This window comes from Pseudomonas sp. B23(2017) (assembly GCF_002113725.1).
GTDB lineage: Bacteria > Pseudomonadota > Gammaproteobacteria > Pseudomonadales > Pseudomonadaceae > Aquipseudomonas > Aquipseudomonas putida_Z.
On record NZ_NEJM01000001.1, the window covers coordinates 512,094 to 569,468 of the forward strand.

A 57,375-nucleotide genomic window follows, 5' to 3' on the forward strand; every position below is an offset into this window, starting at 1 on the left:
TGGACCTGGTCAGCCGCGAAGAATTCGACAGCCAGATGGTCGTCCTGGCGCGCACCCGCGCACGCCTCGAAGCCCTGGAAAAACAGGTAGCCGAACTGGAAGCACGGCTGAATCCAGCCCCGCAGGATGAATGAATGCGCAAGGGCATGAAAATACAGGGTAACGCCCTAGCCTGAAAAACCACGACGCACACTTGTAGCTCCGGCCCGGGCCGCGCTGGCTATGCTTGCAAAGCCGCAGGAAGCGGCCCTTTTCAGCGACAACGGAGCGTCCATGTCCCTAGCCCTCGTCCACAGCCGCGCCCAGGTGGGCGTGCAGGCACCGGCGGTCAGCGTCGAAACCCACCTGGCCAACGGCTTGCCCCATCTCACGCTGGTCGGTCTGCCGGAAACCACGGTCAAAGAGAGCAAGGACCGGGTACGCAGCGCCATCGTCAACTCCGGTTTGAACTACCCGCAGCGGCGCATCACCCAGAACCTCGCCCCCGCCGACCTACCCAAGGATGGCGGGCGCTATGACCTGGCCATTGCCCTGGGTATCCTCGCCGCCGATGGCCAGGTACCAACGGCCACCCTTGCCGAGGTCGAATGCCTGGGCGAACTGGCGCTATCTGGCAAATTGCGCCCGGTGCAGGGCGTGCTGCCCGCGGCACTGGCGGCACGCGAAGCAGGCCGGGCGCTGGTGGTGCCACGGGAAAACGCCGAGGAAGCCAGCCTGGCAGGCGGGCTGGTGGTGTATGCGGTGGGGCACCTGCTGGAGCTGGTCGCCCACCTGAACGGCCAGGTGCCGTTGCCGCCGTATGCGGCCAACGGCCTGATCCTGCAGCAACGCCCGTACCCGGACCTGAGCGAGGTGCAGGGCCAACTGGCTGCCAAGCGTGCACTGCTGCTAGCGGCGGCCGGGGCACATAACCTGCTGTTCACCGGGCCTCCCGGTACCGGCAAGACCTTGCTCGCCAGCCGCCTGCCAGGGCTGCTGCCACCGCTGGACGAGCACGAGGCACTGGAAGTGGCGGCGATCCAGTCAGTCAGCGGCCATGCGCCTCTGAGCAGCTGGCCGCAGCGGCCTTTTCGCCATCCACACCACTCCGCCTCCGGCCCGGCGCTGGTCGGCGGCAGCAGCCGGCCGCAACCGGGCGAAATCACCCTGGCCCACCATGGCGTGCTGTTTCTGGATGAATTGCCGGAATTCGAGCGGCGCGTGCTGGAGGTGTTGCGCGAGCCGCTGGAGTCGGGCGAGATCGTGATTGCCCGGGCCCGCGACAAGGTGCGCTTCCCGGCACGTTTCCAACTGGTGGCGGCAATGAACCCCTGCCCTTGCGGCTACCTGGGCGACCCCACTGGCCGCTGCCGCTGCAGTACCGAGCAGATCGCGCGGTATCGCAACAAGCTGTCCGGGCCGTTGCTGGACCGTATCGACCTGCACCTGACCGTGGCCCGGGAGAGCACCACGCTGAACAACCAGCCCTGCGGCGAGACCAGTGCCGATGTGGCGGCCAAGGTAGCCGAGGCACGTGAACTGCAACAGCGGCGGCAAGGGTGTGCGAATGCGTTTCTCGACCTTGAGGGGTTGCGCCGCCATTGTGGCTTGGCAGCGGCGGACCAGGCCTGGCTGGAGGGGGCCTGTGAACGGCTGACCCTGTCGTTGCGCGCGGCACACCGGTTGTTGAAGGTGGCGCGAACGCTGGCGGATCTGGAAGGTAGCCAGGCAATTGGCCGGGCGCATCTGGCCGAGGCCCTGCAGTACCGGCCGGGGAGCAGTTAGATTGCCGGGGCTGCCTTGCAGCCCATCGCGACACAAGGCCGCTCCCACAAGAGACACCACAGTTTCAAGGGTTGTGGAGATCCCTGTGGGAGCGGGCAAGCCCGCGAAGGGCCGACACAGGCATCACTGGCTGCCCAGCAAAGCATCTTCAACCACCTTCAGCAGCACCTCTTCAGAAAATGGCTTGCCCAGGCAGACCAGCGCCCCAAGCGCCATCGCCGCCCGCACCGCCCCTTCATCCCAATGCGCCGACATGCAGATCACCGGCAAACGCCACTCCAGCCGGGCCAGTTCGCGCTGCACCGCCAGCCCGCTCATTCCAGGCATCCTCAGGTCGAGCAGCACACACCCCGCTTGCCGCGCCAGTGCCGAGGCCAGGAACAGGTCCCCTGCAGCAAAAGACAAGGTCTCGAAACCTGCCGAACGCAGCAGGTTTGCCAGGCTTTTGCGCACCGACGCATCGTCGTCGACGATGCACACCGCTCTGCTCATGCGCCGCCCAGGCCCTCAGGCTGCGCCCCGATGACGTTGTGCATGGCCACCAGCTCCAGCAGCGAGCGGGACTGCATCTTGTTCATGATGTTCTTCTTGTGCACCTTGGTCGTCACCTCGCTGGTGCCGATCTGCTTGGCGATCTGCTTGTGCGACAGGCCGCCGACCACCAGCGAGAACACCTGGCGCTCGCGCTGGGTCAGGCGCTGGTACTTTTCCTCGACCTGCCGCGCATGGTGCCACCTGCGCCCTTCGGCCACGGCACGCGTGCGCACCGCCTGCAGCAGTGTCAGCAGCTGGTCTTCGTCGAACGGTTTGGTCAGGAACTCCACGGCCCCGGCACGCATGGCCTGGACGGTCATCGGGATGGTGCCGAAACCGGTCATGAACACGATCGGCCAGGGCAGCGCCAGCCGGCGTAGCGCGTCTTGTACCTCCAGGCCGCTGGTATCGGGCAGGTGCATGTCCAGCAACAGGCAGGCATAGGGGGTTTCCAGGCGGGCCTCGAACAACGCCTCGGCACTGGCGAACAAATGATGCGGAATGTCCTGCGAGCGCAGCAGGCGACCTAACGCCGTACGCACCGACGGGTCGTCATCCACCACCAGCACCGGCACGTTCAAGTGCTCATCGAACAACTCGACAGTGTCGGCCACGGCGCACAGCGGCGATTTGCCCAACGCCTCGCCAGGCACCTCGAGACTGATCTCGGCGGCCAGGCGATAGCCCCGGCGCGGCACGGTCTGGATCAGGCCACGGTCGCCAAAGGCCTTGCGCAGCAAGGACACCTGCACCTGCAGGTTGTTGTCCTCGACCACCGTGCCAGCCCACACCTGGCTGAACAGCTCGTCCTTGCCGACCACCCGGCCCTTGGCCTTGATCAGCGTCGCCAGCACCTCGAAGGCACGCCCGCCCAACAGGATCGGCTTGCCATCAACAAAGGCTTCGCGCCGCTCCAGCGACACCTGGGCATTACCTATTCGGATCATGGCTTCCTCGCGCGGGCATGGGCGTTTCCCAGCCCCGGGCAGCCTAGGCCAGCGTACGCCTTCAGACAATTATCCCGAGGGATAGGTTGGCCTGGGGACTATACAAAAGCCCGCCAGCCCCCAGGGGACGATAACGGACAACAGCGTGCCCGTTCCTGCCAAGCAGGCTGCAGGCCGCATCCGTGTTGGGCTCGCTGCGTATACTCGCGCGTCAGGATGTCGCTAGCAGGGGTGCCTTATGCTCGATGAACGCCTTGCCCACAGGCCCATCGATTACGACCAGACCGTCGACGAGGGCTGGCTGAACCGGTGCGACATCAGCGCGCTGGGCCAGGAAGGTGAGCTCAGCTACTTCCGCCTGCGCGACCCTGCCACCCACCAGGCCTGGATCGCCGTGCGCGCCCCGCGCGAGGCCCCCGCCGCCTGCCAGCGCCTGGAACGTGACTACCGCCTGCAACTCGACCCGCAGTGGGCGGTGATCCCCTCGGCGTTCGTGCGTTCGGCCGAAGGCCCGCTACTGGTGTACCCGGCCGGCCGCTCCATCGCCGACCTTATCGCAGAAGGCCCAGCAGCCCTGACGCCGTTTCTCGAGATTGCGGTAAACGCGGCCACTGCCTTGGCCCAGGCCCACGAACACAATGTGCTGCACGGCGCGCTGCAGCCCGAACATGTGTGCCTGCACACCAACCAGCGAGTGCGGCTGGGCTGCTTTCGCGCCGACCCGGCGGAGCTGATCAGCGAACAGGGCACTGCGCTCGGCAACTGGGCGTACCTGGCGCCGGAACAGGTCTGCCCGCACGGCAGCAGCAGCGACCGACGCACCGACATCTATGCCCTGGGTGCGATCCTCTACCAGCTACTGCTGGGCGAATTGCCGCTGGCCGGACGCGACACCCAGCACTGGCGCCAGCTGCATGCCGGCGTGCAGCCACGAGCGGCCTGCGAAGTGGACGGCAATGTGCCGCAACCTCTCAGCCGGATCCTGGCCAAGGCTTTGGCCAAAGAGCCGGACGCCCGCTACCAGAGTGCCCGCGCCCTGGCGGTGGACCTGGCCCATTGCCAGCGGCAGTGGGCCGCCAGCAAGTCCATGGAGGCCTTCGAACCAGGCTGTGCCGACCCGGTCACGCCCGACCGCGCACGCCTGTATGGCCGCTGCGCCGAGCAGAAGGCCATCGCCCTGCTGCTCAAGGCCCTGCGCCGTGACAGCAAGCCACAGGCCCTGTTCATCAATGGGGCTACCGGCATGGGCAAGTCGAGCCTGGTCGAGGCAGCACTCAAGGCCAACGCCCAGGGTTACTGGGCCACCGGCAAGTGCAGCGGCGTTGCCCAGGCCGTGCCCTACGCGCCCTGGGTCGAAATTCTCGGCGCGCTGACCACCCAGTTGCTGGCCCAGAACAGCCAGGACCTCGACACTCTGCGCCGCGAGATCCTGCGCCGCATCAAGGGCCACGGCCGGCTGCTCGGCAAGCTGGCGCCAGACCTGCAACTGGTCCTCGGCTCCCTGCCCGAATTGCCGGCCAAGCCCACGCGCCTGGCGCTGCAGAAGGAGCTGCGGGCGATCGTCGAATTCCTGCAGGTGCTCAGCCGCCCCGGCCAGCCGCTGGTGCTGTTCTTCGATGACCTGCAGTGGGTCGACGACGCCAGCCAGCAACTGCTGGCGCAACTGTTGGCTCACGCGCCCGGCAACCTGCTGCTGATCTTCGCCCGGCGCAATGATGCGCCAGCCAGCAGTACACCCCTTGCCCTGCCCGCAGCGGTGCGCAGCACCACGCTGAACCTGCGGCCCCTGGCGATGGGCGCGGTGACCGAGCTGATCGGCGAGCGCTACCATGTCGGCCCCGAGGATGCATTGCAGGTGGCCGAGCTGGTGCACGACAAGACGGCGGGCAACCCGTTCTTCATCAATCAGATTCTCCGGGCCCTGGTCGAGGACCAGCTGTTCACCTTCGACACCCAGGCCATGCGCTGGTCATGGTGCCTGAAGGCCGTGGCCCGCCACCGCTATTCCGACAATGTCGCCGACCTGATGATCCACCGCCTGGCGCGCCTGCCAGAGCCGCAGCGCGACCTGCTGCGGGTGGCCAGCGCAGCGGGCAGCCGCTGCGATGAACGCCTGCTTCAGCAGGTGCTGTCTCAAGTGCCCGGCGAACCGTTGAAAGCCTTGATTGGCGCGGGTTTCCTGCAATCGGGCCAGAACGGCCTGGGCTTCGCCCATGAGCGGGTGATGGAAGCCGCGTACGCTCTCACGCCCGCGCGCGAGCGCGCCCAGCTGCATGCAAATATCGCCCTGGCCATGCGCCAGGCCTGGCCGGGGCGCCTGCACGAGGCACTGTTCGAGCTTGCCAACCAGCTGCAACGCGCCAGCCCATGCGGGTTTGCAGCAGATGACTGCGAAGCGTTCCTGCAGCTTTTACGCGAAGCCGCAGCACGAGCACGCGACGGCGGCGCTTTCGAACAGACAGCTGGCTACCTGCACACGGCCGAGCAGTTGCTGCACCACGGCGCAACGCTGGAAAGCCGCGCCACGCATGGCTTTGCCATCGCCTGCATGGCGACCGAGTGCGACATGCAACTGTCGCGAATGATCGCGGCCGAGGCCCGCATCACTGAATGCCGCCAGCGCGCTCGCTCGGCGTTGGACCAGGCGCGGGTGTGTCGCCTGCAGGCGCTGCTGTACACCTTGCGCGGCGACTATCAGGCGGCCATCGACAGCGCCATATCCGGCCTGGACTTGCTAGGTATAAGCCCGGTGCGGGGTGTCGACTGGCAACAGGTCGAGGCCAGTCATGCCCATGTACAGGCCTTGGTCGAACAGAAAGGCCGCCACTGCCTGGAGTCGCTGCAGCGCACCGATTCGGAGGAAGTGACGGTTGCCATCAGCCTGCTGGCCACCCTGTCGTCATCGTTTTTTGTAAAGGACGACATCTGCTTCCTGCACCTGGCCAAGCTCATGGAGCTGTCGCTGCTGCACGGCGTCGCCCCGGGCAGCACCTACGGCATGGCCTGGTACGGGGTGATGATTGCCGAGCGCTTCGGCGCCTACCATGATGGCCATGCTTGCTGCCTGGCTGCGCTCAAGCTGATAGAACGACACGGTTTCGACGCTGACTTGACCAGCGCGCTGCTGGCCCTGGACCAGGTCAGCGCCTGGACCTCGCCCATGGAGTTCGCCCGCCGTACCGCGCTGGATGCGGTCGACTCAGGGCGCGTGAGCGGTGACCTGGCGATGAGCTGCTATGCCTGCAACCACCTGGTTTCCGATTCGCTGTTCATGGGCCGCTACCTGCCGGACGTGGTGGAGGAACTGGCCCAAGGCTTGGCCACCGTGCGTCGCTACGGTTACCGCGACATCGAGCAGATCCTGCAGGCCCAGCAAGCGTTCGTCGCCAAATTGAGCGGCACGCCCTGCCCGGCCTCGGCCACAGCCTCGAAATCGCCTACCACGCGGTTCTTCCAGTACCTCATGGCCGGCATGTGCGATTTCTACCTGGGCAACATCCCGCAGGCCATGCGCAACCTGGCACTGGCCGGCGACAACACCTGGGCGGTACCGGCGCACATCAACCTGGCCGACTATCACCTGTTCCGCGGCCTGGCCCTGGGCAGCCCCGAGGCCATTGGCAGCCTTGCCGACAAGCTGCGCGAGCTGCAGGCCCTGCGGGAGCGCTTCGGCCGCTGGGCCGGCTTCAACCCGGCCACCTTCCGCAACAAGCTGTTGCTGATCGAAGGCGTGATCGCCAAGCTCGAAGGCGACGGCCTGGCCGCCATCCGCTGCTTCGACCAGGCACAGATCGCCGCCACCGCCGCCGGTTTCATCCACGAGCAGGCGCTGGCCCACGAACAGCTGGCCGAGGTATGCATCCCCAGCGGCCTGATCTCCGGCGCCAACCTGCACCTGCGCATCGCCCGCGACTGTTTCCATATCTGGGGCGCGACCGGCAAGGTGCACCAGCTGGAGGCTTTGCACCCGTTCCTGCGCACCCAGCCGATCCAGGAAAGCCACCGCGCCACCCACCAGGCCAAGCTCGACCTGGAAGCCGGCATCGAGGCAGCACGGGCGCTGTCCGAGGAAGTGCTGCTCGAGGGCCTGATCGAAACCCTGATGGGCCAGCTGACCCAGCACTCCGGCGCCGACCACGGTGCGCTGCTGATCGTCAGCGGTGCCGAATTCCAGATGGCGGCCCTCGCCTACATCGACGACGCCGGGCTGCACGTGAGCATGGACGACTGCCAGAAGTTCATGACCCAGGCGCCGCTGTCGATCATCAACGCCACCATGCGCACCAAGAAGCCCCTGGTGCTCAACGATGCCCAGAGCGATTGCCCCGAGGCCTTCCGCCAGCAGTTGCAGGCGCGCAAGGCCCGTTCGGTGCTGTGCCTGCCGCTGGTGATCCAGGGTGTGCTTATCGGCCTGGTGTACCTGGAAAACCGCCTGGTACCGAACCTGTTCGGCAGCCAGCGCCTGGCCATGCTGGAAATACTCGCCTCGCAGGCGGCGGTGTCGCTGCAAACCGCCAAGTTCTACACACGCCTGGCCGAAGACAACCAGACCCGCGCCCAGATGGAGGCTGAGCTGCGCCGCTCCCGCGCGGAGTTGGCGCGCACGGCGCACCTGCAGGTGATGAACGAGCTGTCCGCGTCCATCGCCCACGAGATCAGCCAGCCGCTGCTGGGCATCGCCTCCAACGCCGCTGCCAGCCTGCGCTGGCTGAAACGCGCCAAGCCCGACCTGGAAGAGGCGATTGCCGGCCTGGAAGACATCCGCAACGACAGCGAACGGGCCGCCAACATCGTGCGTGCGCTGCGCTCGCTGGCCAAGCAGTCGCCGATGCAGCTCAAGGCGGTGAAGCTGGACGAACTGATCCGCGAAGTGGTGCGCCTGACCTCGGCCGATGCCGCCAAGGGCACGGTGGACGTGCAGATGCGCTTGCAGGCGGGGGTGAGCGTGATGGCCGACCCGGTGCAGTTGCAGCAGTTGGTGTTCAACCTGATTACCAATGGCCTCGAGGCGCTGGCGGGGTATCGCAGCGATGGGGTGCTGCGGATTGCGTCGGCGGTGGTCGGGGATGGGGTGGAGATCTGCGTGGACGACAACGGGCCGGGGATTGCAGCGGATGAGCGCGAGCGAGTGTTCGATGCGTTTCATACCACCAAGATCGGCGGCATGGGGATGGGCTTGGCGATCTGCAACTCGGTGGTGCAGGCCCATGGTGGGCAGTTGCAGGCGCTGGTGTCAGAGCTGGGGGGGTGTCGGATTCGCCTCACTCTGCCTGTGAATCATTCTTAGCCTGTACCGGCCTCTTCGCGGGCACGCCCGCTCCCACAGGAACCGTGCAGCTCTCAAGCTGTGCGCTATCCCTGTGGGAGCGGGCGTGCCCGCGAAGGGGCCGGTACAGGTTTACATCAACGGGCGCTCAGGGCCGCATAGCTGTTCATCAGGTTGCGGTAGTTGGGAATGCGCTGCGACAGCAGGTTACCCAACCCTTCGATGTCATTGCGCCAGTCGCGGTGCAGCTCACAGGCCACCGAGAACCAGTTCATCATCTGTGCACCCGCCTGGGTCATGCGCACCCAGGCCGCCTGCTGCACGGTTTCGTTGAAGGTGCCCGAAGCATCGGTCACCACGAACACTTCAAAACCTTCCGCCAGCGCCGACAGGGTCGGGAACGCCACGCACACATCGGTCACCACGCCAGCGATGATCAGCTGCTTGCGGCCAGTGGCCTTGATCGCCTTGACGAAGTCTTCGTTGTCCCAGGCGTTGATCTGGCCAGGGCGGGCAATGTACGGCGCATCCGGGAACATCTCTTTCAGCTCGGGCACCAGCGGGCCGTTCGGGCCTTGCTCGAAGCTGGTGGTGAGGATGGTCGGCAGGCCGAAGAACTTGGCCAGGTCGCCCAGGGCCAGCACGTTGTTCTTGAACTCGTTGGGCGAGAAGTCCTGCACCAGCGAAATCAGGCCGGTCTGGTGGTCGACCAGCAGCACCACGGCGTCGTCTTTGTTCAGGCGCTTGTAATCGGGTTGGCTCATCGGGGTGACTCCTTGGGTTGGGAAAACGGGCCGGCACTGTCCACAAGGGGCTATACCGGCGGATAGGTTCGGCTTAAGGATGGGCCTGCGCCTGGCGCCAGGCCTTGGGCGGCTGGCCGACCAGGCGGCTGAAGGCACGGGTGAAATGGGCCTGGTCGCAGAAGCCGCATTCCAGGCTCACGTGGGTGATCGGCGCCTCGGTGGCGAGCAGGCGCTTGGCCTTTTCCATGCGTGCCAGCAGGCGCCAGGCCTGGGGCGAGAGACCGGTGTTGACCTTGAATGCGCGGGAGAAGTGGCTGCGGGTGAGGTTGCATATCCCGGCGATTTCGATGATCGACAACGGGCTGTGCAACATCAGTTCCTTGGCCCGGCGCAACCGTGCTGGCGTCAGTGCGCCGGGGGGTTGCAACGGTGCTTGGGGCGTCCCGGGGTGCATGGCGACTCTCCTGTTCAATGCAGAAAGTCTCGCCCCCGGCACATGACAAAGTCCTGAGCCAAACCTGAATTGTTGTTAATTGCGCGCTGCTGGCCCTGGCTGTTTTACCGATACCTTAAGATGCATTTCGTATTCAGCTTCAGGCCGCCCGTGGCGGCCGGCATTCAAGGCAAAAGAGTCATGCAGGAAAAACCCGCCCACCGCACCGTGGCCATGGTGCTGTTCAATGATGTGCTGTTGCTGGACGTGACCGGGCCCATGGACGCGTTTGCCATTGCTAACCGCTTCCTTCCTGCCGAGCGGAAGTACCGGCTGCTGACCCTGGCCGAAGGGCAGGCAGCGGTGCGCGGCTCCTGCGGGTTGAAAGTGGTAGCCGACCTGCGTCTGGAGGATTTGCCGGAAGCCGTCGACCTGTTGCTGGTGCCAGGCGGCCCGGGCGCCTATGACATCGCCCTGCCAGGCATCGAGCGCTGGCTGCCCCAGGCCGTGCGCCAGGCCAAACGCTTTGGTGCCATCTGCACCGGGGTATTTCTGCTGGGCCGCGCCGGGCTGCTGGACGGCTATCGCTGCACCACCCACTGGAACTACGTGGAGCGCCTGGCACAGGCGTTCCCCGAGGCGAAGGTCGAGACCGAACAGATCTACGTGATCGACCGCTGCCTGATTACCTCGGGCGGCATCACCGCTGGCATCGACCTGGCACTGGCGGTGGTGGCCGAAGACCACGGCAAGGCGCTGGCCCTGGAGGTGGCCAAGGTGCTGCTGGTCGCCCGCCATCGCCAGGGCGGGCAGACACCCTACGGGCCACTGCTGGCGGCTGTACCGCGGGATGATTCGCCGATTGCCCGGGTGCAGGCGTATATCGTCGACCATATCGAGCAAGCCTTCACCGTGCAGAAGATGGCCGACCTGGTGGCCATGAGCGGGCGCAACTTCGCCCGCACCTTTCAACGCGAGGTGGGCATCACGCCGCTGCAATACTTGCAGAACGCACGCATCGACCGCGCGCGCAAACTGCTGGAAGGCACCGACCTGCCGTTGAAGGTAGTGGCGGCGCAGTGCGGGTTTGGCAGTGACCGGCATTTGCGCAAGGTGTTCTCCGAGCGGATTGGCATGACGCCGGCGCAGTATCGGGCGCAGTTTGGTGGCAGTTGAGTATGCAGATTTCCTGTGCCGGCCTCTTCGCGGGTGAACCCGCTCCCACAGGTGTTGCGCAGGCTTGAAGACACCGCTGTACCTGTGGGAGCGGGTTCACCCGCGAAGAGGCCAGCACGATTGTCATCTGATTCAGGACAATGTGTCTTCCTCACAGCAGATTGTCTGACACTCCCACATTCCCCAGAATTGTCCGCCAAACTGATCTAACGCTGCCCCGGCAGCTCATGGAGTACGAGCCAATGCCACACGAAGGCAGCCTTCTGCAAACCGCGGTGATCTTCCTGCTCGCCGCTGTCCTCGCCGTCCCCCTGGCCAAGCGCCTGCACCTGGGGGCCGTGCTCGGTTACCTGCTCGCCGGCGTGATCATCGGTCCGCAGGCGCTGGGCCTGATCCGCGACACCGAAAGCGTGGCGCACATTTCCGAGCTGGGCGTGGTCCTGCTGCTGTTCATCATCGGCCTCGAGCTGTCGCCCAAGCGCCTGTGGCTGATGCGCAAGTCGGTATTCGGCGTCGGTACCGCCCAAGTGCTGCTGACCGGTGCGCTGATCGGTGCCATTGCCCTGTTCGGCTTCAGCCAGACGCTACCGGCGGCCATCGTGCTCGGTCTGGGCCTGGCGCTATCGTCCACCGCCCTTGGCCTGCAGAGCCTGGCCGAAAGCAAGCAGCTCAACGCCCCGCACGGCCGCCTGGCGTTCGCCATCCTGCTGTTCCAGGACATCGCCGCCATCCCACTGATCGCATTGGTTCCACTGCTGGCCGCCAGTGGCCCGGACACCAGCCACGGCGACAGCCTGGAGCATGGCCTGAAGGTGTTCGCCAGCATCGCCGTGGTCATCGTCGGTGGCCGCTACCTGCTGCGCCCGGTGTTCCGCACCGTGGCCCGCACCGGCCTGCCGGAAGTGTCCACCGCCACCGCGCTGCTGGTTGTGATCGGCACTGCCTGGCTGATGGAAGAAGCCGGCATTTCCATGGCCCTGGGTGCCTTCCTCGCCGGCCTGCTGCTGGCCGACTCGGAATACCGCCACGAGCTGGAATCGCAGATCGAACCGTTCAAGGGCCTGCTGCTGGGGCTGTTCTTCATCAGCGTCGGCATGGGCGCCAACCTGCGCCTGCTGCTGGAAATGCCTTTGGTGGTGCTGGGCCTGACCCTGCTGCTGGTGGCCGTGAAGCTGGTACTGCTGATCGGCGTCGGGCGCCTGGCCGGTGGCCTGAACAGCGCCAGTGCCCTGCGCCTGGGCATGGTGCTGGCTGCCGGTGGTGAATTTGCCTTCGTGGTGTTCAAGCTGGGCAAGGACCAAGGCTTGTTCGACACCCAGACCTACGACCTGCTGCTGATGACCATCACCCTGTCGATGGCCATTACCCCGCTGCTGATGATTGGCTGCGCCCACGCCCTCAAGCGCCCGCAACCGGCGCGTGAGGTGCCGGAGCATTACAAGCAGATCCAGGCTGACACGCCACGGGTGGTGATCGTCGGCATGGGCCGCATGGGCCAGATCGTCGCGCGCATCCTGCGGGCACAGAAGATTCCGTTCATTGCCCTGGAAACCTCGGTGGACACCATCGAGATGACCCGTATGTTCGAACAGGTACCCGTGTTCTACGGCGACCCGCTGCGCCCCGAGGTGCTGCATGCCGCCAAGGTGGGCGAGGCGGAATACTTCATCATCACCATTGATGACCCGGAAGCTGCCATTCACACGGCGGAACGGGTGAAACGCCTGTATCCGCACCTGAAAGTGCTGGCCCGCGCGCGTAACCGCCAGCATGTGCACAAGTTGGCGGATGTCGGCGCCGAGCCGATTCGCGAGACGTTCTACTCCAGCCTGGAGATGACACGCCGGGCATTGGTGGGGTTGGGGTTGAGCGAGGCGCAGGCGGCGGACCGGATTGCGCGGTTTACCCAGCATGACGAAGAAGTGCTGGTGGCCCAGGGACAGGTGCGTGATGACCGGGCCAAGGTGATGCAGACGGCCAAGGAGGCCCGGGCGGAGTTGGAGCGGTTGTTTGATTCGGATGCGGATTGAGGGTTGGCGCATAGATTCAGGAAGAGGGCTCAGGCCCTCTTTTGTATTTTTGGCTTGAGATTGTCTGGGTCCGCTGCGCGGCCCTTCGCGGGCATGCCCGCTCCCACAGGTACTGCACCGCTTGCCAGGCTTGCGCTATTCCTGTGGGAGCGGGCGTGCCCGCGAAGGGCCGCGCAGCGGACCCAGTGCACAAAAATATCAGCAGCATCCTACTTCGCTGCGAGCCATTTCCTACTCAGCTACACCATCTGACGAATTATCCTACGCACCGTGTCGACGCCCGTCTGATTGTCCGGGGAAAGCCTGCTCTCTAGGCTTGCCGGGTCGCTGTCGGTTCAGCGATCGGGTGTGGAAACCCGTCTGGTCTGAGGTGCTGTCTTCAATGGCAGCTGTGCGCGGGAGGCCGTATGGCCTACCGGGTTGCCTCCGACCGGTTTTCCACCCCGCGTACAACTGCCACCCTTCGTGTGGAAACGGATGGTTGCAGGACAACCTTGTGAGGTCACTGCAATGAAAAAAATTGTCCCCAATCCACCTCTTCCCGACACCAAAGAGCGCGCTTTCAGCCGCTGCGATGCCGGCCATCCACCTTTGTTCACAGTAAACCCAGGCGTCTCCGCCCACGACGCCCTGGTGCATGTCGCCCAGTACCTGCGCGGCGCCTACGACTGTGGCTACAAAGCCCTGGAACACCTGGATGAAACCGGCAAGAGCCTGTTCTGGAGCAACCTGAATGCGCTCGAAATGGCAGAAGGATTGGTTGAGGCATTGCTGGATGGGATTGAGTCGCAGCCCATGAATTGATGTTGTCTTTGCTGGCCTCTTCGCGGGTGAACCCGCTCCCACAAGGATCACCACAGGCGCTGAAACTGTGCAGTACCTGTGGGAGCGGGTTTACCCGCGAAAGGGCCAGCGCAGCAAACAAAAAAGGCCGGCTCCCTGCAGAGGAAGCCGGCCTTTTTGCATTCAACTAACGGGCTGTTACTTACCCGCAGTCAGCGCGTTGTAGCTGGTAATCAGGTTGCGATAATCCGGAATGTGGTTGGAGCACAGCGCCGCCAGCCCTTCGATGTCGTTGCGCCAGTCGCGGTGCAGCTCACAGGCCACGCCGAACCAGGTCATCATTTGCGCGCCGGCGCGGCTCATGCGGTCATGGGCAGCATCGCGGGTCATTTCGTTGAAGGTGCCGGAAGCATCGGTCACGACGAACACTTCGAACTCTTCTTCCAGGGCCGACAGCGCCGGGAAGGCTACACAGACCTCAGTCACCACGCCGGCAATGATCAGCTGCTTCTTGCCAGTGGCCTTCACCGCCTTGACGAAATCTTCGTTGTCCCAAGCGTTGATCTGGCCTGGGCGGGCGATGTACGGGGCGTCCGGGAACAGGGCTTTCAGCTCTGGTACCAGCGGGCCGTTCGGGCCTTGTTCGAAGCTGGTGGTGAGGATGGTCGGCAGGTTGAAGAACTTGGCCAGGTCGGCCAGGGCCAATACGTTGTTCTTGAACTTGTCCGGTTCGATGTCACGGACCAGGGACAGCAGGCCAGCCTGGTGGTCGACCAGCAGGACAGCGGCGTCGTCTTTGTTCAGGCGGTTGTAGGTGAATTTGCTCATGGTCTGTGCTCCTAAGGGTTATGAATTTTTCAGCATTCGGGGGTGTTTCGCGTTGATGGGCACAGATTAAAATCATCACCTTTGTGGCGGTAGATAGCAGAATTTGGCTTTAGCGTTCCGTTTTATGAACGATGGATTTGTACGGGCTGTGCCGGCCTCTTCGCGGGTAAACCCGCTCCCACAGGGATGGCGCCGGGCTTGAGCCCTGTGCAGTACCTGTGGGAGCGGGTTTACCCGCGAAAGGGCCGGCACAGGCAACCAAGTACCCGGAGACCGATCATTGGAAGACCTCAACTCCCTCTACTACTTCACCCAGGTAGTCGAGCACGGCGGCTTCGCCCCGGCTGGCCGGGCGCTGGACATGCCCAAGTCGAAGCTAAGCCGGCGCATCGCCGATCTCGAAGACCGCCTGGGCGTGCGTCTGCTGCACCGCACCAGCCGCCATTGTTCGCTCACCGAGATCGGCCAGGCCTACTACAACCGCTGCCTGGCCATGCGCGTGGAGGCCGAGGGCGCGGCGGAGATCATCGAGCGCAACCGCAGCGAACCGCGCGGTCTGGTGCGTATCAGTTGCCCGACCACCCTGCTCAATTCCTGGGTCGGGCCGATGCTGACCCGCTACATGCTCAAGTACCCGCAGGTGGAGCTGTTCATCGAGAGCACCAACCGCCGCGTCGACCTGCTGCACGAGGGCTTCGACATCGCCCTGCGGGTGCGCTTTCCGCCGCTGGAGAACACCGACATGGTGATGAAGGTACTGAGCAACAGTACCCAGTGCCTGGTAGGCCAGCCGCAGTACCTGGAGCAGTTGCCCAAGGGCTTCGACCCGCAGCTGCTCGGCACGCTGCCGAGCCTGCATTGGGGCAGCGCCCAGCGTGAGTACCAATGGGAGCTGTTCCAGGGCGAGGACAGCAGCCGCAGCATCGTCATCCCGCACACACCGCGCATGGTGACGGACGACCTGTTCGCCCTGCGCCATTTCGTGGTGGCCGGGGTAGGTATTGCGCACCTGCCGCGGGTGGCGGTGCGTGAAGACCTGGCGGCGGGGCGGCTGGTGGAGTTGTTGCCGGAATGGCACCCGCGTTGCGGCATCGTGCATGCGATCTTCCCGTCGCGGCGGGGGTTGCTGCCGTCGGTGCGGGCGCTGATCGATCATCTGGCCGAGGAGTTTGCGATCAGCGACATGGCTTGAGTTCTGGGTTGGCTGTACCGGCCTCTTCGCGGGCTCGCCCGCTCCCACAGGTTCACCACAGGCTCTGAACCCTGTGCAAAACCTGTAGGAGCGGGCAAGCCCGCGAAGAGGCCGGCACAGGCAAAAACAGCCAGAGCACACACATACAAGACCCCTGGCCTATCCTTCATCCACATTCCCGGATCATCCCTCCCGGAGCCCCCATGATCCGCGCCACTCACGGACCAGGCCGCGCCCTGTTCGCCACCCTCGCCCTGTGCCCGGCGCTCAGCCAGGCCGAAGAGCCCGGCTGGTCGCTGCTCAGCCGCAACTACTTCCTGCACAGCGACTTCCGCTCGCCCTCCGGCAGTGGCCAGAACTACCGCCAGGAATGGGCCCAGGGCTTCATTGGCGAAATCCGCTCCAGCTTCACCGAGGGCACACTCGGCGTCGGCATCGATGCCCATGGTTTTCTCGGCCTCAAGCTGGACGGCGGCCGCGGCCATGCCGGCACCGGCCTGCTGCCGCGCGACAGCGATGGCCGTGCCAAGTCCGACTACTCCAGCGCCGGCGCCGCACTCAAGCTGCGGATGGGCAATACCCAACTGCGCTACGGCGAAATGACCGTTGAAACCCCGGTGTTCGACACCAGCGACAAACGCCTGCACCCGGAGTACGTCACCGGCTGGTTCCTGGACAACACCGACCTGCCCGACTGGCGCCTGCAGGCCGGGCACTTCACCGCCTTCAACAACCAGGACAACAGCTCCAGCCATGATGACTTCAGCGGCTACGGCGCTACCACCGACAACCGTGCCATCAGCCTGGCCGGCGCCGCGTTCGCACCCGACGGGCCATTCGGCGGCGCACTGTACGCAGGCCAGCTGGAGGACACCTGGCGCCAGGCCTACCTCAACCTGAACCTGGCCGAGGGCAACTGGCGCCTGGACGGCAACCTGTACAAGACCCGCGACACCGGCAATGCCAGTGCCGGGGCAATCGACACCCTCGCCTACAGCCTGCTGGCCAGGTACAGCTTTGGCGCCCAGGCGCTGAGCCTGGCCTACCAGAAGGTCGAGGGCGATACCCCGTTCGACTTCGTCGGCGGCGACTCCATCTACCTGGCCAACTCGATCAAGTACGCCGACTTCAACGGCCCCGGCGAGCGCTCGTGGCAACTGCGCTACGACCTCGACCTCGCCACCCTCGGCGCCCCCGGCCTGAGCCTGATGGGCCGCTACGTCAGCGGCCGTGGCATCGACGGCAGCCAAGCCCCGGCAGGCGGCGCCTATGTGGGCCAGTACGGCGACGGCGGCAAGCACTGGGAGCGCGACATCGACCTGAAATACGTGGTGCAGTCGGGCGCCGCCAAGGACCTGAGCCTGTCGTTTTCCCACGTCAGCCACCGCGCCAACCAGGCCCAGGCCGGCGATGACATCGACCGGATCTACCTGATCATCGAATACCCACTCAAAGGCAGCTTCTGACATGAGCACGACCCCTTCAGGCGCCTGGAGCCCATTGCGCAACGCCACCTTCCGCATGCTGTGGATCGCCACCATCGCTTCCAACATCGGCACCTGGATGCATGAGGTGGGCGCCGGCTGGCTGATGACCACGCTGTCGGCCAGCCCGCTGCATGTGGCCCTGATCCAGGTAGCCGGCTCGCTACCGATGTTCTTCCTCGCCCTGCCGGCCGGCGCGGCGGCGGATATCGTCGACAAGCGCCGCTACCTGTTGCTGGTGCAACTGTGGATGTCTTCGGTGGCCGTGGTGCTGGCGGCCCTGACCCTGCTCGGGCTGATGAACGTCACCCTGCTGCTGGTGCTTACCCTGGCGCTGGGCATCGGCACGGCACTGATGATGCCGGCCTGGAGTGCGCTGACACCGGAGCTGGTGGGCAAGGACGACCTGGCCAACGCGGTGGCGCTTTCCAGTGTCGGTATCAATGTGTCGCGCGCCATCGGCCCGGCTTTGGCGGGCGTGGTGGTGAGCATGGTCGGCCCGTGGCTGACCTTCGCCCTGAATGCCATCTCGTTCGCCGGGGTGATTTTGGTGCTGTTCCTGTGGAAGCGCGAGGTGAAGGAGCCGCTGCTGCCGGCCGAGCGCTTCGTCGGCGCCATGCGCACCGGGCTGCGTTTCGCGCGCAGTGCCAAACCCTTGCAGGCGGTGATATTGCGCGCCTTGGCATTCTTTTTCTGCGCCAGCGCCGGCACCTCGCTGCTGCCGTTGATCGTGCGTGGCGAGATGCAGGGTACCGCCGCCGATTTCGGCCTGCTGCTGGCGGCCATCGGCATCGGCGCGGTGGCCGGCGCCACCTTGCTGCCACGCCTGCGCGAACGCATCAGCCGCGACCGCCTGGTGCTACTGGCCAGCCTGCTGTATGCCCTGTTCCTGCTGGCCCTGGCGCTGGTGCGCAACTTCTATGTGCTGCTGCCGGCAATGCTGCTCAGCGGCGCGGCGTGGATTGCCGTGCTGTCCAACCTGCAGGTGGCGGCGCAGACCTCGGTGCCGGCCTGGGTACGGGCACGGGCGCTGTCGGTGTACATCCTGATCTTCTTTGGTGCCATGGCCAGTGGCGGGTTGCTATGGGGCACGCTGGCCAGCCATGCAACGATCACCTTGAGCCTGCTGCTGGCCGCAGGAGGCCTGGCACTGGGCACGCTTCTGACCTGCAAGGTGACGCTGCCGGAAACCGCAGCCGAGGAGCTGACGCCGTCACTGCATTGGCCGGTGCCGCTGCTGAGCGACGACATGGACAAGGAAAGCGGGCCGGTGATGGTCACCGTGGAATACCACATCGACCCTGCCAAGGCCGAGGCGTTCCAGCAGGCAGCGCGGGAGCTGGAGGCGATGCGCAAGCGCAATGGCGCGTTGTCGTGGGGGTTGATGCGCGACAGTGCGGACCCGGCGTTGTGGCTGGAGTTCTTCTTCGAGGAATCGTGGCTGGAGCATTTGAGGCATCACCACCGGGTAACCCGGGGTGAGCTGAAGATCGAGGCGCGGGTGCGGATGCTGCAGACCGATGGGGTGGAAGTGAAGATTCGGCATCTGTTGGCTGGAGCTGAGCACAAGGCTCACCATTGATGCTGGCCTTTCCGGCCTCTTCGCGGGCTCGCCCGCTCCCACAGGGATCGCACAGAGCCTGAGGGCTGTGATGTACCTGTGGGAGCGGGCGAGCCCGCGAAGAGGCCAGCACAGAAGGAACAAAAAAGGGGGCCAATAACTGGCCCCCTTTTTCACATCAGCTCAGCTTAGAAAGCAAAGCACGAACAACCCAACGCCCCCCAGAAGCCCTGGAAGTCATTCACCGGCACATTCGAATGCCGTGCCTTCTCATGGCTGTGCGCATGCACCCCGCAAGGCCCGACACACTGGTGCGCCACCGCTGCCAGCGACGGCGTGCCCACGCGCCAGTGGCCCGGCACCTTGGTCACCGGCGACCACTCCGGCAGCACCGGCACCTGGGGCGGGCCGAGCTTGTCGAATTCCGCCGCGCCATACACCACCTTGCCGTCGACCACCGTCAGCACCGACTCGATGCCCTTGATCGCCTCTTCATCGACACTGAAGAAGTCCAGCGACAGCGCCGCCAGGTCGGCCAGCTGGCCCACCTTGATCTGGCCTTTCTTGCCCTGCTCGCTGGAGAACCAGGCGCTGCCCTGGGTGAACAGCTGCAGCGCGGTGTCACGGCTGAGGCCTTCCGGGTACAGCTCCATGCCACCGACGGTCTTGCCGCTGACCAGCCAGTACAGCGAAGTCCACGGGTTGTAGCTGGACACGCGAGTGGCGTCGGTACCGGCGCCCACCGGCACGCCCATGTCGAGCATGCGCTTGATCGGCGGGGTCTGCTCGGCAGCCTTGGCACCGTAGCGGTCGACGAAATACTCACCCTGGAAGGCCATGCGATCCTGGATGGCGATACCGCCGCCCAGCGCACGCACTCGCTCGATGTTCTGCGGGGTGATGGTTTCGGCGTGGTCGAAGAACCACGGCAGGCCATTGAACGGGATGTCCCGGTTGACCTTCTCGAACACGTCGAGCATGCGCGTGATCGATTCGTTGTAGGTGGCATGCAGGCGGAACGGCCAGCGCTGCTCGACCAGGTGGCGCACCACCGGCTCCAGCTCTTGTTCCATGGTTTGCGGCAGGTCCGGGCGCGGTTCGAGGAAGTCCTCGAAGTCGGCGGCGGAGAACACCAGCATCTCGCCGGCGCCATTGTGGCGCAGGAAGTCGGTACCGCTGTGCAGCTTCACGCTGGAGGTCCACTTGCGGAAGTCGTCCAGCTCTTCCTTGGGCTTCTGGGTGAACAGGTTGTAGGCAATGCGTACGGTCAGCTGGTTGTTGTCGGCCAGCTCCTGGATCACCTGATAGTCGTCCGGGTAGTTCTGGTAGCCACCACCGGCATCGATGGCGCTGGTCAGGCCCAGGCGGTTGAGCTCGCGCATGAACTGGCGGGTGGAGTTGACCTGGTATTCCAGCGGCAGCTTCGGCCCCTTGGCCAGGGTGGCGTAGAGGATCATCGCGTTGGGGCGGGCGATGAGCATGCCGGTCGGGTTGCCGAACTTGTCACGCTGGATCTCGCCGCCCGGCGGGTTGGGCGTGTCCTTGGTGTAGCCGACGGCCTTGAGCGCGGCGCGGTTGAGCAGTGCGCGGTCATACAGGTGCAGCAGGAATACCGGGGTGTCAGGTGCGGCCTGGTTGATTTCCTCCAGGGTGGGCATGCGTTTTTCGGCGAACTGGAACTCGTTCCAGCCACCGACCACGCGCACCCACTGCGGGGTCGGCGTACGCGCAGCCTGGTCCTTGAGCATGCGCAGGGCATCGGCCACCGAAGGCACGCCTTCCCAGCGCAGCTCCAGGTTGTAGTTCAGGCCACCACGGATCAGGTGCAGGTGCGAGTCGTTCAGGCCGGGGATGACCGTGCGCTGCTTGAGGTCGATGATCTGCGTGGTGGCGCCCTTGTGGGCCATGGCTTCGGCGTCGTTGCCCACTGCGATGAAACGGCCATCCTTGATGGCGACAGCGGTCGCGGTGGGCTTTTCACGATCAACGGTGTGCAGTTTGCCGTTGAACAGAATCAGATCGGCGGTCATGGAACCTCCTTGGGTGGATGCGTGAGCGGAACCGGCGGAACCGGTAAAAGGCAATGCGGACCAGAGCTCGCCGGCGGCACCGAGCACGGTACTGGTGGCGAGGAACTGGCGACGGGTCTTGTCGTTGCGGTCCTGGGACATGGTGTTCTCCGTCTGGGTGCGGCAGCGGGCAGGCGCAACTGCGGAGCATGCCGGTTGGTGTAGGGGCAAGGCTTGGATGGATGTGCGGTGGGTTGTTGAAGGTTAGCCCTGTTCAGCATTTGTGCTGCCTGGGCTGGCCTCTTCGCGGGTGAACCCGCTCCCACAGTGACACCACCGGCCTTGAAGACTGTGGTATCCCCTGTGGGAGCGGGTTTACCCGCGAATGCCCCAGCACAGTTACTTCTGAAGGAACGCCAGCAAGTCTTGATTGAGTTGCTGTGCATGAGTCACCGCAAACCCGTGCGGCGCCCCCGCGTAAACCTTCAGCTCAGCCCCGCGAATCAGCTCCGCCGCCCGCTTGCCGGTGCTCTCGAACGGCACGATCTGGTCGTCGTCACCGTGGATCACCAGGGTTGGCACATCGATCTTGGCCATATCCGGACGGAAGTCGGTTTCGGAAAACGCCGTCACACAATCCAAAGTGCCCTTGATCGATGCCATCAGCGCAATGTTCAGGGTCTGGGTCTGCACACCCTGGGACACCTGCTGCCCATGGTTGATGCCATAGAACGGCGCGGCGAAATCGGCGATGAACTGCGCCCGGTCGGCACGCAGGCCGGCGCGGATGCCCTCGAACACCGACAGGTCGACACCTTCAGGGTTGTCGTCACGCTTGCCGAACACCGGCGTCACCGCGCCCAGCAGCACCAGCCCGGCCACCCGCTCGCTGCCGTGGCGGGCGATGTAGCGGCTTACGTCGCCGCCACCCATCGAGAAGCCCACCAAGGTCACGTCGCGCAGGTCGAGGTGTTCGATCAGCTGGGCGATGTCATCGGCGAAGGTGTCGTAGTCGTAGCCGCTCCACGGCTGGCTCGAACGGCCGAAACCACGGCGGTCGAAGGCGATGGCGCGGTAGCCGCGGCTGGCCAGGAATTCCATCTGCGAATCCCACATGTCGGCATCCAGTGGCCAGCCGTGGCTGAACAGCACAGGTTTGCCGCTGCCCCAGTCCTTGAAGTAGATCGAAGTGCCATCGCGGGTAACGAACGTGCTCATGTCGGTATCTCCTTGAAAATGTCGAGGTAAAGGCCTGGCTCAGCCACGCAGCCAGTTGGCGCAGCGGCGGGTTACCCAAGGCATGATGTAGAACACCACGGGCAGGATGACGAACACATTGACGATCAGGTTGCCGGCAATCACACCGCCCAGCTGCGGGAAGCGTGCAAACAGCGGTGCCAGCAGTTGCGGAATGATCATGGTCATCGGGCAGATCACCAGGTAGGTCAGCAGCGCCTGCTTCCAGCGCGGCGGTTGCGCTGCGTTGGTGCTCGGCGGGGTGAACCAGAATTCCGGGTCGTCGTGCACCTGGGTGTGGTCACCGCCTTCGAGCAGCGGCAGTACTTCGCTGACCAGTGTCTGGCGCTCGGCAGAGTTGACCCAGGCTTGCAGCAGGCTGGCATCAGCGAAGCGCACCACGGTGGTGAAATGCAGCCCGCCGTCGTCAGGGCGGATGACGTTGACGTCGAGGTGCCCCGGCTGGCGGCGCGCAGTGCTGACCGTGCGCTTGAGCCATGCTTCGTAGGCCGCCAGCGAAGCGGCGCGGACCTTGTGCTGGATGACCAGGGTCACGACGTTGCGGTTGTCTTGGGGTGCGGTGTTCATCGGCGTTCCTTGGGATGAGCTTGCCCGCATCCACTGTGCAACGGCGGACGGGCGCTGGATTGGACAGGTGTGCTGCCTTGGTGGGCACCGGCTGGCGGTGCCCGCGCATCTGGCTTACTTGTTGGCGTTGAAAGCGTTGTAGCTGGTGATCAGGTTGCGGTAGTCCGGGATGTGGTTGGAGCACAGCGCGGCCAGGCCTTCGATGTCGTTGCGCCAGTCGCGGTGCAGCTCACAGGCCACGCCGAACCAGGTCATCAGTTGTGCGCCGGCCTGGCTCATGCGGTCGTGGGCGGCGTCGCGGGTCATGGCGTTGAAGGTGCCGGAGGCATCGGTGACCACGAACACTTCGAACTCTTCTTCCAGGGCCGACAGCGCCGGGAAGGCTACGCACACTTCGGTCACCACGCCGGCGATGATCAACTGCTTCTTGCCGGTGGCCTTCACCGCCTTGACGAAGTCCTCGTTGTCCCAGGCGTTGATCTGCCCTGGGCGGGCGATGTAGGGGGCGTCCGGGAACAGGGCTTTCAGTTCTGTTACCAGCGGGCCGTTCGGGCCTTGTTCGAAGCTGGTGGTGAGGATGGTCGGCAGGTTGAAGAACTTGGCCAGGTCGGCCAGGGCCAATACGTTGTTCTTGAACGCGTCCGGCTCGATGTCGCGGACCAGGGACAGCAGGCCAGCCTGGTGGTCGACCAGCAGGACAGCGGCGTCGTCTTTGTTCAGGCGGTTGTATTTGAAGTTGGTCATGGTCGTTGCTCCTAAGGGTTTTGATCTTTTCAGTAAGTTGGGTGTTTCGCGTTGATGGGAGAAGATTAAAACCATGACCTTTCTGGCGGTAGATAGCGGTTTTTGGCTCTAGCGTTCTGTTTTATGAACGATGGTTTTGTATGGGCTCAACCGGCCCTTTCGCGGCTAAAGCCGCTCCCACAGGGATTGCGCTGGATTTGAATCGTGCGCAGTACCTGTGGGAGCGGCTTTAGCCGCGAAGAGGCCGGCACAGGCCCCATTGCCTGCCCGGCCAACCTGCTCTATTACTACCCACAGCCCTCCTCTCACCCGAGACCACCATGCTGGCGTTCATCCAGTCATACCCGTTGTTGCTCGGCACCGCCCTGATCCTGCTCGACCTCGTGCTTTGGCAACTGATCCCTCTCCAGCACCGGGCCTGGCGCATCGGCGCGCGGCTGGTGCTGTTCCTGCTGTTCAGCTCGGTGCTGGTGGCTGCCGGCATGAGCCCGCTGCAACCACCACCCTGGCCCGATGATGTCTCGCGCAACCTGATCGCCACGGTACTGGCGATCGGCTGGTGGCTGTTCGGCGCACGCACGGTGACGGTGGTGTTCGGCCTGTTGCTGGTGGCCCGCGGCAGCCATGGCGGGCGTTTGCTGCAGGATGTGCTGGGGGCGCTGATCTTCCTGGCTGCCGTGGTCGCTGCCGCAGGCTATGTGTTGCAGTTGCCGGTAAAGGGCCTGCTGGCCACGTCGGGGGTAATGGCCATCGTCATCGGCCTGGCGCTGCAGAGCACACTGGCCGACGTGTTCAGTGGCATCATCCTGAACACCACGCGGCCGTATCAGATTGGCGACTCGATCTCCATCGACAGCACCGAAGGCAAGGTGCTGGAAATCGACTGGCGTGCCACCCGCCTGCTCACCAGCACCGGAAGCCTGGCGGTAATCCCCAACTCGGTGGCGGCCAAGGCCCGGCTGCTCAACCACAGCCGCCCTGCCGATTTGCACGGGGTGTCGATCAGCGTGGTGGTGCCGGCCAAGGTGCGGCCCAAGCGGGTGTTCGATGCGCTGGAAAAGGCCTTGCAAGGCGTCAGTGCCATTCTTGCAACACCAGGCCCAAAGGTGACGGTGAAAGCCTCGACGCTGGAATCAGTGGAGTACGAAGCCAGTGGCTTCGTGGCCGACGCGGGCGCCAAGGGCGACGCGCGCAACCAGCTGTTCGACCTGGCCCACCGGCACCTGGAGGCCAGCGGGGTGATGTGGAACACCGACCTGGCCATGCCACCACGCAGCCGCCAGCGCGAGGTGCTGGACGAGGTGCGGGTGTTCCGCTCGCTGAGCGCGGAAGAGCGCGATGCGCTTAGCCAGCGCATGACGGCGGTGGAATACCTGGCCGACCAGGTAATCCTGGGCGTGGGCGAGCATTCCGATCATTTGCTGGTGATTGGCAGCGGGGTGGTTTCGGCGTCGATCCGCGATGGCGACAAGCTGGTCGAGGCCGGGCGCATGGGGCCGGGCGAGGTGCTGGGGATCGAAGGAATCATCGACGAAGAGGAATCGCTGGCCGAGTTCCGCACGCTGACCGGTTGCGTGCTGTATCGGATCGACAAGGAACAGGTGAAGAGCTGCCTGGTGCAACGCGGCGATGTGCAGACGGCGTTGAGCAAGTTGCAGCGGTTTCGGCGGCAGAGCCGGGAGTCGTTGTTGCTGCAGAAGCCGGTTTCGATCAAGAAGGGCGGCTTTCTCAGCTGGTTGCACAAGTAAACCTGTGCCGGCCTCTTCGCGGGTAAACCCGCTCCCACAGAGACCGCGCAAATTCAGAACGCTGCGCAGTACCTGTGGGAGCGGGTTTACCCGCGAAGAGGCCAGTATTTACAACACAACTCTCAAACATTGCCCCGCGTGGTACAGCGAGAACCCGGACTCATAGAACGCCGTCCGCAGCGAGGGCGCACTCACGCCCTTCATCGGCGAAAACGGAATCGGCAGGCTGCCCGCCTCCCCCTTCAGCAAAAACTCGGCAAACGCCCGGCCAATCACGGTCCCGGTAGTATTGCCCCGCCCGTTGTACCCGGTCACCGCCACCAGCCCCGGCGCCGGTTCGAACAGGCGCATCAGGTGGTCTGGGGTGAAGTCGATGCAGCCGGTCCAGTGCATTTCCCACTCGACCTTGCCCAGCTCCGGGTAATAGTGGCTCTGGATGCGGTCGGCCCAACTGCGCACGAACCACGCCGGCTTGTTGTCGACCCGGCCCAGGCTGCCGAGCAGCAGGCGGCCCTGGTCGTCGCGACGGATGCTGCTGAGCACGGTGCGGGTGTCCCACGAGCCTTGGCCATGTGGCAGCACCTTGTCGGCTGCAGCGCCCTGCAACGGCTTGGATGCCACCTGGTAGTAGTAGCCACGGAAGAACTGCTTCTGCAGGTTGCTCCAGTCGCCTTCGGTGTAGGCGCCGGTGGAAATCACCACCTTGTCGGCGCGCACCGAACCACGTGCGGTCTTCACCCGCCAGGCATCGCCGTCACGCTCCAGGCCTTCGACCGAAGACTGCTGGAACAGCTTGCCACCCAGGCGTGCCACCGCTGCGGCCAGGCCCTGGGTGTAGCCCATGGGGTTGATGGTGCCGGCGCGGCGGTCGAGCAGCGCGGCGGAAATCTTGTCGGTGCCGCAGTATTCCTGGCATTGGGCGCCGGTCAGCAGCTCCACATCGGCACCACGGCGGCGCCATTGTTCGTGGCGGGCCTCGAGGTCGGCGATACCGGTGGCGTTGTGCGCCATGTGCAGCGTGCCTTTGTGCTGGGCCTGGCAGTCGATGCCAAGGCGTTCGATCATGGCGAACACTTCGGCCGGGGCTTCGCCGAGCACCTTGTTCAGGCGGCTGCCCTGCTGCAAGCCGAGGGTGGCCTCGACATCGTCGGGGCGAATCCAGGTGCCGGCGTTGACCAGGCCGACGTTGCGCCCGGAGCCACCGTGACCGATCTTCCAGGCCTCCAGCAGGATCACCGACTTGCCCTGTTCGAGCAGGTGGATGGCCGCCGACAGGCCGGTAATGCCGCCACCGATCACGCAGACATCGGCCTTGTGCTCACCGGCCAGGGCCTGGGCGGCGACGGTCGGTTTGCTGACGAATTCCCACAAGCATTCTTGACGCAGTTCGGACATGGCCCGGCTCCAGCAATTTGTTCTTGTTTGGGGCCGCGAACCGGGGGCTGAGCCCCCGGCCATGCAGCATCAACCCATCAGTCGAACACGATACCCTGCGCCAACGGCAGTTCGCGCGAGTAGTTCACGGTGTTGGTCTGGCGACGCATGTAGCCTTTCCAGGCATCCGAACCGGACTCACGGCCACCGCCAGTCTCCTTCTCGCCACCGAACGCACCGCCGATCTCGGCGCCGCTGGTGCCGATGTTGACGTTGGCGATGCCGCAGTCGCTGCCCGAGGCACTCTGGAAGCGTTCGGCCTCACGGATGTCGGTGGTGAAGATGCACGACGACAGGCCTTGTGGCACTTCGTTGTTCAGGCGCAGGGCCTCTTCGAAGTCGTCGTAGGCCAGCACGTACAGGATCGGGGCGAAGGTTTCGTGGCGCACCACGTCGCTCTGCGCCGGCATTTCGGCGATGGCAGGCGATACGTAGTAGGCGTTCGGGTACTGGTCGGCCAGCTGACGCTCACCACCAAATACCTGGCCGCCTTCGTCGCGGGCCTTGGCCAGCGCGCCCTGCATGGCGTCGAACGACTGCTTGTCGATCAGCGGGCCCACCAGGTTGTCCTTGCGTGGGTCACCGATGCGCACCTTGCCGTAGGCGGCTTTGACACGGGCAACCACTTCGTCCTTGATCGAACGATGCACGATCAGGCGGCGCAGGGTGGTGCAACGCTGGCCGGCGGTGCCGACTGCGGAGAACAGGATGCCACGCACGGCCAGGTCGAGGTCGGCGCTCGGGGCCAGGATCATGGCGTTGTTGCCGCCCAGTTCGAGGATGCTGCGGCCGAAGCGGGCAGCCACACGTGGGCCGACTTCGCGCCCCATGCGGGTGCTGCCGGTGGCGCTGACCAGCGGTACGCGCGGGTCGTCGACCATGGCTTCGCCGGCTTCACGGCCGCCGATCACCAGTTGTGCCAGGCCAGCCGGTGCATCACCAAACGCTTTCAGGGCTTTTTCGAACAGCGCCTGGCAGGCCAGGGCGGTCAGCGGGGTCTTCTCGGACGGTTTCCATACCACCGAGTTACCGGCGACCAGGGCCAGGGCGGTGTTCCAGGCCCAGACTGCGACCGGGAAGTTGAAGGCGCTGATCACGCCGACCACGCCCAGCGGGTGCCAGGTTTCACGCATGTGGTGGCCAGGGCGCTCGGAAGCGATGGTCAGGCCGTACAGCTGGCGCGACAGGCCAACGGCGAAGTCGCAGATGTCGATCATTTCCTGCACTTCGCCCAGGCCTTCCTGGGTGATCTTGCCGGCTTCGATCGAAACCAGCTCGCCGAGGTCGGCCTTGTGCTCACGCAGCACTTCGCCGAACAGGCGCACCAGCTCGCCGCGGCGCGGGGCCGGCACGCTGCGCCAGGCTTCGAAGGCGCGCTGGGCCTGATCGATGCGGGCGATGGTCTCGGCCTTGCCGAGCAGTTTCACCGAGGCGATCTGGCTGCCGTCGATCGGCGTGTGAACAGGGTAGTCGCCCTGGGTGTAAGCCTCGGCAGCAACGCCAAGGCGCTCGAGCAGTCCAGCAACCATTTGTGCATCTCCTACATCGGGTGATGGGGTGGAAAAATGATGTGGATCAGTATTAATCCGATCACACCGGTGCAACAAACGACCTTTATTCCGCATATCATTCCGTCAGGTAATGATTTGAGCCGCAGAGACCGCTATGTCCAAACGCCTGGTGCCCTCCATGACCGCCCTGCAGTGCTTCGAAGCTGCAGCCCGCCATTTGAGCTTTACCCGTGCCGCCGAAGAGCTGCACCTGACCCAGAGCGCGGTCAGCAAGCAGGTGGCGCAGCTTGAAGACATGCTGCGCCACCACCTGTTCCTGCGTATCCGCCGCCGCCTGCAGCTGACGCCGGCGGGCAGCCTGTACCTGGCCGAGGTCAACAAGATCCTCACCCAGGTGGACATGTCCAGCCGCTACGTGCTCACCTACGGCGAGCAGACCGAGATATTGAAGGTAGCCACTCAGCCGAGTTTTGGCGTGCGCTGGTTGATCCCGCACCTCAAGGGCTTTGGCAAGCGCCACAGCAACATCCACCTGGACATCCGCAACGAGATGGAACCGTTCGCCCTGCTGCAGGGCTCGGCGGACGTGGTGTTCTTCTATGGCCAGGGCACCTGGCCGGGGGCCACCTGCGTGGAGCTGTTCGGTGAGGAGGTGGTGCCAGTGTGCGCGCCGGAGTTGCTGGCCGGGCGTGAACTGCACGATGCCGGGGAGCTGGCCGAACTGGTGCTGCTGCAGAGCACCTCGCGGCCAGAGGCCTGGCACGAGTGGTTCCTGGAGTTGGGCTTGCAGAGCGTCAGCGCCTACCACGGGCCGCGCTTCGATACCTTCTACATGGCCTTGAGCGCGGCGCAGGCCGGGTGCGGGGTGGCGTTGGTGCCGCGCTACCTGGTGGCGAAGGAGCTGGCCGAGGGGAGTTTGGTGGTGCCGTGGAACCATGCGATGCGCAGTGCCGGAGCGCATTACCTGGCGTATGCCGAGCATGCGGCGGAGGTGCCCAAGGTAAGGGCGTTGGTGGAATGGATTCGTGAGCAGCTATCGACCTGAGGGCCTCTTCGCGGGCACGCCCGCTCCCACAAGGTACTGCATAAGGTTCAGACTGCGCACAGTCCCTGTGGGAGCGGGCGTGCCCGCGAAAGGGCCCTTGAGGTCGATCAAAAAAGGAATGACACACTCACTTTTTTTCGCTTGTGAGCAAAGTGCATTCCCAGCTTTCATGTAAGCGTCCGAACCCAACCAGGAAGCTAGCGATGCCCGCCCACGATTTCGTCAGCCCCGACAGCATCCGCGCGCAGTTCTCTGCCGCCATGTCGCTCATGTACAAACAGGAAGTGCCCCTGTACGGCACGCTGCTGGAGCTGGTGAGCGAAATCAACCAGCAGGTCATGGCCCAGCAACCCGAGGTTGCCGAGGCCCTGCGCTGGACCGGCGAAATCGAGCGCCTTGATCAGGAGCGCCACGGCGCCATCCGTGTGGGCACCGCCGCAGAGCTGGCCACCATCGCCCGGTTGTTCGCGGTCATGGGCATGCAGCCAGTCGGCTACTACGACCTCAGTTCCGCTGGCGTGCCGGTGCATTCCACCGCCTTCCGCGCGGTGCACGAGCAGTCGCTGCACGTCAGCCCGTTCCGCGTGTTCACCTCGCTGCTGCGCCTGGAACTGATCGACAACCCGCAACTGCGCGAGCTGGCAGAGAGCATCCTGTCCAAGCGCCAGATCTTCACCACCCGCGCCCTCGAACTGATCGCCCAATGCGAGCGCGATGGTGGCCTGAACACCGCCAATGCCGAGGCGTTCGTGCAAGAAGCGCTGCACACCTTCCGCTGGCACCATGACGCCACCGTCACTGCCGAGCAGTACCAGCAGTTGCACGACCAGCACCGCCTGATCGCCGATGTGGTGGCCTTCAAGGGCCCGCACATCAACCACCTGACCCCGCGCACCCTGGACATCGATGCAATCCAGCTTGGCATGCCGGCCAAGGGCATCCCGCCAAAGGCCGTGGTCGAAGGCCCACCCACACGCCGCCACCCGATCCTGTTGCGCCAGACCAGCTTCAAGGCCCTGCAGGAAAAGGTCGCGTTCAGCGATCAGCAGGGCAGCGAAGGCAGCCATACCGCGCGCTTCGGCGAAATCGAGCAACGCGGTGCGGCGCTGACGCCGAAAGGTCGCCAGCTGTACGACAAGCTGCTCGACGCCACCCGCGCCGCCCTGGGTGGCGCCCCGGCCGAGGCCAATGCCGAACGCTACATGGCGTTGCTGAAGGACACCTTTGCCGAGTTCCCGGATGACCTGGCACAGATGCGTGAACAAGGGCTGGCCTACTTCCGCTACTTCGCCACCGAGAAAGGCCTGGCTGCGCGCGACCAGGACGGCCGCCCGACCACTCTGGAAGGGCTGATCGAGGCTGGCCATGTGCACTTCGAGGCGTTGGTGTACGAGGACTTCCTGCCGGTGAGCGCGGCGGGGATCTTCCAGTCCAACCTGGGTGACGATGCGCAGGCCGAGTACGGCAGCAACGCCAACCGCGATGCGTTCGAAGCGGCGCTGGGGCTGCAGGTGCAGGATGAGCTGGCGCTGTATGCGCAGAGCGAGCGTCGGTCGCTGCAGGCGTGTGCACAGGCTTTGAACCTGGGCTCGATGTAAGGCATTGCGGCCTCTTCGCGGGTAAACCCGCTCCCACAGGTACAGTGCAGTCCTTGAGGCCAGCGCTGTCCTGTGGAAGCTTCGGCGCAGGCCTTGAGGCCAGTACTGTACCTGGGAAAGGTTCGATGCAGGCTTTCAGGCCTGCGCTGTACCTGTGGGAGCGGGTTTACCCGCGAAGAGGCCGGTACAGGCGATCAAAGGGCCGGCAGGATCTGCACATCCGGCAAATCCATCGCCGCCACCTCCTCTTCCAGAAACGCGCTCAAACGCCGCAACCGCTCGCCACCTGGCCGAGTGCGCGGCCACACCAGGTAATAATCCATCCCGCTGGGCACCGCCGTCGGCCAAGGCAGGCTCAAGCGCCCCTGCGCCACATCTTCGGCCACCATCAGTAGATCACCCATGGAAATGCCATAGCCACGCGCCGCGGCAATCATGCCCAGCTCCAGGGTGTCGAACACCTGCCCGCCCTTGAGCGAAACCTTGTCACTCAACCCCATGCGCTCCAACCACTCCCGCCAGTCGCGCTTGTCCACCGTGGGGTGCAGCAGCTCGATGCAGGCAAGCCGACGCTCGTCCCAGGGTTCTTCGTCGAGCAGGTCTGGCGCACCCACGGGGATCAGCAGCTCCGGGAACAACCTGCGCACTTCCCATTCCGGCGGGAACACCCCGTCGCTGAGCAACACCGCGCAATCGAACGGTTCCTGGTTGAAGTCCACATGGTCGACATCCATCCAGGCGCTGGTCAGCTGCACTTCGTTGCCAGGCTGCAAGTGGCGAAAGCGGCTAAGGCGCGCCAGCAACCAGCGCATGGTCAGGGTCGAGGGGGCCTTCATGCGCAGGATGTCATCCTCACCGCGCAAGGTATCGCAAGCCCGTTCCAGCGCGGCAAAGCCTTCACGCACACCCGGCAGCAGCACCCGCGCCGCTTCGGTCAGTTGCAGGCTGCGGCCGCTGCGCACGAACAGGCGGCAGGCAAAATGCTCCTCCAGCGTGCGGATATGCCGGCTGACCGCGCTCTGGGTAATCGACAGCTCTTCGCCGGCACGGGTGAAGGAGCTTAGCCGCGCTGCGGCTTCGAATGCGCGCAGGGCATACAGCGGGGGGAGCTGACGGGACATGAGGCACCTGCCATACGGGGCTGTGAAATGAATCACCGGGAAGCATATATACATGAGTCAGACTCATGCCAATGATCGCTTTTATCCTTTTGTGCAAAGTTGACCAAAGCCTCAGAATCGCCCTTCGTTGATCACCCCAGGAAAAGGACTGCCCCCATGCATGTCGCGCCCACCACAGAACTCAAGGCTTTGCTGCGCCTGGCCGGGCCGCTGATCGCCTCGCAGTTGGCGCACATGCTGATGGTGCTGACCGATACCCTGATGATGGCCCGCATCAGCCCGCAAGCCCTGGCTGGCGGCGGCCTGGGCGCGGCGAGCTACTCGTTCGTGTCGATCTTCTGCCTTGGCGTGATCGCTGCGGTCGGTACCCTGGTGGCCATTCGCAAGGGCGCCAACGACATCGAGGGCGCCACCCGCCTGGCGCAAGGTGGCCTGTGGCTGGCCTGGGGCCTGGCGCTGTTCGCTGCGCTGGTGCTGTGGAACCTTGAGCCGGTACTGCTGCTGTTCGGGCAAAAGCCCGAGAACGTTGCCTCGGCCGCCGAATTCCTCACCCTGCTGCCACTGGCCCTGCCCGGCTACCTGACCTTCATGGCCTTGCGCGGCTTCACCAGCGCGCTGGGCCGGTCGACCCCGGTGATGGTCATCAGCCTGGTCGGCACGGTGCTCAACTACCTGTTCAACGTGGCGTTGATCGAAGGCATGTTCGGCCTGCCCAAGCTGGGCCTGATGGGCATCGGCCTGGTCACCGCGGTGGTGTCGATGGGCATGGCCATTGCCTTGGCGCTGTATATCCGCTGGCACCCGGCCTATACCGCCTACCCACTGCGCAAGGGCCTGTCGCGCCCTTCGCTGCCGGCCCTGCGCGAGCTGTGGCGGCTGGGCCTGCCGATTGGCGGCACCTACATGGTGGAGGTCGGCCTGTTCGCCTTCGCCGCGCTGTGCATGGGCGTGCTGGGCAGCACCGAGCTGGCGGCGCACCAGATCGCCCTGCAGATCGTCTCCACGGCGTTCATGGTGCCGACCGGGTTGTCGTATGCGGTGACCATGCGCGTGGGGCTGTACTACGGCGCCGGCAACCTGCTGGCGGCGCGCAGTGCCGGGCGGGTGGGCATCGGCTTCGGGGCGATGATCATGTTTGCCTTCGCCGCGCTGTTCTGGCTGCTGCCCGATGCGCTGGTGGGGCTGTTCATCGACCGTGACGACCCGGCATTTGCGGCGATCTTCCAGCTGGCGGTGCAGTTGCTGATGGTGGCTGCGTGGTTCGAGCTGTTCGATGGCATGCAGACGATCGCGATGGGCTCGATCCGTGGGCTGAAGGATGCCAAGACCACCTTCCTGATCGGCCTGGTGTGCTACTGGCTGGTGGGGGCGCCGAGCGCCTGGCTGTTCACCTTTACCCTGGGCGGTGGCGCGGTCGGGGTGTGGTGGGGGCTGGCGTTGGGGCTGGCGTGTGCGGCGGTGGCATTGACCTTTGGCTTTGAGTGGCGCATGAAGCGGCTTTTGGGCAAGGCCGGGATTGGTGGAGCGGCGACGGCTTCGGCCTGACTTGCGGGCCTCTTCGCGGGTAAACCCGCTCCCACAGGGACTGCGCAGGGTCTGAATACTGTGCAAAGCCTGTGGGAGCGGGTTCACCCGCGAAAGGGCCCTAAAGGGCTGTGCCCAACTGGCAGCCGGTCGCCTGCAGCAAGAACTCCATCAACTCCCCCACCGGCAGCGGCTTGCTGACCAGGAAGCCTTGAACCTGGTCACAGCCGAACCCGCGCAGCAACGCCATCTGCTCTTCGCTCTCCACCCCTTCGGCCACCACCTCCAGGTTGAGGTTGTGCGCCAGGTTGATCATGGCGTGCACCAGCTTGCGGTTCTCCTCGCGCATTTCCATTTCCGCGACAAAGCTGCGGTCCACCTTGAGCAAGGTGATCGGCAGGCTGTTGAGGTGCACGAACGAAGAGAACCCGGTACCGAAATCATCGAGCGAAAAGCGCACGCCCAGACGCCCCAGGGCGTCCATGGTCTGGCGCACCAGTTCGTTGCGGCGCATCACCGCCGTTTCGGTCAGTTCGAACTCGAGCCAGCGGGCATCCACGCCATGTTCGAGAATCAGGCGGCTCAAGGTCGCCAGCAACTGGCTGTCCTGGAACTGGCGGAAGCTCAGGTTGACCGCCATGTGCAGCGGCTCCAGGCCGCGCTCGCACAGCGCCTGCATGTCGCGCAGGGCACGGGAAATCACCCAGTAGCCCAGCGGCACGATCAGGCCGCTCTGCTCGGCCAGCGGCACGAACTCGCTGGGCGGCAACAGGCCGCGCTCGGCATGCCGCCAGCGCACCAGCGCCTCGAGGCCGACGATGCGCCCGTCGGCCAGGTTCAACCGCGGCTGGTAATGCAGCTCCAGCTCGTCTCGGCGCAGGGCGCGGCGCAGTTCGCTTTCCAGGTCGGCAAGGCTGCGGGCGTTGCGGTTGATGCGTTCGTTGAACACATGGAAAGTGCAACCCTGGCTGCCCTTGGCCTGGCGCATGGCGATGTGCGCGTGCCACATCAGCGGGTCGGCACCACCCTGGGCGCGGGCATGGGCCAGGCCCAGGCTGCAGCCCAGCAGCAGGCTTTCGCCGTCGATCCAGTAAGGTTCGGCCAACGCCTCGACAATCCGCTCGGCAATCGATTCGGCACGATTGGGGTCGCGTCGGGTGTCGATCAGCAGAGCGAACTCGTCGCTGCCCAGGCGCGCCAGCTGGTCACCCGCCTCCAGTTGCTGTTTCAGGCGCGCCACCACCTGCAGGATCAGGCGGTCGCCACTCTGGTGGCCAAGGGCGTCGTTGACGTGGCGGAAGTTGTCCAGGTCCAGGTGGCCGAGAGCAAGGCCACGGCCGTCGTTCTCGGCCAGCCGCGCGGTCAGCAAGGCCTGGAAGCCCTGGCGGTTGGCGATGCCGGTCAGCGGGTCCTGCTCGGCCAGGCGCTGCAGGGTGGCCACCAGCACGCCGCGCTCGCGCACATGGCGCAGCGAGCGGCGCAATGTGTCGACATTGAGCTGGTCACGCACCAGCCAGTCGCTGACCGCGGTGGGCGCTACCTGGGGCTCGTGGTCGAGCAGCAGGATGGTCGGCAACTCGCAGCGCCCGGGCGCGGGCTGCAGGGCCGGGGTTGCCAGCACGATAGCCTGACGGTCCTGGTTGAACAGGCTGTCGACCGACTCCCAGTTCGGCGCCGTCAGCAGTACGGCGCTGCCACCCAGTGCGGGCGTGCACTCGCGTAGCAGCGCACCCCATTCCGGCTCATCGGCCAACAGCAGCAAACGCAATGGTTCGACAGGCGTGGACAAGCGGGCTCCTTAGGGCTTCACGGTGCAACGGAAACTGCCAGGTATGCTACTGCATTAATGAAAATGATTTTCAATTTAATACATGTTTTTACGGGTGTAGCATCCCGACGTATTTTGTCGTGCATCCTGCGCGAAACTGCGCCAGCCGGCAAATCCCGTTTACATATTTGACTCAGACGTCAGACGGTCGCGCCACAAACGCCCCATGCCTGTTAGAATGCGCGGCTATTTTCTGGCGACCCCCGGTTTCTAGCATGTCCCGACTCAATCCCCGGCAGCAGGAAGCCCGTGACTATGTCGGCGGCCCTCTTTTGGTGCTCGCCGGTGCAGGCTCGGGCAAGACCAGCGTGATCACGCGCAAGATTGCCCACCTCATCCAGAACTGCGGCATCCGTGCCCAGTACATCGTGGCGATGACCTTCACCAACAAGGCCGCGCGCGAGATGAAGGAGCGGGTCGGCACCCTGCTGCGCCCGGGGGAAGGCCGTGGCCTGACGGTGTGCACGTTCCACAACCTGGGCTTGAACATCATCCGCAGGGAGCACGAGCGCCTGGGCTACAAGCCGGGTTTCTCGATCTTCGACGAGTCCGACATCAAGGCGTTGCTGTCGGACATCATGCAGAAGGAATACTCCGGCGACGACGGCATCGACGAGATCAAGAACATGATCGGTGCCTGGAAGAACGACCTGATCCTGCCCGCCGAAGCCCTGGAGAAGGCGCGCAACCCGCGCGAGCAGACCGCAGCAATCGTCTACACCCACTACCAGCGCACGCTCAAGGCGTTCAACGCGGTGGACTTCGACGACCTGATCCTGCTGCCGGTCAAGCTGTTCCAGGAACACCCCGATGTGCTGGAGCGCTGGCAGAACCGCGTGCGTTACCTGCTGGTGGACGAATACCAGGACACCAACGCCAGCCAGTACCTGCTGGTGAAGATGCTGATCGGCATGCGCAACCAGTTCACCGTGGTAGGCGACGACGATCAGTCGATCTACGCCTGGCGTGGCGCCCGGCCGGAAAACCTGATGCTGCTCAAGGAGGACTACCCCTCCCTGAAAGTGGTGATGCTGGAGCAGAACTACCGCTCCACCAGCCGCATCCTGCGCTGCGCCAACGTGCTGATCGCCAACAACCCGCACGCGTTCGAGAAGCAGCTGTGGAGCGAGATGGGCGTGGGCGACGAGATCCGCGTCATCCGCTGCAAGAACGAGGAAGCCGAGGCCGAACGCGTGGCCATGGAAATCCTCACCCTGCACCTGCGCACCAACCGCCCGTACAGCGACTTTGCCATCCTCTACCGCGGCAACTACCAGGCCAAGCTGATCGAACTGAAGCTGCAGCACCACCAGGTGCCGTATCGCCTGTCGGGCGGCAACAGCTTCTTCGGCCGCCAGGAGGTCAAGGACCTGATGGCCTACCTTCGCCTGCTGGTGAACCCGGACGATGACAACGCCTACCTGCGGGTGATCAACGTACCGCGCCGCGAAATCGGCTCCACCACCCTGGAAAAGCTCGGCAACTACGCCACCGAGCGCGGTATTTCGATGTACGCCGCCAGCGAGGAGCTTGGCCTGGGCGAGCATCTGGACGCCCGCTATACCGAGCGTTTGCAGCGCTTCAAGCATTGGCTGGACGGGGTGCGCCACAAGGTTGCCCTGGAAGACCCGATTGCCGCGCTGCACGAGATGATCCGCGATATCGACTACGAGAACTGGATCCGCCAGCAGACCGCCAGCGACAAGGCTGCAGAGTTCCGCATCAGCAACGTCTGGTTCCTGGTCGAAGCGCTGAAGAACACCCTCGAGAAGGACGAAGAGGGTGACATGACCATCGAGGACGCCATCGGCAAGCTGGTGCTGCGCGACATGCTCGAGCGCCAGCAGGAAGAGGAAGAGAACGCCGAAGGTGTGCAGATGATGACCCTGCATGCCTCCAAGGGCCTGGAATTCCCCTACGTGTTCATCATGGGCATGGAAGAGGAAATCCTCCCGCACCGCTCCAGCATCGAGGCCGACACCATCGAAGAGGAACGCCGCCTGGCCTACGTGGGCATCACCCGCGCGCGCCAGACCCTGGCCTTCACCTTCGCCGCCAAGCGCAAGCAGTACGGTGAAATCATCGACTGCACGCCCAGCCGGTTCCTCGACGAACTGCCACCGGACGACCTGGCCTGGGAAGGCCTGGACGATGCGCCGGTCGAGGTAAAGGCTGCACGGGGCAACAACGCCTTGGCCGATATCCGGGCAATGCTCAAACGCTGATCAACCATTACTCTTTAACTTTGCCGCTATTTGCGGCCACCTTTGCTACATCGAGGAAAACAAAGTGGAAGCACTGCATCAGAAGATTCGCGAAGAAGGCATCGTGCTTTCCGATCAGGTTCTCAAAGTCGACGCGTTTCTCAACCACCAGATCGATCCGGCGCTGATGCAGCTGATCGGTGACGAGTTCGCCCGCCTGTTCGCCGACGCGGGCGTGACCAAGATCGTCACCATCGAAGCCTCGGGCATTGCCCCGGCGGTGATGACTGGCCTGAAGCTGGGCGTGCCGGTGATCTTCGCCCGCAAGCACCAGTCGCTGACCCTGACCGAGAACCTGCTGACCGCCTCGGTGTATTCCTTCACCAAGCAGACCGAGAACACCGTGGCCATCTCGCCGCGTCACCTCAACAGCAGCGACCGTGTGCTGGTGATCGACGACTTCCTGGCCAACGGCAAGGCGTCGCAGGCACTGATCTCGATCATCAAGCAGGCCGGCGCCACCGTGGCCGGCCTGGGTATCGTGATCGAGAAGTCGTTCCAGGGCGGCCGTGCCGAGCTGGACAGCCAGGGCTATCGCGTTGAGTCGCTGGCCCGGGTGAAGTCGCTGGAAGGTGGTGTGGTCAGCTTCATCGAGTAAGCCTGTAGCGGCCCTATCGCCGGCAAGCCAGCTCCCACAGGGAGCTCACAGGACCCAAGCCTTGCGCAGTACCTGTGGGAGCTGGCTTGCCGGCGATGGGCTGCAAAGCAGCCCCGGCAATTCATCCGGTTGCCGCCAACCCCGCCAGCAGCAACCGCTGGTAAAGCTCTTCCTTCAGCCCCTGCGGCTGATCCAGTTGCATCCGCGCAAGATGCCTCGCATACCCCTCTGGCCCCGGCGCATCCAGCGCTGCCTTGCCCAGCTCCAGCACCTCGCTCAGCTTGAACTTGCTCTTCAACCAGTTCAGTGCCCGCAGCAAATCCCGCTCTTCAGCCGTAAAGTCCGTGCCCAGCGGATACTCCGGGAACAACCGCGAGTGCCGCGCCCTGATCGCCTCCAGGCGCTGCGGCGTATTGTCGGTAAAGCACGCCTCCAGTTGAAAATCTTTGGCCAGCTTGCCGGCATCCTTTGCCTGCTCGATGAGCCCCTGCTGGAACCGTGAATCACATACCGCCAGCACCCGCGCGATCACCTCGCTGTCGGTCTGCCCACGCAGGTCGGCGATGCCGTACTCGGTCACCACGATATCGCGCAGGTGCCGGGGGATGGTGCAATGGCCATAGTTCCAGAACAGGTTCGAGGTCACCTCCCCGCCCGCCTCACGCCAGCTGCGCAGCAGCAGGATCGAACGCCCGCCCTCCAGCGCATGGCCCTGGGCGACGAAGTTGTACTGCCCGCCCACGCCACTGAGTACCCGGCCATCCTCCAGCTGGTCGGCCACCCCGGCGCCGAGCAGGGTCATGCCGAATACGGTGTTGATGAAGCGGGCATCACGGCGTTGGCGGCGCTTGAGTTCCTCCTGCCCGTACAGCTCGTTGATGAAGCTGATACGCGTCATGGCAAACCGTGCGCGCTGTTCCAGCGGCATGTCGCGCAAGCGCTGGTAGAACGCCTGGGGGCCGAGGAAGAAACCGCCATGCAGCACTGCCGCCCCCTGCTCGTCCGCCGGGCGCCGCAACAGGCCCGCTTCGGCCAGCGCCAGCAAGCCGTTGACGAACATTTCGCTGCAGCCGTACAGGCCTTGGGCGAAGGTATCCAGGCCCCCTTCACGTTCGATCAGCGCTTGCCACGAGCCAGCACCCAGCGCGTCGAGCACGGCACGATAACCGGCGTTGTCACCCTGGCGCGCCAGCAATGCGGCAGCTACCGCATCGCCCATGGCACCAATGCCGATCTGTAGCGTGCCGCCGTCGCGAACCAGGCTGCTGGCGTGCAGGCCGATGCAGTGGTCCTGGGTGTTGACCGGCATGTTCGGCGTGGAGAACAGGCGGCGTTGCTCGGCTGTATCGATCAGCAGGTCGAACGTATCGATGGGTAGCTCGGCGTCACCCGGCATGTAAGGCAGCTCGGCATGCACCTGACCGAGCATGAGGATGGTCTCGCCGGCGGCGCGGCGCTTGGCGATCATCGGCAGCAGGTCGAGGGTGATGTCGGGGTTGCAGGCCAGGCTCAGGTGCACCGGCCTCTCGGGGGTGGCGGCCACCAGCTGCGCGATCAGGTTCAGGCCCTTGGCGTTGATGTCGCGTGCGGCGTGGCTGTAGTTGCTGCTGATGTAGCTCTGCTGGGCCGACGCGCTGTGCAGCAGGCTGCCCGGCTGCATGAAGAACTGTTCGACGCGAATGTTGGATGGCAACGTGTCGTTGCGCAGGTCGGTGAGGTAGGCGAGTTCTTCGTAGTCGGCGAAAACGCGTTCGACAAAGGGTTCGAGAAAGCGCCGTTGCAAACCGTCACCCAGTGACGGGCGTCCGAGGGACAGGGCCGTGTAGATGGTCAGCTGCCGTTCGGGCAGCTCGCGGATGCGGGCGTAAAGCGCATTGACGAAGGCGTTGGGCTTGCCCAGGCCCAGCGGCAGGCCCATTTGGATATGGGCTGGCAGGCGCGACAGGACTTGCTCGACAGCCTGGTCGATGGAGCAGAGGTGCATCGGGGCCTCCTGAGACATCCATGGGTTCAGGGGTTGGACATGGGCTTTGGTGGGTTGGTTGCCCGTGCCGGCCTCTTCGCGGCTAAAGCCGCTCCCACAGAGACCTCACCGCCCTTGAGTCCTGTGCTGTACCTGCGAGTTCCCAGAGGGTCCCCACAGCCCTTGAAGCCTGCACTGTACCTGTGGGAGCGGCTTTAGCCGCGAAAGGGCCGGCACAGGCACCACAAAAACAAAGCCCGCCATCAATGGCGGGCCTCATGCAATTCAGCTGTTTCTCACAGCCCGGACATTTTCTTGATCGCCCCTTTCAGGTCATCATCCGAGCAGTCCGCGCAGGTGCCTTTCGGTGGCATGGCGTTGATGCCGGTAATGGCCTTGGCCAGGATGCCGTCCAGGCCGCCCTGGTGGTCGGCGCGTTCCTTCCACGCCGCGGTATCGCCAATCTTCGGTGCGCCGAGCAGGCCGGAGCCATGGCAGGCATTGCAGTGCTTGGCGATGATCTCGTCCGGCGTCTTGGCACCACCGCCACCTGCGGCGGCGGCCACTTCCATGCCTTTGCACTCTTGGCCCTGGACGCACACCTGGCCAACCGGCTCCAGGCGCTTGGCGATGTCATCATTGGTCGCAGCGGTTGCGCTCATTGCCCAGAGGGCGAATACGGCTGCTGGTACGGCCAGCATCTTCTTGATTTGGTTCACGCGAACACCCTCATGGTGGCTAATCACGCTCGCGGCCACGGATCGGCGAGCGTTGAAAAGTATAGCGGGAACCCAGAGGCCGTGAAACGACCCCACACAGGAAAGGGGTATTGCCGAATCAATGCACTGCGCTGGATCAAAAGTTTGAAGGCGTCGCCGCACTGATCAGCCGCGCCGGCCGGTCGAACGGGTTGCGAAAGCGGTGCGGGCGGGTGCTTTCGAAGTAGTAGCTGTCGCCCTCTTCAAGGATGAAGATCTCGTTGCCGACCACCAGCTCCAGGCGGCCTTCGAGCAGGATGCCGGTTTCTTCGCCGTCGTGGGTAAGCATTTCGGCCCCCGTATCGGCACCCGGTGGATACACCTCGGTGAGAAAGGCGATGGCACGGTTGGGGTGCGACTTGCCGACCAGCTTCATGGTCACCGCACCGTCGGAGATATCGATCAGTTCGTGGGCCTTGTAGACGATCTGCGTGGGGCTTTCAGGTTCCAGTTCGACCGAGAAGAACTCGACCATGGACATGGGAATGCCGCTCAGCACCTTGCGCAGCGAGCTGATCGACGGGCTCACGCTGTTCTTCTCGATCATCGAGATGGTGCTGTTGGTCACGCCGGCACGCTTGGCGAGTTCACGCTGGGACAGGCCCTTGAGCTTGCGGATGGCTTGCAGTCGTTCGCCGACGTCCAAAGCTGGAGCCTCCTGAAACGGTGGAAAGGGGGGTGGATGTGAACGATATCATGGCAATGCCGTTCAGTATTTACAACACACCGCCCCTCAACCTGTCCGCTTCAGCGTGTCATTCGCCGACGTAGTCCCGAGGTACCCGCTTCAGGTTGCAGAAAATCTGGTACGGAATGGTACCCGCGTGCGCAGCCACTTCACTGGCCAGCACATGCTTGCCCCACAGTTCGACGGGGCTGCCGACGGTGGCTTCCGGCACATCGGTCAGGTCGATGCTGAGCATGTCCATCGACACCCGGCCGATCAGTTGGGTGCGCTTGCCGGCGACCAGCACCGGGGTACCGTTGGGCGCCTGGCGCGGGTAGCCATCGGCATAGCCCATGGCAACCACACCAACGCGGGTTGGCCGTGGGCTGACGAACTTGGCGCCATAGCCCACCGGCTCGCCGGCAGGCAGTTCGCGCACGCTGATCACCCGCGATTGCAGGGTCATCACCGGTTGCAGGCGCTCGGCCTCGGCCTGGGCCACTTCGAACGGTGTGGCACCGTACAGCATCAGGCCCGGGCGCACCCAGTCGCTGGGGGCCTGCGGCCAGCCCAGCACACCGGGGGAGTTGCGCAGGCTGCACTCGGCGGCCAGGCCCTGGCGAGCGGCCTCGAACACGGCGATTTGCTGGGCGGTAGCGTCGGCATCCAGTTCGTCGGCGCGAGCGAAGTGGCTCATCAGCACGATGCGCGCGACCTTGCCGCTGGCCAGCAGGCGCTGGTAGGCCTCGTGGTAGTCCTTGGGGTGCAGGCCGACGCGGTGCATGCCGCTGTCGAGCTTGAGCCAGACGGTGAGCGGCTTGTGCAGCTGGGTCTTTTCGATCGCTTCCAGTTGCCACAGCGAGTGCACCACGCACCACAGGTCGTGTTCGGCGATCAGGGCCAGTTCGCTGGCTTCGAAGAAGCCTTCCAGCAGCAGCACCGGGGCCTTGATACCGGCGGCGCGCAGCTCCAGCGCTTCTTCGATGCAGGCCACGGCAAAGCCGTCGGCTTCGGCCTCCAGGGCCAGGGCACAGCGCACGGCGCCGTGGCCATAGGCGTCGGCCTTGATCACAGCGAGGGCTTTGGCACCGGTCAGTTCACGGGCCAGACGGTAGTTGTGGCGCAGGGCCTGGAGGTCGATCAGGGCGCGGGCGGGACGCATGGCGGCTGCCTTATGGTGGTTCACAGGTTGAAAACGGTGTTGGGTTCTTCGCGGCTAAAGCCGCTCCCACAGGGGACCGCACAATGCCCAAGCACATGCGATCCTGTGGGAGCGGCTTTAGCCGCGAAGAGGCCGGCGCAGGCTATTACTGCTGGTGAGCCGGCGCAGTCTGCCCGTGCTTGGCCACTTCCGGGCTGTTGCCATAACGGGAAATGTCCAGGCCTTCGGCACTGATCTGCGGCTTCTTGCGCGCAATCAGGTCGGCCAGCAGGCGACCGGAACCGCACGCCATGGTCCAGCCCAAAGTACCGTGACCGGTGTTCAGGAACAGGTTGCGGAACGCCGTGGCGCCGACGATCGGCGTGCCGTCCGGGGTCGCCGGGCGCAGGCCGGTCCAGAAGCTGGCCTGGCTCAGATCACCGCCGCGAGGATAAAGGTCGTTGACGATCATCTCCAGCGTTTCGCGCCGACGCGGGTTCAGCGACAGGTCAAAACCGGCAATTTCAGCCATACCGCCGACGCGGATACGGTTGTCGAAACGGGTAATGGCGACCTTGTAGGTCTCATCGAGAATGGTTGAGGTCGGGGCCATGTCGGCGTTGGTGATCGGCACGGTCAGCGAGTAGCCCTTCAGCGGGTACACCGGGGCCTTGATGCCCAGCGGCTTGAGCATCTGCGGCGAGTAGCTGCCCAGCGCCAGCACGTAACGGTCGGCGGTTTCCAGCTTGCCGTCGATCCACACGCCATTGATGCGGTCACCCGCGAAGTCCAGGCGCTGGATGTCCTGGCCGAAGCGGAACTCCACGCCCAGCTTAACGGCCATTTCGGCAAGCTTGGTGGTGAACAGCTGGCAGTCGCCAGTCTGGTCGTTTGGCAGGCGCAGGGCGCCGGCCAGGATGTCCTTGACGCCAGCCAGGGCCGGTTCGACGCGGGCAATGCCGTCGCGGTCGAGCAGCTCGTAAGGCACGCCGGACTGCTCCAGCACGGCAATGTCCTTGGCCGCGGCATCCACCTGGGCCTGGGTACGGAACAGCTGGGTGGTACCCAGGCTGCGGTTTTCGTAGGCGATGCCGGTTTCGGCGCGCAGTTCATCGAGGCAGTCACGGCTGTACTCGGACAGGCGCACCATGCGCTCTTTGTTCACCGCGTAACGGCTGGCGGTGCAGTTGCGCAGCATCTGTGCCATCCACAGGTACTGGTCGACGTCGCCGGTAAGCTTGATGGCCAGGGGCGCGTGGCGCTCCAGCAGCCATTTGATGGCCTTCAGCGGCACGCCTGGGGCGGCCCAGGGCGAGGCATAGCCGGGCGAGATCTGGCCTGCGTTGGCAAAGCTGGTTTCCATGGCCACCGCCGGCTGGCGATCGACCACCGTTACTTCGAAACCTTGCCGGGCCAGATAGTAGGCACTGGCGGTTCCGATCACACCGCTACCAAGTACCAGAACTCGCATCGTTTTATCCCTCGCACGCGGCGCGCCGCAGACTTTTATTGAAATGGCATGAATGCGCGCAGTATAGGAATTTGAAGGCAGTGCAATTCACTATATAAAAGCCTATTATTGGCGAGAATTCTCGGCAAAATCGCCTTTCACGGAGGGGCATCCCCTATGAGAACCCAGCACCAGAGCAAGCGTGAACTGGACAAGATCGACCGTAACATCCTGCGTATCCTGCAGAATGACGGGCGTATTTCCTTCACCGAACTGGGCGAGAAAGTTGGGCTTTCCACCACCCCTTGCACCGAGCGGGTCCGCCGCCTGGAGCGCGAGGGCATCATCATGGGCTACAACGCCCGCCTGAACCCGCAGCACCTCAAGGGCAGCCTGCTGGTGTTCGTGGAAATCAGCCTGGACTACAAATCGGGCGACACCTTCGAAGAGTTCCGCCGCGCGGTGCTGAAACTGCCCCACGTATTGGAATGCCACCTGGTTTCAGGTGACTTCGACTACTTGGTGAAGGCGCGTATTTCCGAGATGGCCTCGTACCGCAAGCTGCTCGGCGACATCCTGCTGAAGCTGCCGCACGTGCGCGAATCGAAGAGCTACATCGTGATGGAAGAGGTGAAGGAGAGCCTTTGCCTGCCGATCCCGGACTGAAGTCAGACCAGCACCTGGCGGGTGGTGGCAATGAACTGGTGAACCAGTTGCTCGGCAGCGGGCTCGATCATCTGTTCAGGGCCACGGCCACGCGGGCAGGCCAGGCGCGGGGTGGTGCCGAACAGGCGGCAGATCATCGGGCGCTCTTCATACACCGTGCAGCCGTTGGGGCCCAGGTGCACACAGTCCAGGCGCTCCAGGGCGGCGTCCTGCTCGGCCTGGGACTTGCGCGGCAGGCGGGCCATTTCTTCCGCCGAAGTGGTGACCGGGCCGCAGCAGTCGTGGCAGCCGGGCTCGCACTCGAAGGAAGGGATGAGTTCGCGCAGGAAGTGGATCTTGTGGCGGTTGCAGGACATGGCAAGGTACAAGTTTGAGAGCTGAAGTTGGATTATAGGGCCAATCGCCGGCAAGCCGGCTCCCACAGGTACACCGCCGGTCTCATGTGCCACGCGGACCCTGTGGGAGCTGGCTTGCCGGCGATGAGGCCGGTTGCCCCTCCCCAAAGCCCCGGCTTATCCTCCTCCCCTTCAGCCCACCAGCCTCAGGACCTGCCCAATGATCCACAGCGCGCAGCACGCCGCCTCCTACTACGCCGCCAGCAGCGCGCCACACCCCGACCACTCCTTCCTGCAAGGCGAGCACAGCGCCGACGTGTGCATCGTCGGCGGCGGCTACTCGGGCCTGAACACCGCCATCGAACTGGCCGAACGCGGCTTCTCGGTCATCCTGCTGGAAGCGCGCAAGCTCGGTTGGGGCGCCAGCGGGCGCAATGGTGGGCAACTGATCCGTGGCGTCGGCCACGGCCTGGAACAATTCCTCCCGGTCATCGGCGAGGAAGGTGTGCGCAGCCTGAAACTGATGGGCCTGGAAGCCGTGCAGATCGTCCGCGAGCGGGTCGAAAGGCATGCCATCGCCTGTGACCTGACCTGGGGTTACTGCGACCTGGCCAACAAACCCGCCGAACTGCTGGGCTTTGCGGAGGATGCTGAAGAACTGCGCACCCTCGGCTACGCACATGAACTGCGCCTGGTCGGCAAGGACGATATCCACAGCGTGGTCGGCGCCGACTGCTATGTCGGCGGGCTGGTCGACATGGGCTCCGGGCACCTGCACCCGCTCAACCTGGCCCTGGGTGAGGCTGCCGTGGCCAGCCGCCTGGGCGTGAAGCTGTTCGAGCAGTCCGAGGTCACACGCATCGACTACGGCCCGGAAGTACAGGTACACACCGCCCAGGGCCGGGTACGCGCCAAGACTCTGGTGCTGTGCTGCAACGCCTACCACAACGACCTCAACCGCGAACTGGGCGGCAAGGTGCTGCCAGCCGGCAGCTACATCATCGCCACCGAGCCGCTGGGCGAGGAACGTGCCCGTTCGCTGCTGCCGCAGAACATGGCGGTGTGTGACCAGCGCGTGGCACTGGACTATTACCGCCTGTCCGCCGACCAGCGCCTGTTGTTCGGCGGTGCCTGCCACTATTCAGGCCGCGACCCGAAGGACATCGCCGCCTACATGCGGCCAAAGATGCTCAAGGTTTTCCCGCAACTGGCCGACGTGCGCATCGACTACCAGTGGGGCGGCATGATCGGCATCGGCGCCAACCGCCTGCCACAGGTTGGCCGCCTGGCCAGCCAGCCGAACGTGTATTACGCCCAGGCCTACTCCGGCCATGGGCTCAACGCCACCCACCTGGCTGCGCGCCTGCTCGGCGAAGCCATCAGCGGCCAGGAAAGCGGGCGGTTCGACCTGTTTGCCAAGGTGCCACACATCACCTTCCCCGGCGGCCAGCACCTGCGCTCGCCGCTGCTGGCGCTGGGGATGCTGTGGCATCGCCTGAAAGAGCTGATCTGAAAGCTGCGCGGTCCCTGTAGGAGCGGCCTTGTGTCGCGAAAGGGGTGCGTAGCGCCCCCAGGTTTCAGCTTTGCCGCAAATATCGCTGGGGCCGCTCTGCGGCCCAATCGCGACACAAGGCCGCTCCTACATCGACCGCGCAACATCTGTATGGTCAGTCCTTCCAGAAGGGCTTACGCCCCTCGGTCCGGGCCTGCTCCCAGCTCAGCCCGACATCGCGCAACTCGTCATCGGTCAACTGCAGCAGCGCCCTGCGGGTGTGCCAGCGATGCAGCATCAGCCCCCAACGCCCCAACCCTTCCGGCGCGTTGAACACCTTGGCTTGCTGCCCGGCTTCCAGTTCCTTGGCCAACAGTTGCAAGCGCACATCGCTCATGCCACCCATCACCGCATCCTCTCGTTCAGTTGATACCGTGGAGAAAGCATGCGCGTCGACAGCACCGGCAATACAGACCCAATACAGCCTTATTATTCCCATACAGAATTGGCCGCAGGCCGACTGAATGCTGTATTTTCAGCGCAACTGTACCGGTCGCCACGCTATTGCAGCGAAGGAGTATGCCGTGACCCTTTACCTGAACCTCGCCGAGCTGCTCGGTGCGCGCATTGAACAGGGCCTCTACCGCCCCGGCCAGCGCCTGCCGTCAGTGCGCGCCCTGAGTGTGGAGCACGGGGTCAGCCTGAGCACCGTGCAGCAGGCCTACCGCATGCTGGAAGACAGCGGCATGGTCTCGCCCCGGCCCAAGTCCGGCTACTTCGTCAACGACCACCGCCACCTGCCAGCCCTGCCCGCCGTCAGCCGCCCGGCCCAGCGCCCGGTAGACATCTCGCAATGGGAGCAGGTGCTGGAACTGGTGCGCAGCACCCCACGCCAGGGCGTGATCCAGCTCGGCCGCGGCATGCCCGACATCGACAGCCCCACCCTCAAGCCACTGCTGCGCAGCCTCGCCCAACTGAGCCGGCGGCAGGACATGCCCGGCCTGTACTACGACAACATCCACGGCAACCTGGCCCTGCGCGAGCAGGTGGCCCGGCTCACGCTCGACTCCGGCTGCCGCCTGGGCCCGGGCGACCTGGTGATAACCACCGGCTGCCATGAGGCGTTGTCATGCAGCATTCGCGCGGTGTGCGAGCCGGGCGATATCGTCGCGGTCGACTCCCCCAGCTTCCACGGCGCCATGCAGACCCTCAAGGGCCTGGGCATGAAAGCCCTGGAAATCCCCACCGACCCGGTCACCGGTATCAGTCTGGAAGCGCTGGAACTGGCCCTGGAGCAGTGGCCGATCAAGCTCATCCAGATCACCCCCAGCTGCAACAACCCGCTCGGCTACATCATGCCCGAGGCCCGCAAGAAGGCCCTGCTGAGCCTGGCCCAGCGCTACGACGTGGCGATCCTCGAAGATGATGTATACGGCGACCTGGCCTACACCTACCCGCGCCCACGCACCCTCAAGTCGTTTGACGACGACGGCCGCGTGCTGCTTTGCAGTTCGTTCTCCAAGACCCTCGCCCCCGGCCTGCGGATAGGCTGGGTGGCGCCCGGTCGTTACCTGGAGCGGGTGCTGCACATGAAGTACATCAGCACCGGCAGCACGGCCAGCCAGCCGCAGTTGGCCATTGCCGACTTCATCGCCGGCGGGCACTACCAACCCCACGTGCGGCGCATGCGCAGCCAGTACCAGCGTGGCCGCGACCTGATGAGCGACTGGGTGACCCGCTACTTCCCGGCGGGCACCCGGGTCAGCCGGCCGCAAGGTGGCTTCATGCTGTGGGTGGAATTACCCGAACATTTCGATACGCTGCGCCTGAACCGGGCTTTACTGGAGCAGGACGTACAGGTTGCCGTGGGCAGCATCTTCTCGGCCTCGGGCAAGTTCCGCCACTGCCTGCGCATGAACTTCGCCGCGCGGCCGACGCCGCAGATCGAAGCCGCCGTGCGCAAGGTTGGTGAAACCGCCCTTCGTCTACTGGATGAAGAAAGCGCCGGCGCGTAACTTTGCGCCGCCCGCCACGGTCCAACCTATCAAGCCTTTGCTGCACAGGACGATCCACCCTTGAGACTCCAGCGAGCCCTGCCTCTGCTGCTGGTGCTACTGCTCGGCCTTGCCGGCTGCGCCAGCGTCGGCACGCCCCGCGAAACCAGCCAGGCGCTACCTGCCAACGACTCGGCCTTCGGCCGCTCGGTTCTGCGCCAGGCCGCGCCCTACGGCGGCCGCTCGGGCTTTCGCCTGCTGCCCAACAGCAACGAGGCGTTCCGCGCCCGCGCCGAACTGATCCGCAACGCCCAGGCGAGCATCGACCTGCAGTACTACATCGTCCACGATGGCCTCAGCACCCGCGCCCTGGTGCATGAACTGCTGCGCGCCGCCGACCGTGGCGTGCGCGTGCGCATCCTGCTCGACGACACCACCAGCGACGGCCTGGACGTCATCATGGGCACCCTCGATGCCCACCCGAACATTCAGATACGCGTGTTCAACCCGCTGCACCTGGGCCGCAGCACCGGCGTGACGCGCGCAGTGGGACGCCTGTTCAACCTGTCGCGCCAGCACCGGCGCATGCACAACAAGCTGTTCCTGGTGGACAACAGCATGGCCATCGTCGGCGGGCGCAACCTGGGCGATGAGTATTTCGATGCCGAACCCAACCTCAACTTCACCGACATCGACTTGCTGGGCGTCGGCCCGGTGGCCGAACAGCTCGGCCACAGCTTCGACCAATACTGGAACAGCGCCCTGAGCCGGCCGATTACCGACTTCCTCTGGCGCGACCCGGATGCCAGCGACCTGCGCGCCAGCCGCCACCGCCTGGAAGTTTCACTGGCCGAAGCCAGGACCCAGCGCAAAGCCCTGTATGACCGCTTGATGGCCTACCAGTCGCAGCCGCGCCTGGATGTGTGGCGCAACGAGCTTATCTGGGCCCACGCCCAGGCGCTGTGGGATGCGCCGAGCAAGGTGCTGGCCGATGACGAACCGGACCCGCAACTGCTGCTGACCCAGCAACTGGCCCCGGACTTGAGCAAGGTGCAACACGAGCTGATCCTGGTATCGGCGTACTTCGTACCCGGCGAGTCCGGCCTGCTGTACCTGACCCACAGTGCCGACGCGGGCATATCGGTCAAGCTGCTGACCAACTCGCTGGAGGCTACCGATGTGCCGGCGGTGCATGGCGGCTATGCGCCGTATCGGCGGGCGCTGCTGGAGCATGGCGTGCAGCTGTACGAGCTGCGCCGCCAACCCGGCGACCCCAGCGCGCGGCACAGCTTGAGCTTCCATGGCAGTTCGGACTCGAGCCTGCACAGCAAGGCGATCGTGTTCGACCGGCGCAAGACCTTCATCGGCTCGTTCAATTTCGACCCGCGTTCGGTGTTGTGGAATACCGAGGTCGGGGTGCTGGTGGACAGCCCGGAGCTGGCCGAGTACACCCGCGCGCTGGCGTTACAGGGCATGGCCCCGGCCTTGAGCTATCAGCCGACGCTGGTGGGTAACCAGATGGTGTGGGTGACCGAGGAAAATGGCAGGCGGCGCATGCTCACATCCGAACCGGGCGGGATGTGGCGGCGGTTCAATGCCTGGATCAGCAAGGCGGTAGGCTTGGAGAAGATGCTGTAGCTGATGGCCTCATCGCCGGCAAGCCAGCTCCCACAGGGACTGCACAGCATTCAAGGCCTATGGAGAACCTGTGGGAGCTGGCTTGCCGGCGATGGGCCGCAAAGCGGCCCCAAAAAACCATCAGGCAGAAGCCGGCTCAAACGCCCCGCGCCGCCGGGTCAACACCACCAACCCCGCAGCCCCCGCAGCCATCAGCAATGGCAATGCATGCCCGCTGATCCACTGGCTGCCTGCCCCGGCCAGCAGTGGCCCGAGCAGGCAGCCAATACCCCACAGCTGCGCCACATGGGCGTTGGCCCGCACCAGCGCATCATCCCGGTAGCGCTCACCAATCAGCACCAGCGACAAGGTGAACAAGCCCCCCGCACTGGCCCCGAACAGCACCCACAGCGGCCAGATCGCCGGTGTATGCAGCAGCAACGGAATCGCCAGGCTGGATACCAGCAGGGTCACCGCACAGCCGGTGAACAGAGCGCGCCGCGACATATGGTCGGCCAGCGCACCGATGGGCAGTTGCAACACCGCATCGCCCACCACCACGGTACTGACCATGAACAGGGCGATTTCGGTGCTGAAGCCCTGTTGCAGGCAATACACCGGCAACAAGGTCAGGATCATTGCTTCGAACGAGGCAAACAGGGCAATGGCCCAGGCGATCACCGGCAAGCGCCGGCAGAAGGCGAACAGGTCGCCGAAGGTGACGCTGCAGGCCTCTGTGCTGGGTGCCCCACCACGGCCCAGGAGAATCAGCGGCGCCACCAGCAGCAGGCCGGTGGCGGCCCAGAAGCCGAAGTCGTCATCCGAGCCGAGAAAGCCCAGCACCAGCGGCCCGGCCAGCTGGCTGAGGGCATAGCTGCTGCCATACAGCGCCACCAGGCGGCCGCGCCATTGCTCGATCACCAGCTGGTTGATCCAGCTTTCGCCGAGTATGAACACCACGGTCAGCGACATACCGATCAGCAATCGCAACAGCAGCCACAGCGGGTAGCTGGGCAGCAGTGCGACCAGGCCGATCGACAGCGCCCCGCCCCACAGGCACAGGCGCATGGCCGAGGGCACGCCGACCCAGCCGGCCAGGCGGCTGGCCATGCTGGCACCTACCAGCACGCCCAGCGCCGGCATCGCGGCCATCACGCCGATGGCAAAGCTGCCGTAGCCCCAGGCCTCCAGGCGCAGGGATACCAGCGGCATGCTCACGCCGAGTGCCAGCCCGACGCTTAGCACCGATGCCAGTACGGCGAAGTAGGTACCCCAACGCATTGCAGCCTCCCAGGCAGAATTCTTGAACAGCAAAAACGACGAAGCCGGGGCAGCGTGAGCCGACCCGGCTATTTTTGGGGCTGCTGTGCAGCCCATCGCCGGCAAGCCAGCTCCCACAGGTACAGCACTGGCCTCAAGGGCTGCGAATAACTTGTGGGAGCTGGCTTGCCGGCGATTGGGCCGCAACGCGGCCCCCTGGGATTACAACTTGATCCAGGTCGCCTTCAGCTCGGTGTACTTCTCCAGCGCATGCAGCGACTTGTCACGGCCGTTGCCCGACTGCTTGAAGCCACCGAACGGCGCGGTCATGTCGCCGCCGTCGTACTGGTTGACCCAGACGCTGCCAGCGCGCACGGCACGGGCGGTCTTGTGGGCCTTGGAGATGTCCGAGGTCCAGATGCCAGCGGCCAGGCCATACGGCGTGTCGTTGGCAATGGCGACGGCTTCTTCGGCGGTATCGAAGGCAATCACCGACAGCACCGGGCCGAAGATTTCTTCCTGGGCGATCTTCATGGCGTTGGTCACACCGTCGAAGATGGTCGGCTCGACATAGGTGCCACCGGTTTCTTCCAGGGTGCGCTTGCCGCCGGCCAGCAGCTTGGCGCCGTCCTTGTGGCCAGCCTCGATGTACGACAGCACGGTGTTCATCTGCTGGGTGTCGACCAGGGCACCGACAGTGGTCTGTGGGTCCAGCGGGTTGCCTGGCTTCCAGCCTTTCAGGGCCTCGACCACCATCGGCAGGAACTTGTCCTTGATCGAACGCTCGACCAGCAGGCGCGAGCCGGCGGTGCACACTTCGCCCTGGTTGAAGGCGATGGCGCTGGCGGCAGCTTCGGCGGCAGCTTGCAGGTCCGGAGCGTCAGCGAAGACAATGTTCGGGCTCTTGCCACCGGCTTCCAGCCAGATGCGCTTCATGTTCGATTCGCCCGCGTAAACCATCAGCTGCTTGGCGATCTTGGTCGAACCGGTGAATACCAGGGTGTCGACGTCCATGTGCAGGGCCAGGGCCTTGCCCACGGTGTGGCCGTAGCCTGGCAGCACGTTCAGCACGCCAGCCGGGATACCGGCTTCGATGGCCAACTGGGCAATGCGAATGGCAGTCAGCGGCGATTTTTCGGACGGCTTGAGCACTACCGAGTTACCGGTGGCCAGGGCCGGGCCGAGCTTCCAGCAGGCCATCAGCAGCGGGAAGTTCCACGGTACGATGGCACCGACCACACCCACCGCTTCGCGGGTGACCAGGCCGAGCTGGTCATGCGGGGTCGGGGCGACTTCGTCGTAGACCTTGTCGATGGCTTCGGCAGTCCAGTGGATGGCATTGGCCGCGCCAGGTACGTCAATGCTGGAGGAGTCGCCGATCGGCTTGCCCATGTCCAGGGTTTCCAGCAGCGCCAGCTCTTCGACGTTCTTGCGCAGCAGGTCGGCGAAGCGGATCAGCTTGGCCTTGCGCTTGGCCGGGGCCAGCTGCGACCACACGCCGGAGTTGAAGGTGGCACGGGCGTTTTCCACAGCGCGGTTGGCATCGGCCAGGTCGCAGCTGGCAACCTTGGCCAGGAAGCGTCCGTCGACCGGGCTCAGGCACTCGAAGGTTTCACCGGATGCGGCATCGGTGTATTCGCCGTTGATGAAGGCACGGCCTTCGATCTTCAGTTGCTGGGCACGTTGTTCCCAGTCCGCACGAGTCAGGGTGGTCATACGAAACTCCTCCTCTTGTATAGGTGCAACGCCGCACTGAGGACTCACAGGCGTTGTCAGAATTCTGCCCAAGCGTCGAGGGCATTTTAGCTACCGACACCCTAAACCAGCCCGTGTAAACTATCAATATATTTGACACGAATGGCTCAAAAGCCTACTCATGTGCATTTTATTAAACAACAACAGGAGCCGAACCATGAGCATCGAAAGCATCATCGACTTCGCGCAGGTCATTACCGAGGCCGAACGCTACCGCCCGGCGGCGGAAAAAATCCTCAAGGGCGAGCCCGACCAGGCGGTCTACAACCATTATTCCAGCCCGTGCGGGCAGTTTGCCGCGGGCGTGTGGGAAGGCGAGGTGGGGCAGTGGACGGTGAACTACACCGAGCATGAGTACTGCGAGATCGTCCAGGGCGTTTCGGTGCTGCGTGACCAGGATGGCGGAGCCAAGACCCTGCGTGCCGGTGATCGGTTTGTCATCCCGGCCGGCTTCAAGGGCACCTGGGAGGTGCTGGAGCCTTGCCGCAAGATTTATGTGATGTTCGAGCAGAAATGATTTGAGGCTGTGCCGGCCTCTTCGCGGGTGAACCCGCTCCCACAAGGATTTCACCGCCCTAAAGGCTTGTGATGTACCTGTGGGAGCGGGTTTACCCGCGAAGAGGCCAGCACAGGCATAAAAAAACCCGCCTCCTTTCGGATGCGGGTTTTTTTCAGGTCGCCGATCAATTACTTGATCTTGGCTTCCTTGTACACCACGTGCTTGCGAACAACCGGATCGTATTTCTTGATCTCGATTTTGTCCGGAGTGGTGCGCTTGTTCTTGTCGGTGGTGTAGAAGTGGCCAGTGCCAGCACTCGAAACCAGACGGATCAATTCACGCATGACGTTCTCCTTAGAACTTTTCGCCGCGAGCGCGCAGCTCGGCCAGCACTACGTCGATACCACGCTTGTCAATAACGCGCATGCCTTTGGCAGATACGCGCAGACGCACGAAACGCTTCTCGGATTCAACCCAGAAACGGTGGTGCTGCAGGTTCGGCAGGAAACGACGACGGGTTTTGTTGTTTGCGTGGGAAATGTTGTTCCCGGTTACTGGACCCTTACCAGTAACTTGACAGACTCTCGACATGACTCAGCCCTCTAAAACCTCATGCCCAACCCGGCATGGGTTGGCCGCTTAATCTCTCAGTCTTTGGCGCCTAGGCGCCGTGATTCTGGAGGTCTTATCGACCGGATCCGCTTATGCGACAGGCCGAGCCCCTAGAAAAGAGCGCTGCTTTATACCAGAAAGACTTGGCCGCAACAACATTAGATGCACATTGTCACGAGCCGGAACGCGCCGGGCCAGCATAGCGGCAGGCCCCGCCAGCCGTCGACCGCCCGTCGCCAATTTTGTAAAAAAGGGTGTGGTCATTTTCCGACGGGCACACTAGGGTAGGCCTTTTCCAGACTGCACTGGCAGATGGGCCACTGACAGCCAAGGAGCCACCATGCGTGCTGCCGCCCTTTCCTTATTGTTCAACTCCTTGTTCGCCGCCGGCGTTGCCCAGGCCGCCCCGCTGAGCGTCTGCAGCGAGGCCAGCCCCGAAGGCTTCGACGTAGTGCAGTACAACTCGCTGACCACCACCAATGCCACGGCCGATGTGCTGATGAACCGCCTGGTGGAGTTCGACGCGGCGCAAGGCAAGGTGGTGCCGAGCCTGGCGGCCAGCTGGACGGTATCGGCCGACGGCCTGATCTACGACTTCACCCTGCGCGATGACGTGAAATTCCACACCACCGCCTACTTCAAGCCAAGCCGCGCACTGAACGCCGACGATGTGCTGTTCAGCTTCCAGCGCATGCTCTACCCCGCCCATGCCTGGCACAAGACTGCGCCGGGCGGCTACCCGCATGCCCAGTCGCTGCAACTGGGCAGCCTGATCAAGGCGATCGAGGCGCCGGCACCGAACACCGTACGCTTCACCCTCAGCCACCCGGACGCCACCTTCCTGGCCACCCTGAGCATGGGCTTCGCCTCGATCTACTCCGCCGAGTACGCCGACAAACTGCTCAAGGCCGGTATGCCGGAGAAGCTCAACAGCCAGCCGGTCGGCACCGGGCCGTTCATCTTCCAGCGCTTCCAGAAGGACGCCGTGGTGCGCTATCGCGCCAACCCCGACTACTTCGCCGGCAAGCCAGCGGTCGACCCGTTGATCTTCGCCATCACCACCGATGCCAACGTGCGCCTGCAGAAGCTCAAGCGCGGCGAGTGCCAGGTCGCGTTGTCGCCCAAGCCGCTGGACATTGCCGAAGCCGGCAAGGACGGCAACCTCAAGGTGGCCACCACCCCGGCGTTCATGACCGCCTTCGTCGCCATCAACAGCCAGCACCCACCGCTGGACAAGCCGGAAGTGCGCCAGGCCATCAACCTGGCCTTCGACAAACAGGCCTACCTCAAGGCCGTGTTCGAAGACTCCGCGGTGGCCGCCAACGGCCCCTACCCGCCCAACACCTGGAGCTACGCCAAGGACCTGCCCGGCTACCCGCTGGACCTGAAGAAAGCCAAGGCCCTGCTGACCAAGGCCGGCCTGGCCGAGGGCTTCAGCACCACGATCTGGACCCGCCCGTCGGGCAGCCTGCTCAACCCCAACCCCAGCCTCGGTGCGCAGATGCTGCAGGCCGACCTGGCCAAGATTGGCATCAAGGCCGAGATCCGCGTGATCGAGTGGGGCGAGCTGATCCGCCGCGCCAAGGCGGGCGAGCATGACCTGCTGTTCATGGGCTGGGCGGGTGACAATGGCGACCCGGACAACTTCCTCAGCCCGCAGTTTTCCTGCGCGGCGGTGCAGTCGGGGACCAACTTCGCACGCTTCTGCGACAGCCGCCTGGACCAGCTGATCAGCGCCGGACGCACCACCAACGACCAGAGTGTGCGCAGCCGGCTTTATCAGCAGGCACAGACGCTGATCCAGCAGCAGGCGCTGTGGGTGCCGCTGGCGCACCCGACGGCGGCGACCTTGCTGCGCCAAGGGGTCGAGGGGTACCAGGTGAGCCCATTCGGGCGGTTGGATTTCAGCAAGGTGTCAGTGAACAAGTAAGCCTGCACCGACCTCTTCGCGGGTAAACCCGCTCCCACAGGGACCGCGCCAACTTTCAACATGGCACTTTCCCTGTGGGAGCGGGTTTACCCGCGAAAGGGCCGGGACAGGCAGCACAAGTGCCTAAGCCACAATCCACCCATGCTCGACCATCGACAGCGGCTCCCCGTCACCGATGATGATGTGATCCAGCACCCGCACATCGATCAACGCCAGCCCCCGCTTCAGCGACAGGGTCAAGTGCACATCGTCCTGGCTGGGCTCACTGTTGCCCGAGGGGTGGTTGTGGCAAAGGATCAAGGCCGCTGCGTTATGCAGCAATGCCCGCCGCACCACTTCCCGCGGGTAGACGCTGGCCCGATCTATCGTACCTCGGAAGAGGATTTCAAACGCCAACGGCCTGTGCTTGGTATCGAGAAAGAGGCATCCGAACACCTCGCTGACTTCATGTCGCAGCATCGCTTTCAAATAGCGCCTCACCGTTGCCGGGCTGTCCATCGCGGATTCACGCTCAATCGAAGTTGCAAGGTGCCTGCGCCCGATCTCCAGCAGCGCCTGCAGCTGGCTGTACCTCACCGGGCCCAACCCAAGCTCGCCGACGAAAGCCTCACGGTCGGCCTCCAGCAACTGGCGCAACCCCCCGAACTTCACGAGCAGACCTCGCGCCAGCTCCACGACATTGCGCCCACGCACACCTGAGCCGAGAAATACAGCCAGCAATTCCGCGTCCGTCAGGCTTCCGGCCCCACGCTGCAGCAACTTCTCCCTCGGCCGCTCTTCAGCCGGCCACTCCCTGATATTCATCCCGTCCCTCTGCCCTTGCTGCGGCCCATTTCGGCCCTGTGTTAATCTATTTCGCCTCGTACATGCGACGTTCTGCCGCAGGCATTTTCAAACGTCGCCGCCCGCTCTCACTGGAAAAAGGCAAGCCTATGCAGCGGCTGTATCGCAAGCGCATCGTTCTCGGCGTGGGTGGCGGCATTGCCGCCTACAAAAGCGCCGAACTGATTCGCCGACTCCTGGAGCACGGCGCGCAGGTGCGCGTCGTCATGACCCGTGGTGGTGCAGAGTTCATCACCCCGCTGACCCTGCAGGCGCTGTCGGGCCACCCGGTGCACATGGACCTGCTCGACCCTGCCGCCGAAGCGGCCATGGGCCACATCGAACTGGCCAAATGGGCCGACCTGGTGCTGATCGCCCCGGCCACCGCCGACCTCATGGCGCGCATGGCCCAAGGCATGGCC

Annotated in this window: 47 protein-coding genes (2 of these 47 running past the window's edge); 22 read left to right on the forward strand and 25 right to left on the reverse strand. The window is 64.4% G+C overall.

The window, feature by feature from the left end; all coding sequences use genetic code 11:
* Together CAG46_RS02295 and CAG46_RS02300 are read left to right on the forward strand one after the other, a co-directional pair.
* Positions 1-134: the 3' portion of an accessory factor UbiK family protein gene (locus CAG46_RS02295; RefSeq protein WP_025341076.1), read on the forward strand. 133 nt of this gene lie to the left of the window's left edge; the window shows 134 of its 267 coding nt (coding positions 134-267); its start codon lies beyond the left edge, outside the window; it ends in the stop codon at positions 132-134.
* A 139-nt stretch (positions 135-273) separates the two neighbouring features.
* Complete coding sequence (locus tag CAG46_RS02300) at positions 274-1,764, forward strand: YifB family Mg chelatase-like AAA ATPase (RefSeq protein WP_085615912.1); 1,491 nt, start codon at positions 274-276, stop codon at positions 1,762-1,764.
* A gap of 123 nt (positions 1,765-1,887) precedes the next feature.
* On the opposite strand, the gene CAG46_RS02305 is transcribed toward CAG46_RS02300, so the two are convergent.
* Together CAG46_RS02305 and CAG46_RS02310 are read right to left on the reverse strand one after the other, a co-directional pair.
* Complete coding sequence (locus tag CAG46_RS02305) at positions 1,888-2,256, reverse strand: response regulator transcription factor (RefSeq protein ID WP_075046733.1); 369 nt, start codon at positions 2,254-2,256, stop codon at positions 1,888-1,890.
* Positions 2,253-3,245, reverse strand: coding sequence for a response regulator (locus CAG46_RS02310; protein WP_085615914.1), 993 nt, complete (start codon positions 3,243-3,245; stop codon positions 2,253-2,255). The genes CAG46_RS02305 and CAG46_RS02310 overlap by 4 nt, the downstream gene beginning before the upstream one ends.
* Positions 3,246-3,483: 238 nt before the next feature.
* Here CAG46_RS02310 and CAG46_RS02315 point away from each other — a divergent pair, with 238 nt between their 5' ends.
* Positions 3,484-8,532: an ATP-binding sensor histidine kinase gene (locus CAG46_RS02315; protein ID WP_085615917.1), complete on the forward strand. Its 5,049-nt coding sequence runs from the start codon at positions 3,484-3,486 to the stop codon at positions 8,530-8,532.
* A gap of 116 nt (positions 8,533-8,648) precedes the next feature.
* Here the strand turns inward: CAG46_RS02315 and ycaC (CAG46_RS02320) are convergent, their stop codons facing one another.
* A complete protein-coding gene (gene ycaC / locus CAG46_RS02320; protein WP_004375560.1) occupies positions 8,649-9,275 on the reverse strand; it encodes an isochorismate family cysteine hydrolase YcaC in 627 nt (208 codons plus the stop codon).
* A gap of 73 nt (positions 9,276-9,348) precedes the next feature.
* Positions 9,349-9,711 (reverse strand): helix-turn-helix domain-containing protein, encoded by a 363-nt coding sequence (locus CAG46_RS02325; RefSeq protein WP_085615919.1) that lies wholly within the window; start codon positions 9,709-9,711, stop codon positions 9,349-9,351.
* Positions 9,712-9,891: 180 nt separating this feature from the next.
* On the opposite strand from CAG46_RS02325, the gene CAG46_RS02330 reads away from it, so the two are divergent.
* From CAG46_RS02330 to CAG46_RS02345, 3 genes are all read left to right on the forward strand, one after another.
* Positions 9,892-10,866 (forward strand): GlxA family transcriptional regulator, encoded by a 975-nt coding sequence (locus tag CAG46_RS02330; protein WP_085615921.1) that lies wholly within the window; start codon positions 9,892-9,894, stop codon positions 10,864-10,866.
* A 242-nt stretch (positions 10,867-11,108) separates the two neighbouring features.
* Positions 11,109-12,896, forward strand: coding sequence for a monovalent cation:proton antiporter-2 (CPA2) family protein (locus tag CAG46_RS02335; protein ID WP_025341083.1), 1,788 nt, complete (start codon positions 11,109-11,111; stop codon positions 12,894-12,896).
* A gap of 510 nt (positions 12,897-13,406) precedes the next feature.
* Positions 13,407-13,700 (forward strand): hypothetical protein, encoded by a 294-nt coding sequence (locus tag CAG46_RS02345; protein ID WP_015272306.1) that lies wholly within the window; start codon positions 13,407-13,409, stop codon positions 13,698-13,700.
* A gap of 177 nt (positions 13,701-13,877) precedes the next feature.
* Here CAG46_RS02345 and ycaC (CAG46_RS02350) read toward each other — a convergent pair whose 3' ends face one another.
* A complete protein-coding gene (ycaC, locus tag CAG46_RS02350) occupies positions 13,878-14,507 on the reverse strand; it encodes an isochorismate family cysteine hydrolase YcaC (protein ID WP_013974760.1) in 630 nt (209 codons plus the stop codon).
* Positions 14,508-14,787: 280 nt separating this feature from the next.
* Between ycaC (CAG46_RS02350) and CAG46_RS02360 the strand changes: the two genes are divergently transcribed.
* From CAG46_RS02360 to CAG46_RS02370, 3 genes are all read left to right on the forward strand, one after another.
* On the forward strand, positions 14,788-15,699 hold the full coding sequence (locus CAG46_RS02360; protein ID WP_075046740.1) for a LysR substrate-binding domain-containing protein: 912 nt from the start codon (positions 14,788-14,790) through the stop codon (positions 15,697-15,699).
* 203 nt (positions 15,700-15,902) lie between these two features.
* Complete coding sequence (locus tag CAG46_RS02365) at positions 15,903-17,165, forward strand: OprD family porin (RefSeq protein WP_085615927.1); 1,263 nt, start codon at positions 15,903-15,905, stop codon at positions 17,163-17,165.
* A gap of 1 nt (position 17,166) precedes the next feature.
* Positions 17,167-18,765 carry an MFS transporter gene (locus tag CAG46_RS02370; RefSeq protein ID WP_085615929.1) on the forward strand — a complete coding sequence of 533 codons (1,599 nt, stop codon included), beginning with the start codon at positions 17,167-17,169 and terminating at the stop codon, positions 18,763-18,765.
* Between the two features lie 167 nt (positions 18,766-18,932).
* Here the strand turns inward: CAG46_RS02370 and CAG46_RS02380 are convergent, their stop codons facing one another.
* The 4 genes from CAG46_RS02380 to ycaC (CAG46_RS02395) form a co-directional block, all read right to left on the reverse strand.
* The gene (locus CAG46_RS02380; RefSeq protein WP_038410295.1) at positions 18,933-20,774 is read right to left on the reverse strand and encodes an amidohydrolase; all 1,842 of its coding nucleotides are present in this window, start codon (positions 20,772-20,774) and stop codon (positions 18,933-18,935) included.
* Between the two features lie 378 nt (positions 20,775-21,152).
* Positions 21,153-21,971: an alpha/beta fold hydrolase gene (locus tag CAG46_RS02385; protein WP_039612316.1), complete on the reverse strand. Its 819-nt coding sequence runs from the start codon at positions 21,969-21,971 to the stop codon at positions 21,153-21,155.
* 39 nt (positions 21,972-22,010) lie between these two features.
* The gene (locus CAG46_RS02390) at positions 22,011-22,577 is read right to left on the reverse strand and encodes an antibiotic biosynthesis monooxygenase (RefSeq protein ID WP_085615933.1); all 567 of its coding nucleotides are present in this window, start codon (positions 22,575-22,577) and stop codon (positions 22,011-22,013) included.
* 114 nt (positions 22,578-22,691) lie between these two features.
* The gene (ycaC, locus tag CAG46_RS02395; RefSeq protein ID WP_085615935.1) at positions 22,692-23,321 is read right to left on the reverse strand and encodes an isochorismate family cysteine hydrolase YcaC; all 630 of its coding nucleotides are present in this window, start codon (positions 23,319-23,321) and stop codon (positions 22,692-22,694) included.
* Positions 23,322-23,641: 320 nt separating this feature from the next.
* Between ycaC (CAG46_RS02395) and CAG46_RS02400 the strand changes: the two genes are divergently transcribed.
* Positions 23,642-25,069 carry a mechanosensitive ion channel family protein gene (locus CAG46_RS02400; RefSeq protein ID WP_025341092.1) on the forward strand — a complete coding sequence of 476 codons (1,428 nt, stop codon included), beginning with the start codon at positions 23,642-23,644 and terminating at the stop codon, positions 25,067-25,069.
* A 108-nt stretch (positions 25,070-25,177) separates the two neighbouring features.
* Here CAG46_RS02400 and CAG46_RS02405 read toward each other — a convergent pair whose 3' ends face one another.
* Both CAG46_RS02405 and CAG46_RS02410 read right to left on the reverse strand, forming a co-directional pair.
* Positions 25,178-26,464, reverse strand: coding sequence for an FAD-binding oxidoreductase (locus CAG46_RS02405; protein ID WP_013974769.1), 1,287 nt, complete (start codon positions 26,462-26,464; stop codon positions 25,178-25,180).
* Between the two features lie 77 nt (positions 26,465-26,541).
* The gene (locus CAG46_RS02410) at positions 26,542-28,032 is read right to left on the reverse strand and encodes an aldehyde dehydrogenase family protein (RefSeq protein ID WP_051096360.1); all 1,491 of its coding nucleotides are present in this window, start codon (positions 28,030-28,032) and stop codon (positions 26,542-26,544) included.
* Between the two features lie 136 nt (positions 28,033-28,168).
* Between CAG46_RS02410 and CAG46_RS02415 the strand changes: the two genes are divergently transcribed.
* Together CAG46_RS02415 and CAG46_RS02420 are read left to right on the forward strand one after the other, a co-directional pair.
* Positions 28,169-29,059, forward strand: a complete 891-nt coding sequence (locus tag CAG46_RS02415; protein WP_085615937.1) for a LysR family transcriptional regulator — start codon at positions 28,169-28,171, stop codon at positions 29,057-29,059.
* A 203-nt stretch (positions 29,060-29,262) separates the two neighbouring features.
* On the forward strand, positions 29,263-30,657 hold the full coding sequence (locus tag CAG46_RS02420) for a VOC family protein (protein ID WP_085615939.1): 1,395 nt from the start codon (positions 29,263-29,265) through the stop codon (positions 30,655-30,657).
* A gap of 194 nt (positions 30,658-30,851) precedes the next feature.
* Here CAG46_RS02420 and CAG46_RS02425 read toward each other — a convergent pair whose 3' ends face one another.
* The gene (locus CAG46_RS02425) at positions 30,852-31,778 is read right to left on the reverse strand and encodes a LysR substrate-binding domain-containing protein (protein WP_013974772.1); all 927 of its coding nucleotides are present in this window, start codon (positions 31,776-31,778) and stop codon (positions 30,852-30,854) included.
* A gap of 156 nt (positions 31,779-31,934) precedes the next feature.
* On the opposite strand from CAG46_RS02425, the gene CAG46_RS02430 reads away from it, so the two are divergent.
* Positions 31,935-33,323 (forward strand): NorM family multidrug efflux MATE transporter, encoded by a 1,389-nt coding sequence (locus CAG46_RS02430; RefSeq protein WP_085615941.1) that lies wholly within the window; start codon positions 31,935-31,937, stop codon positions 33,321-33,323.
* Between the two features lie 100 nt (positions 33,324-33,423).
* On the opposite strand, the gene CAG46_RS02435 is transcribed toward CAG46_RS02430, so the two are convergent.
* Positions 33,424-35,091 carry a bifunctional diguanylate cyclase/phosphodiesterase gene (locus CAG46_RS02435; protein ID WP_085615943.1) on the reverse strand — a complete coding sequence of 556 codons (1,668 nt, stop codon included), beginning with the start codon at positions 35,089-35,091 and terminating at the stop codon, positions 33,424-33,426.
* A 254-nt stretch (positions 35,092-35,345) separates the two neighbouring features.
* Between CAG46_RS02435 and rep the strand changes: the two genes are divergently transcribed.
* Both rep and CAG46_RS02445 read left to right on the forward strand, forming a co-directional pair.
* On the forward strand, positions 35,346-37,355 hold the full coding sequence (gene rep / locus CAG46_RS02440; protein ID WP_025341098.1) for a DNA helicase Rep: 2,010 nt from the start codon (positions 35,346-35,348) through the stop codon (positions 37,353-37,355).
* 64 nt (positions 37,356-37,419) lie between these two features.
* The gene (locus CAG46_RS02445) at positions 37,420-37,992 is read left to right on the forward strand and encodes a xanthine phosphoribosyltransferase (RefSeq protein WP_003253535.1); all 573 of its coding nucleotides are present in this window, start codon (positions 37,420-37,422) and stop codon (positions 37,990-37,992) included.
* 121 nt (positions 37,993-38,113) lie between these two features.
* Here the strand turns inward: CAG46_RS02445 and CAG46_RS02450 are convergent, their stop codons facing one another.
* From CAG46_RS02450 to dadA, 5 genes are all read right to left on the reverse strand, one after another.
* On the reverse strand, positions 38,114-39,976 hold the full coding sequence (locus CAG46_RS02450) for an acetyl-CoA hydrolase/transferase C-terminal domain-containing protein (RefSeq protein WP_085615945.1): 1,863 nt from the start codon (positions 39,974-39,976) through the stop codon (positions 38,114-38,116).
* 275 nt (positions 39,977-40,251) lie between these two features.
* A complete protein-coding gene (locus CAG46_RS02455) occupies positions 40,252-40,656 on the reverse strand; it encodes a cytochrome c5 family protein (protein ID WP_038408395.1) in 405 nt (134 codons plus the stop codon).
* 154 nt (positions 40,657-40,810) lie between these two features.
* Positions 40,811-41,359, reverse strand: coding sequence for a cupin domain-containing protein (locus tag CAG46_RS02460; RefSeq protein WP_013974777.1), 549 nt, complete (start codon positions 41,357-41,359; stop codon positions 40,811-40,813).
* Between the two features lie 109 nt (positions 41,360-41,468).
* A complete protein-coding gene (alr, locus tag CAG46_RS02465; RefSeq protein WP_025341100.1) occupies positions 41,469-42,542 on the reverse strand; it encodes an alanine racemase in 1,074 nt (357 codons plus the stop codon).
* A gap of 145 nt (positions 42,543-42,687) precedes the next feature.
* Positions 42,688-43,992 (reverse strand): D-amino acid dehydrogenase, encoded by a 1,305-nt coding sequence (dadA, locus tag CAG46_RS02470; protein WP_013974779.1) that lies wholly within the window; start codon positions 43,990-43,992, stop codon positions 42,688-42,690.
* 156 nt (positions 43,993-44,148) lie between these two features.
* Between dadA and dadR the strand changes: the two genes are divergently transcribed.
* Complete coding sequence (gene dadR, locus CAG46_RS02475) at positions 44,149-44,637, forward strand: transcriptional regulator DadR (protein ID WP_003258963.1); 489 nt, start codon at positions 44,149-44,151, stop codon at positions 44,635-44,637.
* A 2-nt stretch (positions 44,638-44,639) separates the two neighbouring features.
* Here dadR and CAG46_RS02480 read toward each other — a convergent pair whose 3' ends face one another.
* Entirely contained in the window at positions 44,640-44,993 is a 354-nt protein-coding gene (locus CAG46_RS02480) for a YkgJ family cysteine cluster protein (RefSeq protein ID WP_013974780.1), read from the reverse strand.
* Between the two features lie 199 nt (positions 44,994-45,192).
* Between CAG46_RS02480 and CAG46_RS02485 the strand changes: the two genes are divergently transcribed.
* Complete coding sequence (locus CAG46_RS02485; protein ID WP_085615947.1) at positions 45,193-46,485, forward strand: FAD-binding oxidoreductase; 1,293 nt, start codon at positions 45,193-45,195, stop codon at positions 46,483-46,485.
* Between the two features lie 154 nt (positions 46,486-46,639).
* Here CAG46_RS02485 and CAG46_RS02490 read toward each other — a convergent pair whose 3' ends face one another.
* Positions 46,640-46,870, reverse strand: coding sequence for a DUF1127 domain-containing protein (locus CAG46_RS02490; RefSeq protein WP_085615949.1), 231 nt, complete (start codon positions 46,868-46,870; stop codon positions 46,640-46,642).
* A gap of 178 nt (positions 46,871-47,048) precedes the next feature.
* Between CAG46_RS02490 and CAG46_RS02495 the strand changes: the two genes are divergently transcribed.
* Together CAG46_RS02495 and CAG46_RS02500 are read left to right on the forward strand one after the other, a co-directional pair.
* Positions 47,049-48,479, forward strand: coding sequence for a PLP-dependent aminotransferase family protein (locus CAG46_RS02495; RefSeq protein ID WP_170929250.1), 1,431 nt, complete (start codon positions 47,049-47,051; stop codon positions 48,477-48,479).
* A gap of 60 nt (positions 48,480-48,539) precedes the next feature.
* Positions 48,540-50,096 carry a phospholipase D family protein gene (locus CAG46_RS02500; protein WP_085615953.1) on the forward strand — a complete coding sequence of 519 codons (1,557 nt, stop codon included), beginning with the start codon at positions 48,540-48,542 and terminating at the stop codon, positions 50,094-50,096.
* A gap of 120 nt (positions 50,097-50,216) precedes the next feature.
* Here CAG46_RS02500 and CAG46_RS02505 read toward each other — a convergent pair whose 3' ends face one another.
* Positions 50,217-51,356: an MFS transporter gene (locus CAG46_RS02505; RefSeq protein WP_085615955.1), complete on the reverse strand. Its 1,140-nt coding sequence runs from the start codon at positions 51,354-51,356 to the stop codon at positions 50,217-50,219.
* Between the two features lie 201 nt (positions 51,357-51,557).
* Positions 51,558-53,051 (reverse strand): aldehyde dehydrogenase, encoded by a 1,494-nt coding sequence (locus tag CAG46_RS02510; protein ID WP_013974786.1) that lies wholly within the window; start codon positions 53,049-53,051, stop codon positions 51,558-51,560.
* A 196-nt stretch (positions 53,052-53,247) separates the two neighbouring features.
* On the opposite strand from CAG46_RS02510, the gene CAG46_RS02515 reads away from it, so the two are divergent.
* On the forward strand, positions 53,248-53,607 hold the full coding sequence (locus CAG46_RS02515; RefSeq protein WP_085615957.1) for a cupin domain-containing protein: 360 nt from the start codon (positions 53,248-53,250) through the stop codon (positions 53,605-53,607).
* A 170-nt stretch (positions 53,608-53,777) separates the two neighbouring features.
* Here the strand turns inward: CAG46_RS02515 and rpmG are convergent, their stop codons facing one another.
* Positions 53,778-53,933 (reverse strand): 50S ribosomal protein L33, encoded by a 156-nt coding sequence (rpmG, locus tag CAG46_RS02520; protein WP_003253507.1) that lies wholly within the window; start codon positions 53,931-53,933, stop codon positions 53,778-53,780.
* A gap of 10 nt (positions 53,934-53,943) precedes the next feature.
* Complete coding sequence (gene rpmB, locus CAG46_RS02525) at positions 53,944-54,180, reverse strand: 50S ribosomal protein L28 (protein ID WP_003258972.1); 237 nt, start codon at positions 54,178-54,180, stop codon at positions 53,944-53,946.
* Between the two features lie 361 nt (positions 54,181-54,541).
* On the opposite strand from rpmB, the gene CAG46_RS02530 reads away from it, so the two are divergent.
* Positions 54,542-56,131 (forward strand): ABC transporter substrate-binding protein, encoded by a 1,590-nt coding sequence (locus tag CAG46_RS02530; protein ID WP_085615959.1) that lies wholly within the window; start codon positions 54,542-54,544, stop codon positions 56,129-56,131.
* Positions 56,132-56,254: 123 nt separating this feature from the next.
* On the opposite strand, the gene radC is transcribed toward CAG46_RS02530, so the two are convergent.
* On the reverse strand, positions 56,255-56,935 hold the full coding sequence (radC, locus tag CAG46_RS02535) for a DNA repair protein RadC (protein ID WP_039612333.1): 681 nt from the start codon (positions 56,933-56,935) through the stop codon (positions 56,255-56,257).
* 128 nt (positions 56,936-57,063) lie between these two features.
* Here radC and coaBC point away from each other — a divergent pair, with 128 nt between their 5' ends.
* Positions 57,064-57,375, forward strand: the start of a protein-coding gene (gene coaBC, locus CAG46_RS02540; protein ID WP_003253409.1) for a bifunctional phosphopantothenoylcysteine decarboxylase/phosphopantothenate--cysteine ligase CoaBC. It continues 900 nt past the right edge of the window; the window shows 312 of its 1,212 coding nt (coding positions 1-312); the start codon lies at positions 57,064-57,066; the stop codon falls past the right edge of the window.

What these genes read in the sequence shown, in the direction of transcription:
- CAG46_RS02300 (WP_085615912.1), top strand. Translation starts at nt 274, where the DNA reads ATGTCCCTAGCCCTCGTCCACAGCCGCGCCCAGGTGGGCGTGCAGGCA.
- CAG46_RS02305 (WP_075046733.1), bottom strand. Translation starts at nt 2,256, where the DNA reads ATGAGCAGAGCGGTGTGCATCGTCGACGACGATGCGTCGGTGCGCAAA.
- CAG46_RS02310 (WP_085615914.1), bottom strand. Translation starts at nt 3,245, where the DNA reads ATGATCCGAATAGGTAATGCCCAGGTGTCGCTGGAGCGGCGCGAAGCC.
- CAG46_RS02315 (WP_085615917.1), top strand. Translation starts at nt 3,484, where the DNA reads ATGCTCGATGAACGCCTTGCCCACAGGCCCATCGATTACGACCAGACC.
- ycaC (WP_004375560.1), bottom strand. Translation starts at nt 9,275, where the DNA reads ATGAGCCAACCCGATTACAAGCGCCTGAACAAAGACGACGCCGTGGTG.
- CAG46_RS02325 (WP_085615919.1), bottom strand. Translation starts at nt 9,711, where the DNA reads ATGCACCCCGGGACGCCCCAAGCACCGTTGCAACCCCCCGGCGCACTG.
- CAG46_RS02330 (WP_085615921.1), top strand. Translation starts at nt 9,892, where the DNA reads ATGCAGGAAAAACCCGCCCACCGCACCGTGGCCATGGTGCTGTTCAAT.
- CAG46_RS02335 (WP_025341083.1), top strand. Translation starts at nt 11,109, where the DNA reads ATGCCACACGAAGGCAGCCTTCTGCAAACCGCGGTGATCTTCCTGCTC.
- CAG46_RS02345 (WP_015272306.1), top strand. Translation starts at nt 13,407, where the DNA reads ATGAAAAAAATTGTCCCCAATCCACCTCTTCCCGACACCAAAGAGCGC.
- ycaC (WP_013974760.1), bottom strand. Translation starts at nt 14,507, where the DNA reads ATGAGCAAATTCACCTACAACCGCCTGAACAAAGACGACGCCGCTGTC.
- CAG46_RS02365 (WP_085615927.1), top strand. Translation starts at nt 15,903, where the DNA reads ATGATCCGCGCCACTCACGGACCAGGCCGCGCCCTGTTCGCCACCCTC.
- CAG46_RS02370 (WP_085615929.1), top strand. Translation starts at nt 17,167, where the DNA reads ATGAGCACGACCCCTTCAGGCGCCTGGAGCCCATTGCGCAACGCCACC.
- CAG46_RS02380 (WP_038410295.1), bottom strand. Translation starts at nt 20,774, where the DNA reads ATGACCGCCGATCTGATTCTGTTCAACGGCAAACTGCACACCGTTGAT.
- CAG46_RS02385 (WP_039612316.1), bottom strand. Translation starts at nt 21,971, where the DNA reads ATGAGCACGTTCGTTACCCGCGATGGCACTTCGATCTACTTCAAGGAC.
- CAG46_RS02390 (WP_085615933.1), bottom strand. Translation starts at nt 22,577, where the DNA reads ATGAACACCGCACCCCAAGACAACCGCAACGTCGTGACCCTGGTCATC.
- ycaC (WP_085615935.1), bottom strand. Translation starts at nt 23,321, where the DNA reads ATGACCAACTTCAAATACAACCGCCTGAACAAAGACGACGCCGCTGTC.
- CAG46_RS02400 (WP_025341092.1), top strand. Translation starts at nt 23,642, where the DNA reads ATGCTGGCGTTCATCCAGTCATACCCGTTGTTGCTCGGCACCGCCCTG.
- CAG46_RS02405 (WP_013974769.1), bottom strand. Translation starts at nt 26,464, where the DNA reads ATGTCCGAACTGCGTCAAGAATGCTTGTGGGAATTCGTCAGCAAACCG.
- CAG46_RS02410 (WP_051096360.1), bottom strand. Translation starts at nt 28,032, where the DNA reads ATGGTTGCTGGACTGCTCGAGCGCCTTGGCGTTGCTGCCGAGGCTTAC.
- CAG46_RS02415 (WP_085615937.1), top strand. Translation starts at nt 28,169, where the DNA reads ATGTCCAAACGCCTGGTGCCCTCCATGACCGCCCTGCAGTGCTTCGAA.
- CAG46_RS02420 (WP_085615939.1), top strand. Translation starts at nt 29,263, where the DNA reads ATGCCCGCCCACGATTTCGTCAGCCCCGACAGCATCCGCGCGCAGTTC.
- CAG46_RS02425 (WP_013974772.1), bottom strand. Translation starts at nt 31,778, where the DNA reads ATGTCCCGTCAGCTCCCCCCGCTGTATGCCCTGCGCGCATTCGAAGCC.
- CAG46_RS02430 (WP_085615941.1), top strand. Translation starts at nt 31,935, where the DNA reads ATGCATGTCGCGCCCACCACAGAACTCAAGGCTTTGCTGCGCCTGGCC.
- rep (WP_025341098.1), top strand. Translation starts at nt 35,346, where the DNA reads ATGTCCCGACTCAATCCCCGGCAGCAGGAAGCCCGTGACTATGTCGGC.
- CAG46_RS02450 (WP_085615945.1), bottom strand. Translation starts at nt 39,976, where the DNA reads ATGCACCTCTGCTCCATCGACCAGGCTGTCGAGCAAGTCCTGTCGCGC.
- CAG46_RS02455 (WP_038408395.1), bottom strand. Translation starts at nt 40,656, where the DNA reads ATGCTGGCCGTACCAGCAGCCGTATTCGCCCTCTGGGCAATGAGCGCA.
- alr (WP_025341100.1), bottom strand. Translation starts at nt 42,542, where the DNA reads ATGCGTCCCGCCCGCGCCCTGATCGACCTCCAGGCCCTGCGCCACAAC.
- dadA (WP_013974779.1), bottom strand. Translation starts at nt 43,992, where the DNA reads ATGCGAGTTCTGGTACTTGGTAGCGGTGTGATCGGAACCGCCAGTGCC.
- dadR (WP_003258963.1), top strand. Translation starts at nt 44,149, where the DNA reads ATGAGAACCCAGCACCAGAGCAAGCGTGAACTGGACAAGATCGACCGT.
- CAG46_RS02480 (WP_013974780.1), bottom strand. Translation starts at nt 44,993, where the DNA reads ATGTCCTGCAACCGCCACAAGATCCACTTCCTGCGCGAACTCATCCCT.
- CAG46_RS02485 (WP_085615947.1), top strand. Translation starts at nt 45,193, where the DNA reads ATGATCCACAGCGCGCAGCACGCCGCCTCCTACTACGCCGCCAGCAGC.
- CAG46_RS02490 (WP_085615949.1), bottom strand. Translation starts at nt 46,870, where the DNA reads ATGGGTGGCATGAGCGATGTGCGCTTGCAACTGTTGGCCAAGGAACTG.
- CAG46_RS02505 (WP_085615955.1), bottom strand. Translation starts at nt 51,356, where the DNA reads ATGCGTTGGGGTACCTACTTCGCCGTACTGGCATCGGTGCTAAGCGTC.
- CAG46_RS02510 (WP_013974786.1), bottom strand. Translation starts at nt 53,051, where the DNA reads ATGACCACCCTGACTCGTGCGGACTGGGAACAACGTGCCCAGCAACTG.
- CAG46_RS02515 (WP_085615957.1), top strand. Translation starts at nt 53,248, where the DNA reads ATGAGCATCGAAAGCATCATCGACTTCGCGCAGGTCATTACCGAGGCC.
- rpmG (WP_003253507.1), bottom strand. Translation starts at nt 53,933, where the DNA reads ATGCGTGAATTGATCCGTCTGGTTTCGAGTGCTGGCACTGGCCACTTC.
- rpmB (WP_003258972.1), bottom strand. Translation starts at nt 54,180, where the DNA reads ATGTCGAGAGTCTGTCAAGTTACTGGTAAGGGTCCAGTAACCGGGAAC.
- CAG46_RS02530 (WP_085615959.1), top strand. Translation starts at nt 54,542, where the DNA reads ATGCGTGCTGCCGCCCTTTCCTTATTGTTCAACTCCTTGTTCGCCGCC.
- radC (WP_039612333.1), bottom strand. Translation starts at nt 56,935, where the DNA reads ATGAATATCAGGGAGTGGCCGGCTGAAGAGCGGCCGAGGGAGAAGTTG.